Annotated in this window: 51 protein-coding genes, 2 pseudogenes, 2 riboswitches and 1 other annotated feature (2 of these 56 only partly in view); of the genes and pseudogenes, 44 read left to right on the top strand and 9 right to left on the bottom strand. The window is 35.4% G+C overall.

What is annotated here, in order from left to right:
* The 16 genes and pseudogenes from cobK to BK137_RS07930 all read left to right on the top strand — a co-directional run.
* Positions 1-760, top strand: partial view of a precorrin-6A reductase gene (gene cobK, locus BK137_RS08005; protein WP_038181508.1) — the 3' portion only. The gene continues 11 nt to the left of window position 1, outside the view; the window shows 760 of its 771 coding nt (coding positions 12-771); the start codon falls outside the window, past its left edge; the stop codon is at positions 758-760.
* 12 nt (positions 761-772) lie between these two features.
* A complete protein-coding gene (locus BK137_RS08000) occupies positions 773-1,423 on the top strand; it encodes a precorrin-8X methylmutase (RefSeq protein WP_038181511.1) in 651 nt (216 codons plus the stop codon).
* A gap of 2 nt (positions 1,424-1,425) precedes the next feature.
* On the top strand, positions 1,426-2,538 hold the full coding sequence (locus BK137_RS07995; protein WP_038181514.1) for a cobalt-precorrin-5B (C(1))-methyltransferase: 1,113 nt from the start codon (positions 1,426-1,428) through the stop codon (positions 2,536-2,538).
* A complete protein-coding gene (gene cbiE / locus BK137_RS07990) occupies positions 2,516-3,736 on the top strand; it encodes a precorrin-6y C5,15-methyltransferase (decarboxylating) subunit CbiE (protein WP_081730041.1) in 1,221 nt (406 codons plus the stop codon). Before BK137_RS07995 ends, cbiE begins: the two co-directional genes overlap by 23 nt.
* Complete coding sequence (gene cobI, locus BK137_RS07985; RefSeq protein ID WP_038181518.1) at positions 3,729-4,436, top strand: precorrin-2 C(20)-methyltransferase; 708 nt, start codon at positions 3,729-3,731, stop codon at positions 4,434-4,436. Before cbiE ends, cobI begins: the two co-directional genes overlap by 8 nt.
* The gene (gene cobM, locus BK137_RS07980) at positions 4,436-5,221 is read left to right on the top strand and encodes a precorrin-4 C(11)-methyltransferase (protein WP_038181520.1); all 786 of its coding nucleotides are present in this window, start codon (positions 4,436-4,438) and stop codon (positions 5,219-5,221) included. Before cobI ends, cobM begins: the two co-directional genes overlap by 1 nt.
* Positions 5,214-6,341, top strand: coding sequence for a cobalt-precorrin 5A hydrolase (locus tag BK137_RS07975; protein ID WP_038181522.1), 1,128 nt, complete (start codon positions 5,214-5,216; stop codon positions 6,339-6,341). Before cobM ends, BK137_RS07975 begins: the two co-directional genes overlap by 8 nt.
* A 65-nt stretch (positions 6,342-6,406) precedes the next feature.
* Positions 6,407-7,777 carry a cobyrinic acid a,c-diamide synthase CobB gene (locus tag BK137_RS07970; protein WP_038181524.1) on the top strand — a complete coding sequence of 457 codons (1,371 nt, stop codon included), beginning with the start codon at positions 6,407-6,409 and terminating at the stop codon, positions 7,775-7,777.
* Positions 7,753-8,418 carry a precorrin-2 dehydrogenase/sirohydrochlorin ferrochelatase family protein gene (locus BK137_RS07965; RefSeq protein WP_051448615.1) on the top strand — a complete coding sequence of 222 codons (666 nt, stop codon included), beginning with the start codon at positions 7,753-7,755 and terminating at the stop codon, positions 8,416-8,418. The genes BK137_RS07970 and BK137_RS07965 overlap by 25 nt, the downstream gene beginning before the upstream one ends.
* The gene (cobA, locus tag BK137_RS07960) at positions 8,409-9,179 is read left to right on the top strand and encodes a uroporphyrinogen-III C-methyltransferase (protein ID WP_038181527.1); all 771 of its coding nucleotides are present in this window, start codon (positions 8,409-8,411) and stop codon (positions 9,177-9,179) included. The genes BK137_RS07965 and cobA overlap by 10 nt, the downstream gene beginning before the upstream one ends.
* A gap of 45 nt (positions 9,180-9,224) precedes the next feature.
* Positions 9,225-9,788 (top strand): nitroreductase family protein, encoded by a 564-nt coding sequence (locus BK137_RS07955; RefSeq protein ID WP_038181530.1) that lies wholly within the window; start codon positions 9,225-9,227, stop codon positions 9,786-9,788.
* A 21-nt stretch (positions 9,789-9,809) separates the two neighbouring features.
* Positions 9,810-10,346 (top strand): cob(I)yrinic acid a,c-diamide adenosyltransferase, encoded by a 537-nt coding sequence (locus BK137_RS07950; RefSeq protein ID WP_038181532.1) that lies wholly within the window; start codon positions 9,810-9,812, stop codon positions 10,344-10,346.
* 11 nt (positions 10,347-10,357) lie between these two features.
* On the top strand, positions 10,358-11,875 hold the full coding sequence (locus BK137_RS07945; RefSeq protein ID WP_038181534.1) for a cobyric acid synthase: 1,518 nt from the start codon (positions 10,358-10,360) through the stop codon (positions 11,873-11,875).
* Positions 11,876-12,094: 219 nt separating this feature from the next.
* A pseudogene (locus tag BK137_RS07940) lies at positions 12,095-12,659 on the top strand (SDR family NAD(P)-dependent oxidoreductase); the annotation flags it as partial.
* 588 nt (positions 12,660-13,247) lie between these two features.
* Positions 13,248-14,621: an MATE family efflux transporter gene (locus tag BK137_RS07935; protein ID WP_038181537.1), complete on the top strand. Its 1,374-nt coding sequence runs from the start codon at positions 13,248-13,250 to the stop codon at positions 14,619-14,621.
* Between the two features lie 323 nt (positions 14,622-14,944).
* The gene (locus BK137_RS07930) at positions 14,945-16,030 is read left to right on the top strand and encodes a helix-turn-helix transcriptional regulator (protein ID WP_038181539.1); all 1,086 of its coding nucleotides are present in this window, start codon (positions 14,945-14,947) and stop codon (positions 16,028-16,030) included.
* A gap of 316 nt (positions 16,031-16,346) precedes the next feature.
* Here BK137_RS07930 and BK137_RS22880 read toward each other — a convergent pair whose 3' ends face one another.
* On the bottom strand, positions 16,347-16,445 hold the full coding sequence (locus tag BK137_RS22880) for a VOC family protein (protein ID WP_327192116.1): 99 nt from the start codon (positions 16,443-16,445) through the stop codon (positions 16,347-16,349).
* A gap of 272 nt (positions 16,446-16,717) precedes the next feature.
* Positions 16,718-16,961, top strand: a binding site (T-box leader).
* Positions 16,962-17,035: 74 nt separating this feature from the next.
* Here BK137_RS22880 and BK137_RS07925 point away from each other — a divergent pair.
* The 6 genes from BK137_RS07925 to trpA are packed head-to-tail and all read left to right on the top strand — an operon-like array spanning position 17,036 to position 22,836.
* Positions 17,036-18,409: an anthranilate synthase component I family protein gene (locus BK137_RS07925; protein WP_051448616.1), complete on the top strand. Its 1,374-nt coding sequence runs from the start codon at positions 17,036-17,038 to the stop codon at positions 18,407-18,409.
* 22 nt (positions 18,410-18,431) lie between these two features.
* Entirely contained in the window at positions 18,432-19,463 is a 1,032-nt protein-coding gene (gene trpD, locus BK137_RS07920; RefSeq protein ID WP_038181542.1) for an anthranilate phosphoribosyltransferase, read from the top strand.
* Positions 19,460-20,248, top strand: a complete 789-nt coding sequence (gene trpC / locus BK137_RS07915; RefSeq protein ID WP_038181545.1) for an indole-3-glycerol phosphate synthase TrpC — start codon at positions 19,460-19,462, stop codon at positions 20,246-20,248. Before trpD ends, trpC begins: the two co-directional genes overlap by 4 nt.
* Positions 20,245-20,862 (top strand): phosphoribosylanthranilate isomerase, encoded by a 618-nt coding sequence (locus BK137_RS07910; RefSeq protein ID WP_038181548.1) that lies wholly within the window; start codon positions 20,245-20,247, stop codon positions 20,860-20,862. The genes trpC and BK137_RS07910 overlap by 4 nt, the downstream gene beginning before the upstream one ends.
* The gene (trpB, locus tag BK137_RS07905; protein ID WP_038181551.1) at positions 20,862-22,070 is read left to right on the top strand and encodes a tryptophan synthase subunit beta; all 1,209 of its coding nucleotides are present in this window, start codon (positions 20,862-20,864) and stop codon (positions 22,068-22,070) included. The genes BK137_RS07910 and trpB overlap by 1 nt, the downstream gene beginning before the upstream one ends.
* A complete protein-coding gene (gene trpA, locus BK137_RS07900) occupies positions 22,066-22,836 on the top strand; it encodes a tryptophan synthase subunit alpha (RefSeq protein ID WP_038182989.1) in 771 nt (256 codons plus the stop codon). The genes trpB and trpA overlap by 5 nt, the downstream gene beginning before the upstream one ends.
* Before the next feature lie 122 nt (positions 22,837-22,958).
* Here trpA and BK137_RS07895 read toward each other — a convergent pair whose 3' ends face one another.
* From BK137_RS07895 to BK137_RS07870, 6 genes are all read right to left on the bottom strand, one after another.
* Positions 22,959-23,777 (bottom strand): carbonic anhydrase, encoded by an 819-nt coding sequence (locus BK137_RS07895; RefSeq protein ID WP_038181556.1) that lies wholly within the window; start codon positions 23,775-23,777, stop codon positions 22,959-22,961.
* A 146-nt stretch (positions 23,778-23,923) separates the two neighbouring features.
* The gene (locus tag BK137_RS07890) at positions 23,924-24,997 is read right to left on the bottom strand and encodes an AbrB family transcriptional regulator (RefSeq protein ID WP_038181559.1); all 1,074 of its coding nucleotides are present in this window, start codon (positions 24,995-24,997) and stop codon (positions 23,924-23,926) included.
* Between the two features lie 344 nt (positions 24,998-25,341).
* A complete protein-coding gene (locus BK137_RS07885) occupies positions 25,342-26,865 on the bottom strand; it encodes a solute symporter family protein (RefSeq protein WP_038182993.1) in 1,524 nt (507 codons plus the stop codon).
* 5 nt (positions 26,866-26,870) lie between these two features.
* Positions 26,871-27,263, bottom strand: a complete 393-nt coding sequence (locus BK137_RS07880) for a DUF485 domain-containing protein (protein WP_081730042.1) — start codon at positions 27,261-27,263, stop codon at positions 26,871-26,873.
* A 323-nt stretch (positions 27,264-27,586) separates the two neighbouring features.
* Positions 27,587-28,960, bottom strand: a complete 1,374-nt coding sequence (locus BK137_RS07875; protein WP_051448618.1) for an MATE family efflux transporter — start codon at positions 28,958-28,960, stop codon at positions 27,587-27,589.
* A 57-nt stretch (positions 28,961-29,017) separates the two neighbouring features.
* On the bottom strand, positions 29,018-29,464 hold the full coding sequence (locus BK137_RS07870) for a GNAT family N-acetyltransferase (RefSeq protein WP_038181564.1): 447 nt from the start codon (positions 29,462-29,464) through the stop codon (positions 29,018-29,020).
* Between the two features lie 109 nt (positions 29,465-29,573).
* Between BK137_RS07870 and BK137_RS07865 the strand changes: the two genes are divergently transcribed.
* The 12 genes and pseudogenes from BK137_RS07865 (at position 29,574) to BK137_RS07810 (ending at position 44,668) form a co-directional block, all read left to right on the top strand.
* Positions 29,574-30,401 carry a MerR family transcriptional regulator gene (locus BK137_RS07865; RefSeq protein WP_038181570.1) on the top strand — a complete coding sequence of 276 codons (828 nt, stop codon included), beginning with the start codon at positions 29,574-29,576 and terminating at the stop codon, positions 30,399-30,401.
* A gap of 30 nt (positions 30,402-30,431) precedes the next feature.
* On the top strand, positions 30,432-31,307 hold the full coding sequence (locus BK137_RS07860; protein WP_038181575.1) for a hypothetical protein: 876 nt from the start codon (positions 30,432-30,434) through the stop codon (positions 31,305-31,307).
* A 27-nt stretch (positions 31,308-31,334) separates the two neighbouring features.
* Positions 31,335-31,811, top strand: coding sequence for a type 2 periplasmic-binding domain-containing protein (locus BK137_RS07855; protein WP_038181580.1), 477 nt, complete (start codon positions 31,335-31,337; stop codon positions 31,809-31,811).
* A 205-nt stretch (positions 31,812-32,016) separates the two neighbouring features.
* Positions 32,017-32,994: an MBL fold metallo-hydrolase gene (locus BK137_RS07850; RefSeq protein ID WP_051448619.1), complete on the top strand. Its 978-nt coding sequence runs from the start codon at positions 32,017-32,019 to the stop codon at positions 32,992-32,994.
* Between the two features lie 1,084 nt (positions 32,995-34,078).
* Complete coding sequence (locus BK137_RS07845; protein ID WP_235175689.1) at positions 34,079-35,035, top strand: tyrosine recombinase XerC; 957 nt, start codon at positions 34,079-34,081, stop codon at positions 35,033-35,035.
* A 133-nt stretch (positions 35,036-35,168) separates the two neighbouring features.
* Positions 35,169-35,714 (top strand): GNAT family N-acetyltransferase, encoded by a 546-nt coding sequence (locus BK137_RS07840; RefSeq protein ID WP_038181590.1) that lies wholly within the window; start codon positions 35,169-35,171, stop codon positions 35,712-35,714.
* A 522-nt stretch (positions 35,715-36,236) separates the two neighbouring features.
* Positions 36,237-37,961 (top strand): putative bifunctional diguanylate cyclase/phosphodiesterase, encoded by a 1,725-nt coding sequence (locus BK137_RS07835; protein WP_038181593.1) that lies wholly within the window; start codon positions 36,237-36,239, stop codon positions 37,959-37,961.
* A gap of 536 nt (positions 37,962-38,497) precedes the next feature.
* Positions 38,498-38,611 (top strand): annotated as a pseudogene (locus BK137_RS22615) (ArsR family transcriptional regulator); the annotation flags it as partial.
* A gap of 138 nt (positions 38,612-38,749) precedes the next feature.
* Positions 38,750-39,166, top strand: coding sequence for an SRPBCC family protein (locus tag BK137_RS22610; protein WP_038183008.1), 417 nt, complete (start codon positions 38,750-38,752; stop codon positions 39,164-39,166).
* A 434-nt stretch (positions 39,167-39,600) separates the two neighbouring features.
* Positions 39,601-42,771, top strand: a complete 3,171-nt coding sequence (locus tag BK137_RS07825) for an ATP-binding cassette domain-containing protein (protein WP_038181601.1) — start codon at positions 39,601-39,603, stop codon at positions 42,769-42,771.
* A gap of 475 nt (positions 42,772-43,246) precedes the next feature.
* Positions 43,247-43,342: riboswitch (SAM riboswitch) on the top strand.
* Positions 43,343-43,420: 78 nt separating this feature from the next.
* Positions 43,421-44,158: a cyclase family protein gene (locus tag BK137_RS07815; protein ID WP_038181602.1), complete on the top strand. Its 738-nt coding sequence runs from the start codon at positions 43,421-43,423 to the stop codon at positions 44,156-44,158.
* A gap of 54 nt (positions 44,159-44,212) precedes the next feature.
* On the top strand, positions 44,213-44,668 hold the full coding sequence (locus BK137_RS07810) for a GNAT family N-acetyltransferase (protein ID WP_038181604.1): 456 nt from the start codon (positions 44,213-44,215) through the stop codon (positions 44,666-44,668).
* A 143-nt stretch (positions 44,669-44,811) separates the two neighbouring features.
* Here the strand turns inward: BK137_RS07810 and BK137_RS07805 are convergent, their stop codons facing one another.
* Both BK137_RS07805 and pxpB read right to left on the bottom strand, forming a co-directional pair.
* Positions 44,812-45,807 carry a 5-oxoprolinase subunit C family protein gene (locus BK137_RS07805; RefSeq protein WP_038181606.1) on the bottom strand — a complete coding sequence of 332 codons (996 nt, stop codon included), beginning with the start codon at positions 45,805-45,807 and terminating at the stop codon, positions 44,812-44,814.
* On the bottom strand, positions 45,804-46,529 hold the full coding sequence (pxpB, locus tag BK137_RS07800) for a 5-oxoprolinase subunit PxpB (protein ID WP_038181611.1): 726 nt from the start codon (positions 46,527-46,529) through the stop codon (positions 45,804-45,806). The genes BK137_RS07805 and pxpB overlap by 4 nt, the downstream gene beginning before the upstream one ends.
* A 210-nt stretch (positions 46,530-46,739) precedes the next feature.
* Between pxpB and BK137_RS07795 the strand changes: the two genes are divergently transcribed.
* From BK137_RS07795 to BK137_RS07750, 10 genes are all read left to right on the top strand, one after another.
* Positions 46,740-47,501 carry a LamB/YcsF family protein gene (locus BK137_RS07795; protein WP_038181613.1) on the top strand — a complete coding sequence of 254 codons (762 nt, stop codon included), beginning with the start codon at positions 46,740-46,742 and terminating at the stop codon, positions 47,499-47,501.
* Between the two features lie 14 nt (positions 47,502-47,515).
* Positions 47,516-48,736 carry an NRAMP family divalent metal transporter gene (locus tag BK137_RS07790; protein WP_038181616.1) on the top strand — a complete coding sequence of 407 codons (1,221 nt, stop codon included), beginning with the start codon at positions 47,516-47,518 and terminating at the stop codon, positions 48,734-48,736.
* 22 nt (positions 48,737-48,758) lie between these two features.
* A complete protein-coding gene (locus BK137_RS07785; protein WP_038181617.1) occupies positions 48,759-49,550 on the top strand; it encodes a putative hydro-lyase in 792 nt (263 codons plus the stop codon).
* Between the two features lie 489 nt (positions 49,551-50,039).
* Positions 50,040-50,306 (top strand): YhdT family protein, encoded by a 267-nt coding sequence (locus tag BK137_RS07780; RefSeq protein WP_038181624.1) that lies wholly within the window; start codon positions 50,040-50,042, stop codon positions 50,304-50,306.
* The gene (gene panF / locus BK137_RS07775; RefSeq protein ID WP_179078258.1) at positions 50,306-51,751 is read left to right on the top strand and encodes a sodium/pantothenate symporter; all 1,446 of its coding nucleotides are present in this window, start codon (positions 50,306-50,308) and stop codon (positions 51,749-51,751) included. The genes BK137_RS07780 and panF overlap by 1 nt, the downstream gene beginning before the upstream one ends.
* A gap of 150 nt (positions 51,752-51,901) precedes the next feature.
* The gene (locus BK137_RS07770; protein WP_038181633.1) at positions 51,902-52,060 is read left to right on the top strand and encodes a hypothetical protein; all 159 of its coding nucleotides are present in this window, start codon (positions 51,902-51,904) and stop codon (positions 52,058-52,060) included.
* A 160-nt stretch (positions 52,061-52,220) separates the two neighbouring features.
* Positions 52,221-52,413: riboswitch (cobalamin riboswitch) on the top strand.
* Between the two features lie 188 nt (positions 52,414-52,601).
* On the top strand, positions 52,602-54,173 hold the full coding sequence (locus BK137_RS07765) for an Ig-like domain-containing protein (protein WP_038181636.1): 1,572 nt from the start codon (positions 52,602-52,604) through the stop codon (positions 54,171-54,173).
* Positions 54,174-54,247: 74 nt separating this feature from the next.
* A complete protein-coding gene (locus BK137_RS07760) occupies positions 54,248-55,174 on the top strand; it encodes a DUF4430 domain-containing protein (protein WP_051448621.1) in 927 nt (308 codons plus the stop codon).
* 25 nt (positions 55,175-55,199) lie between these two features.
* On the top strand, positions 55,200-56,081 hold the full coding sequence (locus BK137_RS07755) for an energy-coupling factor transporter transmembrane component T (RefSeq protein ID WP_038181639.1): 882 nt from the start codon (positions 55,200-55,202) through the stop codon (positions 56,079-56,081).
* Positions 56,054-57,671, top strand: partial view of an ABC transporter ATP-binding protein gene (locus BK137_RS07750; protein WP_038181641.1) — the 5' portion only. 89 nt of this gene lie beyond the right edge of the window; 1,618 of the gene's 1,707 nt are visible here — the first part of the coding sequence; its start codon is at positions 56,054-56,056; its stop codon lies beyond the right edge, outside the window. The genes BK137_RS07755 and BK137_RS07750 overlap by 28 nt, the downstream gene beginning before the upstream one ends.

Raw genomic sequence — 57,671 nt, 5'->3', positions numbered from 1 at the left:
TTTAGCAGGTACGAGCGATGCCAGAGCATTGGCGATAGAGTTACAACAAACTGGATACCCAGTTTTTGCAACTGTTGTCACTGAATCAGCTGCAAAAAGTTTAGTTGAAGCAAATATAGAAACGCATATTGGTCGTCTAACAGCTGAAGATATGGCTCGATTTATTCAATCAAAAAACTTACAAGCTGTAGTAGATGCATCTCATCCATTTGCAGAAGAGGCATCAAAAAATGCACTAGAAGGTGCAAGATTAGCAAGTGTTCCATATATCCGCTATGAACGTGAAAGTCAGCAATTCGAAAATGACAAATTAATCTTAGTAAAAAACTACGAGGAAGCGGCAAATCTGGCGGCTAAAAAACGCGGTGTCATCATGCTGACAACTGGCAGTAAAACACTTGGTACATTTACTGAGAAGTTATTAGGATTAGAGGATACAAGAGTCATTGCCCGTATGCTACCACGTTTAGACAATATGGAAAAATGCGCAGAGCTTGGTGTAGAACAAAAGAATATCGTTGCTATTCAAGGTCCATTTTCAAAAGAGCTTAATTTAGCTCTTTATAAGCAATACGGTGTCACTTTAATGATTACAAAAGAAAGTGGCAAAGTAGGTTCAGTTGATGAAAAATTAACAGCAGCTCTGGAATGTGGAATTGAAACAATTATGATTGCAAGACCGAAAGTAGCTTATGAAAATGTGCATTCTACTTTTATTGATGTTATTCAAGCATTACAAACTCAACTTTCCCAAATTTAGGAGGTAACAAGAATGGATTTTAGAACAGATTTTAAACCTTTAACAGTCGATCCAGATAAAATTTACGAACATAGTTTTGCAACTATTTTAGAGGAATATGGTCCACATGATTTTACGGAAGATGAATGGAAAATCATTCGTCGTATTATTCATGCTTCAGCGGATTTCGATTTAGGTCGCTCAGTAATTATTCATCCAGATGCGATTGAAGCGGGTATTAGAGCTATTCGTTCTGGTAAAGCAGTTATCGCTGATGTGCAAATGATTGAAAGTGGTACCGGACATAAGCGATTCCAAAAACACGGTGGAGATGTATATTGCTATATTTCTGATGAAGATGTTTCGAAAGCTGCTAAAGAGGCAGGTGCTACACGTGCTATTATGTCAATGCAAAAAGCTGCTCATTTACATGAAGGTGGTATTTATGCAATTGGAAATGCACCAACTGCATTATTAGAATTGATTCGCTTAATTAAAGAAGGTGTAGTAAAACCGGATTTAATAATCGGAATGCCTGTTGGATTTGTATCTGCTGCAGAATCGAAAGAAGAATTAGCTAAAATCACAGAAGTACCGTTTATTACAAACCTTGGACGTAAAGGTGGTAGTACCGTAACTGTTGCGGCACTTAATGCCATTTCACTATTAGCTGATCAGGCTTAACGATGCAAAAGAAAGAGAAAAAAGATCCATCGCAAATGCGTCATGGCTATACAACAGGCGCTTGTGCAACAGCAGTAACGAAAGCAGCTTTAACGGCTCTTATTACTGGTGAAGCACAAGAAACAGCAACGATCCATTTGCCGGTGGGCCGAGATGCGACATTTACTATTGAAAAAAATACATTTGAAGGAAATTCAGTAAGTTGTGAAACGATAAAGGATGCCGGAGATGATCCAGATGCAACACATAAAGCATTGATTATTTCTACTGTCAGCTGGGGCGATCAACCTGGAATAATTTTAGATGGAGGAGTCGGCGTGGGACGAGTGACCAAGCCGGGTCTTCCTGTTCCTGTTGGAGAAGCAGCTATTAATCCAGTCCCAAGGAAAATGTTGAACACTACCGTCCAAGAAACGCTAGATGAATTTCAAATTGACCGTGGAGTAAAGGTTGTCATTTCTGTTCCAGATGGAGAAGAAATTGCAAAAAAAACGTTAAATGGTCGACTCGGAATTATCGGTGGTATTTCTATATTAGGTACTAGAGGAACCGTTGTACCGTTTTCTAGTTCTGCTTATATGGCAAGTATTGTCCAGGCGATTAGTGTAGCAGTTGCTATGGGCTGCGAACATGTCGTGTTGACAACAGGTGGGCGAAGTGAAAAATATGGCATGCAACAATATGAAGGACTTTCTGAGGAAGCTTTCATTGAGATGGGTGATTTTGTCGGTTTTGCACTTAAACATTGTAAACGTTTAGGTATTAAAAGAGTGTCGTTAGTAGGCATGATGGGGAAATTTTCGAAAGTTGCTCAAGGTGTCATGATGGTGCACTCGAAAAGTGCTGCCATCAATTTTGAATTTATGGCAAAACTTGCGAAAGACGTAGGAGCACCAGACGAACTAGTGCAAGAAGTGGTGGGAGCAAATACGGCTTCTCAAGTTGGTGAGATGATGATGGAAGCAGGTTTTGACCAGTTTTTTAATCATTTATGTGAAGCTTGTTGTACAGCTTCTCTCAATCATGTGCGTGGAGGCCTTATCATGGACACAGCAATTTATTCCATGAAAGGACAATTATTAGGGAGGTCTGATGGCATTGACTCAATCGATTAAATTGATCGGAATTGGTGATAACGGACTAGAAAGTTTATTACCTCAATACGTATCGTGGATTGAAGATAGTGAAGTATTGGTAGGCGGAGAAAGACTACTTGAATTCTTTCCTCACTATTCTGGTGAAAAAATTGTCGTAAAAGGCGGATTGAAACCTTTAGTAGAACAGTTGAAAAATGAAAAGCGTAAAACAGTTGTTTTAGCATCAGGGGACCCATTATTTTATGGTCTAGGAGGTTATTTAACTAGCAAAATAGATATCGAAGTTTACCCATACTTTAGTTCCATTCAATTAGCTTTTTCAAAAATGGGTGAGAGTTGGCAAGATGCTTATTTAATAAGTGTTCATGGACGCAGTATGAAGGGCTTGGCACAAAAAATCGATGGCAAATCGAAAATCGCATTGTTAACGGATTCTGATAATAGCCCGAGTAAAATCGCAGAATATTTATTATCCTTTGGCATGACAGAATACCGAGCTTATGTTGCAGAAAATATTCAAGGTGAAGACGAAAAATACGGCTGGTATGAATTAGAGGACATGAAAAATCTCGAGTTCTCTTCATTAAATGTTGTCATTCTAAAAAAAGTTGGACAAAGCCCAAAATGGACATTAGGCATTGATGACGAAGAATTTTCACAACGTAAACCCGATAAAGGGCTGATTACGAAAAAAGAGATTCGAGTTTTAAGTTTATATGCTATGCAATTAACGAGTAGTAGTATCGTTTGGGATATTGGTACATGTACGGGCTCCATGGCTATTGAATCTGCGAAGCTGGCACCAGAAGGACAAGTATTTGCGATTGAAAAAAATGAAGGTGATCTTGAAAATTGTCTACAAAATCAACGTAAATTCCGTACCGATTTAACAGCGGTTCACGGAAAAGCGCCTGAGGGACTTGAAACATTCCCGAATCCAGACGCCATTTTCATCGGTGGTACAGGTGGTAACATGAAGGATCTATTGAGAGTATGTTGTGAGCGTTTAACTGAAGGTGGAAGAATTGTTTTAAATGCTGCGACCATCGAAAATTTATACCGAGCGAATGAAGCATTCGATGAGTTTGGTTTTGAAACATCAATTATGCATGCACAAATTTCAAGAAGTAAACCAATTTTAGGTATGAAACGATTTGTACCTTTGAATCCAATCTATATTATTACGGCAAAACGAAAGGAAGACATCCATGAGTAATTTCGGTACTTTATATGGTCTAGGAGTAGGTCCTGGAGATCCTGAACTTATAACAGTTAAGGCATTCCGTGTGATTCAGGAATCACCAGTTATCGCTTATCCGCGAAAACGTAAAGGAAGTAAAAGCTATGCACAACGCATTGTTGATGTATATATCCGTCCAGGCGAAAAAGATATGCTTGGACTTGTTTTCCCAATGACAAAGGACCAAGAGATTCTTGATCGAGAGTGGAATAAAGCAGTGGAACTAGTATATGAAAAATTACAAGAAGGCAAAGATGTTGCATTTGTAACTGAAGGCGATCCTCTACTCTATAGTACATTCATCCATATGATGAAGTTGATGCAAGAATTGCACCCAGAAATAGAGATTAAAACAGTTCCTGGTATTTCATCTTTCAACGGTTCAGCTTCACGTTTAGGTATTGCACTTGCAGATGGAGATGACCATGTTGCGATTATTCCAGCTACTGATGATTATGATGCCATGAAAAAAGCACTTGAAGATCATGATGCTGTCGTATTCATTAAAGTAGCCAAAGTAATGGATTTAATGATTCGCGTGTTAAAGGATTTAAATCTATTTGATAAGGCTTCTGTCGTGACAAAGGTTACCTCTGATGAGGAAGTCATTTGGTCAATGGATGAATTAGAAGATGCAGAGCTAGAATACTTAACATTAATGGTGGTGCGCAAATAATGAAAAAAATATACATAGTTGGGGCAGGCCCTGGAGATCCAGATTTAATCACAGTAAAAGGCTTAAATATTTTACAAACTGCAGATGTAGTGATGTATACAGATTCACTAGTAAATGATGAGCTTATTGCAAAAGCAAAACCAGAAGCTGAAGTAATTAAAACAGCAGGTATGCATTTAGAAGAAATGGTCGCCGTCATAGTTGACCGAGTGAATGCTGGTAAAACACTAGCACGCATCCATACAGGTGATCCTGCAATGTACGGTGCGACAATGGAACAACTGGCATTACTGAAAAAGGAAGATATTCATGCAGAAGTTATTCCAGGAGTCAGTTCGGTTTTCGCTTCAGCTGCTGCTATAGGTGCTGAGTTAACAATTCCAGATTTAACACAAACACTCATTTTAACTCGTGCAGAGGGCCGTACTCCAGTACCTGAATTTGAAAAACTTCGTGATTTAGCAAGCCACCATTGTACGATTGCATTATTTTTGAGTGCTACTTTAACAAAGAAAATTGTCAAAGAACTCCAAGCAGCTGGTTGGAGCGATGATACGCCAATTGCCGTAATACAAAGAGCTTCTTGGCCAGATCAAAAAATCGTCCGTACAACGCTTATTAATCTAGATGAAGATATGCGAAAAAATGGTATTCGTAAGCATGCTATGATTTTAGCAGGTTGGGCGCTTGATCCTAATATTCATGATAAAGATGAGTACCGCTCAAAATTATACGATGCAACATTTACTCACGGATTCCGAAAAGGTGTGAACCTCAATGATTGAATTACAAGAAGGAATTGAACCGATTGTAGTTCAACATAATCAATATGCCATTGTTGCTATAACGAAGCACGGTGTACAAACAGCACGTAATCTACATCAATCATTTGTACACTCAGACGTATACTATATGAGTAAATTTGAACAAGGTGATGAACAACAAAAGCATATTCAACTATTTACAGGAAGTGTACGCATGTTGTTACCAACACTGTTCAAACAATATAAAGGTATCATCATGATAATTTCACTTGGTGCTGTAGTACGTATGATTGCACCTATTTTAGTAGATAAAAAGACAGATCCTGCAGTTGTCGTCATTGATGACCGTGCGGAAAATGTCATCAGTGTTCTATCAGGTCATTTAGGTGGAGCAAATGAATTAACACACGAAGTAGCTTCTGCTTTAAATGCTCGTGCAGTTATTACAACTGCATCAGATGTTCAAAAAACAATTCCAGTAGACCTTTTCGGTGCTCGCTTTGGCTGGGTTTGGGATTCTGCAGATAAATTAACGCCTGTAAGTGCATCTGTAGTAAATGAGGAACCTGTTGCGATTGTACAAGAGTCTGGTGAGAAAAACTGGTGGCATCTACAAACACCTATGCCAGAAAACATCAAACAATATCCGAGCATTACAAAGGCTCTAGATGCAAAGCCAAAAGGGGCATTAATCATTACGCACCGATTGCTAACAAAAGCTGAAGAAGCCATATTAGAAAATGGCGTTGTTTATCGTCCGCAGAATGTCGTAATCGGAATGGGCTGTAATCGCGGAACATCTTCAGAAGAGATTGAACAAGTTATTTTGGAAACTTTGCAAGAACTTCAAATTTCGATTAAAAGTGTCAAAGCACTATGTACAATCGATTTAAAAAAAGATGAGCAAGGTTTCCTTCAAACTGTTGCAAAATATGGATGGGATTTTAAGTACTACACTCCAACTGAATTGAATATTGCCACAATCGAAGCACCATCAGATACTGTGTTCAAATATACAGGTGCTTATGGTGTAAGTGAACCAGCAGTTCGCTTATATACTGGTTCAGATGATTTAGCTTTAGTTAAGAAAAAATCAGGTAACACAACTATTTCAGTTGCCGTCATTTCACATGATGAATAGTATCAATTGCTAATTAAAACCGGTTGTTTATGCCGGTTTTAATTGCAATCTCGGGGGGATAAGTGATGAGTTCAAGAAGACTAGTAATTGCAGGAACAGGAAGTGGCGTTGGAAAAACGACTTTTACAATTGGGATAATGGCTGCTTTGCAAAAGAAAGGTTATCAAGTGCAAGGATTCAAATGTGGTCCAGATTATATAGATCCCTCATATCACACAGCGGTAACCGGCCGTACTTCTCGTAATCTAGATAGCTGGATGTTTGATCATGAAACTGTTAAGGAAATGCTAGTCCGTGCGAGTTCAGGAGCAGATATTTCCATTATTGAAGGCGTAATGGGGTTTTATGATGGTAAAAGCCCATTAAATGATGCCGGTTCCACAGCTGAAATAAGTGTCATAACGGATAGTCCCGTATTACTCATCGTTAATTGTGCCAGTATGGCCCGTAGTGTAGCAGCCATCGTTAAAGGATTCCAAATACTTTCGGATACGCCAAATATTATAGGGGTCATTGCCAATCAAGTTGGTAGTGTAAATCACTATAAAATAGTTAAGGCCGCCATTGAACAAGAGTGTGGTATTCCTGTACTAGGATATTTAAAACGTGAAAATGGTATTGATATTCCAAGTCGACAATTAGGTTTGATACCTGCTATTGAACGTGGTGAATTGAATCCATTCTTTGACCAACTTGCATTCCTCATTTCAGAAACCGTCGATATAGATCGCATTTATGAATTGGCAAAAACCTCTGAAATTGCGCATTTCTCTAGTGGATTATTTGACCAACGACATGATAGAGGCGTAACAATTGCTGTGGCAAAGGATGCTGCTTTTAATTTTTATTATGAAGAAAATCTAGAGTTATTAAGAGCATACGGTGCATCACTTGTTTTCTTCTCACCACTAAATGGTGAAGTAGTACCAGAAAATGTGGATGGACTATACATAGGAGGGGGATTCCCAGAAGAATTTGCGGCTGAGCTTTCAAAACAAGAAGCTGTCAAACATTCAATACGACAGGCAGTGAAAAGTGGTATGCCTACCTTAGCAGAATGTGGTGGATTTATGTATTTAACAGATTCTATTACAGATACAAAAGGCAATACATATCCAATGACTGGTATCATTCCTGGCGCTGTACAAATGCAAGAAAAGCTTGCTGCACTAGGGTATCGTGATATTACCGGCACTCCAAGTAACTTCATAATTGGTGAAAATCAAATGGCTAAAGGGCATGAGTTCCATTACTCCACTTTTACAGCTTTAGAGGAAATTCAACCAGCTTATGAAACAACAGGGCGTTTTGGTAAAAAGGCAGAAGGTTATTTAAACGGGAATTTAGTTGCTGGATATACGCATTTCCATTTCGCATCAAACCCTGAATTAGTAGAGCAGTGGGTGAATGCATGTGTGAGACATCAACAACAATGACATATTATCCAATCATGCTTCAGTTGAAGGGTAAATATTGTGTCGTCATTGGTGGAGGCAAAGTGGCAAATCGGAAAGTAACATCACTATTAAATGCCGGAGCCATTGTTACTGTCATTAGCCCAGTTCTACATGAAAAACTGCAAGAAAAATGGCGAAATGATCTCATTACATGGTTTCAAAAGTCATTTGAAGCTTCTGATTTAGAAGATGCTTTTTGCATTATTGCTGCAACGAATCATCCAGCTGTTAATGCAAAAGTAAAAGAATGTACTATGTCACATCAACTTTTGAATATAGTCGATGACGCAGTTAGTAGTAATTTTATTGTACCTGCTACATTGAGACGAGGGGATTTAACAATTGCAGTTTCAACGGCTGGTGCCAATCCTGGCTTAGCAAAGAAAGTAAAAGATGATTTAACTCTTCAATTTGATGACTACTACGAAGAGTATGTCGCATTTTTGCAAAGTGCACGTACGGAAGTATTAACGAATGTGATAGATGAAATAAGAAAGAAGCAAATATTAGAAGCTCTTTTACTGCCGGAATTTTTAACCTTAACGAAAGAAGGTAAAATAGCCGAACGTGATAAGCTATTTCAACATTATTTACAAAGGGGGATTGCGCCATGGCAGTAGGAAAAGTGTATTTAGTAGGTGCAGGTCCAGGTGATCCAAGACTAATAACAGTCTATGGATTGGAATGTATTCAAAAGGCTGATGTTATTGCATACGATAGACTAGTTAATCCGAAATTACTTGAACATGCTAAAAAGGATGCAGAACTGATTTTCTGTGGAAAGTCACCAGGGAAGCATCACCTAATTCAAGACCAAATTCATGATTTATTAGTTTCAAAAGCATTAGAGGGAAAAACGGTTACAAGATTAAAAGGCGGAGACCCTTGTGTTTTTGGTCGAGGAGCAGAAGAAGCGGAGGTACTAGCCGAACAAGGTATTGAATACGAGATTATACCTGGTATTACTGCAGGAATAGCTGCACCTGCTTATGCAGGAATTCCGGTTACTCATCGTGAATATGCTTCTAGCTTTGCAATTGTCACTGGACATGGTAGAGAAGATAAAGGACAAGACCATTTGAACTGGGATGCTTTGGCAAAAGGAATCGATACGATTGCCTTTTATATGAGCGTCGGTAATTTAGCTTATATAAGCTCTCAATTGATTGCCCATGGAAAAGATGTAAAAACACCTGTGGCAGTTATAGAATGGGGAACAACAGATCAACAAAGAACATTAACTGGGACATTAGAAAATATTCATGATTTAGTCGTAAGCGAAGGATACCATAACCCATCGATGGTATTAGTTGGTGAGGTTGTGCAAATGCGAGATAAAATTAAATGGTATGAAAAACAACTTTCTGCTGTCGTGCTATAAGATATAGTGAACTGTTATAGAGAGTAATGAAAAGGAGATAAATAAATGTCTATTTTAGAAATTTTAAAAGAGCGACGTGCTATCCGTAACTATGAGGACAAGCCTGTTGAAAAAGAGAAAATTGAACAATTACTAGAGGCTGCAACTTTCGCCCCAAATGATCGCTTACGCGAACCTTGGAATTTTTATGTAATCCAAGGTGAAGCAATGACTCGTTATGAGGAAATGGCGGAAGCTTATTTACAAGAACGTTTCCCTACAAAACCTCATTTAGTTGAGAGCTCTTTAAAAGTCGTTACAACAACACCTGTTGCCATTGTTGTAACAGCGGATCAAATACCAGATAAACCTGATGATTCAGAGGATAATATATTTGCCGTGTGCTGTGCTATTCATTCGATGTGGTTAGCTGCCAAAGAATTAGGGTTAGGATTTGTATGGCGTACACGAGGTGTGGGTTTAGTACATGATGATCGTATGATAAATTTTATCGGTTCTCCTGAAAATGAAAAAGTGATTGGTACAGTTTTTATTGGTTATCCAGAAGAAGGTCGTGAAGTCTCACCTACAAAACGTACTTCTTACGAAGAAAAAACTAAGTGGTTATAAAGAAAATTAGGGGGTATTTAAATGGCACGTCAAGGACTATTTTTGATGTATACTGGGGATGGCAAAGGTAAAACAACTGCATCACTAGGAGTAACGCTACGAGCAGTAGGTCGTGGTCTAAATGTCAGGTATATGCAATTTATAAAATCTCCAGAACGTACTTACGGAGAGGCATTGGCCCTTCGAAAATTGGGTGTTGAAATGGAACAAATGGGTATTGGTTTTACTTGGACTAAAACACCAGAAGAACATAGACATGCATTACAATTAGCTTGGACAAAAGCAAAGGAAGCCCTTGAAGATCCAACTATTGATTTACTCGTATTAGATGAGCTTAATAATGCATTGTCAATTACGAAATTCCCTATTGATGATGTGTTACCACTTCAAGAAGTAATTGAAGCTATTCAAAATCGACCAAAAACAATGCACCTGGTTGTTACTGGACGAAGTGCAAAACAGGAACTAGTCCAATTTGCAGATTTAGTTTCTACAATTGATGCGACTAAACATTATTACGATGAAGGTATTCCAGCAGTTAAAGGATTAGAATTCTAAGGAAAGAGGGAATGAATTTGACCACAAAGGCGTTAATGATACAAGGAACAGCATCTGACGTTGGAAAGAGTATGATTTGTACTGCTTTTTGTCGTATTTTTTCAGATGAAGGATTCAAAGTTGTTCCGTTTAAATCACAGAATATGGCGCTGAATTCTTTCGTTACAATTGATGGAGGAGAAATTGGTCGAGCACAAGGCGTGCAGGCTGAGGCAGCAAGAGTTATTGCAACGACAGATATGAATCCAATCTTATTAAAACCAAAGCAAGATATGGTATCTGAAGTTATTGTGCATGGTAAGCACTTCCTAGATATGACAGCTACTTCATATCGCAACGACTTTGTTCAAGAAGCAATGCCAATAGTTGAAAAGTCAGTACGCAAGCTTCAAGACGAATATGAAATAATCGTTTTAGAGGGAGCGGGTAGCCCAGCTGAGATTAATCTAAAAGATCGAGATATTGCTAATATGCGGATGGCACATCTAGCAGACGCAGCTGTTATTCTTGTTGCTGATATTGATCGTGGTGGTGTATTTGCATCTATAATTGGCACACTCACATTATTAGATGAAGCTGAGCGCAAACGTGTAAAAGGTATTATTATTAATAAATTTAGAGGTATGCGTGAGTTATTAGATGATGGTATTGAGTGGTTAGAAAAAGCAACTGGTATTCCAGTGTTAGCAGTGGTACCTTACATAGAAATTAATATTGAAGCAGAGGATTCATTGGCTTTATCATCACTTCGATTTAAAAAACCAAAACAACAAGAGTTTGCTATCGATGTAGCGATGATTCGTTTACCAAGAATTTCGAATTTCACTGATGTAGACCCATTTTTTGATGAACCAGAAGTAGGCGTTCGATTAGTACGGTCATTAAGTGAACTTGGTACACCGGATTTACTGATATTACCGGGCACGAAAAACACTGTAGATGATTTACAATGGCTTCGAGATGAAGGTTTTGTGGAAGCGATTCAAAAGCTTCGTGCAAAAGGGACACGTATTTTCGGTATTTGTGGAGGATTCCAAATGCTAGGGGATCAATTGTTAGATCCTGAAGCAGTAGAAGGTGATGGACGTAATTCTGAAGGATTAGGGTTATTACCAGTCACCACGGTTTTCAATACTTCAAAGAAAACGAAACAAATGACTGGAAATTTATTGTCTAATGGACAAGAGCTAACTGGCTTTGAAATACATCTAGGTCAAACTGAAATACACGATTCCAATACAATGGCCTTTTTAAAACTACATGATAGCCGTTTAGATGGGGCAGTATCATCGGATGGGCGTGTTATCGGCACATATTTCCATGGAATTTTTAATAACCGAGAATATACTCGTGAAATAGTAAATGCCTTAAGAATTGAAAAGGGTTTACCTGCTATTTCAGAAGAGGTTAAAACCGATGCACAACGCCGTGAAGATGCTTATCAGTTACTTGCGGAGCATGTAAAAAAGCATACCGATATGGAAAAAGTATATGAAATCATGAAACTTACATCACCCTCAACTATATAAATAATAAATTCCGAGCAGTCTCAAATAGGTAATAGGAGACTGCTCGGAATTTTTTTGACTTTATAAAAAAACTGATGATATGTAGGGAATCAAAGGAGTTTTGGAGTCATTGTCGAATCAATTACTATAAAGGAAACTATGAAATCACAATACAATTAGCAACTGGTTACGGTAGTTTTGTAAAGAAATTTCAAATGAATCCATTAGGGGGTTGATCAAATGCGTTTAAAAGGAGAAGTAGCCATTATAACAGGTGGTGCGAATGGAATTGGTTATGCAACAGTAACACGATTTCTTGATGAAGGTGCATCGGTGGTGATAGCGGACTATGCTAAATGGGCTGGTGAAGAAGCTGTAAAAACACTTAATGCAGAACGAGTACTATTTATAGAAGTGGATGTGGGAAAGTGTTAAGGCAATGGTTCAAAAAACGATAGATCGATTTGGGCGTATAGATATCTTAATAAATAATGCAGGTATTACGAGAGATGCGATGCTGACAAAAATGACTGAAACAGATTTCCAAGAAGTATTAAATGTAAATTTAAATGGTGTCTTTCATTGTACGCAGGAAGTAGCATTGCATATGGTAGCGAATCAGTATGGAAAAATTATTAATACGACTTCCGTTAGCGGTGTGTATGGCAATGTTGGACAAACAAATTATGCAGCTGCTAAAGCAGGTATTATTGGCATGACTAAATCTTGGGCAAAGGAACTTGGTCGCAAAGGCATAAACGTCAATGCTGTCGCTCCTGGTTTTACATTAACGGAAATGGTGAAACTTTATACAAGCTTTAATAATAGATACCAAGTTTCAAAGGATTTGTACCTTAAAATCAGTGAATATACGGCTTAAAATACAAAATAGATATTTAATAATGACCAAGGGCATAAAATCGCTCTTGGTCTTATTTTTGTCTATATAAATACTTATAACATTTTTCTTTTATTATATTCAGACATTTTCGGAAATAAATACACACCTTGCTAGTCTAATAAGAAAAAACAAGAGAAAGTCACTAAGGAATATTGACTAATGACAAACGATATACTATTATGTTTGTTATTAGATAAACGTAATTGTATATCGTTTGTTTATTTGTAAATAGAGTTAACTATTGTTTGGATAAGTAGATTGATTGACGAAACATAATAAAGAGGGGGTCTTGAATATAGAATGACTAAACAAGAACAAGCAATATTAATAATTGGTTGGAATTTAAGTAAATGAATCTTAGTTATGAGGATTTTGAGTTACAGTACTTTAAGATTTTTAAAAAACGAAGAAGAGTATTTTGATGGAACAAATAAGTACTTTAAAAGTGAGTTTTATCATTATTGTTCTTTTTAATAAAGGAGTTAGTATTATATGAATGAACTTTTTGAAAATAAAACAATATCAATATCTAAGCCTATGATAGCTTTTCTTACTCCTGTGATTTTGGCTAGTATTATTCAATCATTAGGCCAAGTTTTCGGGATTATTATCGTTGGGCAAACACTAGGAGTGGATTCTTTAGCAGCACTTTCTGCATTCTTTCCACTCTTCTTTTTCCTTATCACCTTTGCGGTTGGGATAGGCTCAGGAAGTTCGATTTTAATTGGGCAATCTTATGGTGGGGGAAATATGACGAAATTGAAGGAAATCGTTGGAGTCACATTAGCTTTTACGATTGTGATTTCAGTTGTTGGTGCTATTTTTGGAAGTGTCTTTACGGGTGAAATTCTTAAATGGATGGGAACACCCAAGAATATTATTGGTGAAAGTGTAGAATATGCTCAAATTCTATTTATTACATTACCTATTACTTTCATAAATATGGTGTATACAACATTTATGAGAGGTGTAGGTGATTCCAAAACACCATTTTATTTTTTAATCATAAGTGTAATTTTAAATCTTCTTTTACTACCTATACTTATTTTTGGCTGGTTTGGGTTACCTGAATACGGATTAAATGGTGCGGCTTATGCTGCTGTATTATCAAGTCTAATCTCATTAGTGCTTCTGATAGGCTACCTGCATAAGAGTAATCACATTCTTAAATTAGACCGAATGATTCTTCGTCATTTTCATTTGAAAGGCGCAGTTTTGAAAGCATTGTTAAAATTAGCGCTACCTTCAAGTATAAGTATGGTAGCGATGGCGATGTCAGAAATTGCAGTTATAACCTTTGTGAATAGTTATGGTTCAAATGCAACAGCAGCATATGGTGTTGCCAATCAAATTGCGAGCTATGTACAAATACCTGCAATTAGCATTTCAATTGCGATATCTGTATTTGTAGCACAGTCTGTTGGATCAGGGGATATTTCTAAAATAAAGAAAATAGAAAAAATAGGAATTAAACTGAATTATCTTCTTGGTGGATTGCTCATATTAATTGTCTATTTGCTATCAAATCCAATTTTAAAAATATTTTTAGATAATGGTGAAGCAATTGATATCGCACATAACCTAATTCTTATTTCATTTTGGAGCTATGTTATATTGGGGCATACACAGTCTATCTCAGCAACAATGAGAGCAACCGGTACTGTTTTATGGCCGACTATTTTTACAATCTCTAGTATTTGGATTATTGAAGTACCAGTAGCTTATTTCCTTTCACATAACACAACACTAGGGTTAAATGGTATATGGATAGGTTATCCTATGGCCTTTATCGTCAATTTCATAGTTCAATCTATGTATCAACAATTATTCTGGAAAAAGAAAACATTAAATACCATGTTTCAATAAATTGGGAAAATAACAAATTGACTAAAGGACCAGGAGCATAAAATCGCTCTTGGTCCTTTAAGTATCTATATAAATAATATAAGAATCTTTAACTTGATAATCATATACGACAATTAATTAATAAAATATAAACCTCGCTAGTCTATATAAAAAAACAAAAACAAGCCACTAAGATAAATAAAAAAAGTAAAGAATCTATATGAATTTTTGCTGATAAAAATGCATCCACATCGGTTCAATTTAGCATTAAAAATAACAAGTAAACACAACTTATATCAAAACATCACTTTCCATTTCGCTTATAATAAATGCAGAAGTGGAGGATGAACAATATGATTCAGGAGATGATTGACTGGATTGAGGAACATTTATTTGATGATTTTTCATTAAAGAACTTAGGTAATGATATGGGTTATTCACCCTATTACTGTTCTTTTTCATTTCATCGAATGGCAGGTATTAGTATTAAAAGATATAGGGCACTTAGAAAGATATACCTAGCTGCCATTGAACTTGAAAAAACAGAACAAAAAACAATTGATATTGCATTCAAATATGGTTTTTCATCTCAGGAGGCTTTTTCAAGAGCATTTAAAACTACTTTTGGTATCAGTCCAAATGCTTTTAGAAAAAATCCTTCACCACTACAGTCTTATGTGAAACTTAATATGAATGGCACAAAGGGAGGTTTAATGATGGATATTTCACAGAAGTTAAAGATTGAAAATTTACAAAATAAAATGAATGAGCAATTCGACAAAGATATTTTGAATATCTTAAATGGGCAGGTGATGTATGAGGAATTTTCTAAACATCAGTTAATGGGGAAAAGTGATTATGTTCCTTTTAATGAAGCTATGTGTTCAAATGATACATGTTATACAATATTCAGTGATGAATTTAAAAAGTTAAGAGCTTTAGGACATGAAGTGTCTTTACAAGATTATGAGAATATTACCACTAACTCTTTAAAACCTCTTTTTGTAAATCAATACAAATGCATCGTTTTATGGTTTGGTGAGGACATGTTCTGTCAGATGAACTTACTAACAATACTGGCATATTTAGACCAGGTGAACTATAGAGGAAAGGTATTCTTCCATATGGTTAATGAATTGACCTATGATGTAGAAGAGATTGAAGTAATGCCAGAAGGTTACAAAGAAATATATCAACAAGTATTGATCCAACATCAACTACCAAAAGTTCAAGTATTGCCTGTCACTTATCAAGGTATTAAACTTTATTTGGATTATTTAAAAGAAGATAATGAAATCACAGCTTACATAAAAAAACACCTAGAAATATCTCAGGGTGAATTACTGAAAAACTTGTTCCATCTGTTTCCTAATTATGGTTTAGGGGATGTGCAATATTTAAAAATAATAAAAAGAATAAAAGAAGAATAAAGTTGATATAATCCTTAAATAGGCTTGGTATGTAATGAAATAGAGCCAAGCCTATAATAACTTAGCTGTTTGATACTATTTTCAATAACAAACTTGTAATTTGTTATTATCTAAATCTTAAAAACTCAAAAAAGTTCTTTACTCCTTCAGTTTTGAGCTCCCTACATCTACACCATATTCCATTAACTTCTTATGCGTTGCTTTAATATCTTTTGTGAAAAATATTGGATAAGTTTGATTTTTAAGAGAAGTATTTCCTGCCTCAATCGTTAATGGTACGCCACTATTTCCAACACTTAATACTCGAGCATTCAGCTTAATAAACTTCTTTAAACCCTAATAATTTTTGATACCAAGTGCTAGATTTTTCAATATCACTTATTGGAAAACTTATAGTGCCAATTCTTTCAAACATATAACTTATCACTCCTTTTTTAACGCTATAAAATCTATTCTACATTTTATTTGTTAATCCTTTTTTTTATAATGGAAGTGAAATAATTTACGTTGATATTTTAATAAAAGTAAAAAATGAAAATCACAATTATTTCAGTGGATGCATTCTTTTAAATTTCATTTGACATTTCAGATTTCAAAGCTTAATATAAAGCTTAACAATTTTGTTCGGGATAGGTAGCAGGTTTCGGGAGCGAGACCACCTTTAGAACAGTTGAGATTAGCATAGCAGAGAAATTGAAGAGTAAGAGTAGTAGTATAGGTGTGGTAGTGTAGAGAGTCAGTGGCAGGTGAAAACTGATCTATCTCCTATATGAATGGACTTATGAGAGCTATTAAGAACCGAAGTGATCCTACTTCTAATTACTAATAGACGCCTAACCTACGTTATGGGTAGTATCTTTTTGATACGCTAAGTGGGAGCATATTAAATGCTTCAACTTGAGGTGGCAACGCGGTGAATATCGTCCTCTTGAAAGGAATTTTCCTTTCGAGAGGACTTTTTTTATGCATTTTTCATAAAGAGTTGAGAAGAGGAGAGGTTAAGTTATGAGCAGAGAGAAATTAAGTTATAGAACGACAGTGAAGAAATTAGCAGGCGATACATTAACACCAATATTAATATTTAATAGGTTAAAAGGACAACGGAAATTTTTGTTGGAAAGCTCAGCAAAATCCGAAGAATCAGGACGATATTCGTTTATTGGGGAGAACCCTTTAAAATCTTATAGTGGTAGTGGGCAAAAGTTAATTGAACAACAATTCACAACAAGTAAAAGCTACGAGTATACGGGTGATTTATTGACTCAGTTAAAACGATTAATGCCTAGAATTACAGAAAAATCTGCCTTTCCTTTTACTGGTGGGGCTGTTGGTTATATTGGGTACGGTGCAGCAAAGATGGATTCTATATTAGATGACAAGTTGGATCTACCAGATGTGAATTTTCAAATCTATGAAACAATTATCATTTTTGATTATTTTGAAGATATCGTTACCATTCTGCATACTGCTGTGAATCCAGAACAAGAGATACCAGATTTAGAAGTTATTGCACAGGAAATTTCGACCGGCAATGAAATAATCGATGAAGACTACCATTTAAGTAAATTTAAAAGCAATGTGACTAGAGAAAAATTTGAAAAGCAAGTTAATCAAGCGTTACAACATATAGAAAACGGTGAGGTCGAGCAAGTGGTACTTTCACGTCAGCTAGCTGCCGATTTGACTGGAAATCCATTTTCAATTTACCGAAAATTGCGTAAACAAAACCCCTCACCTTATATGTACTATGTGGAATTTGATCAACATATTTTAATCGGTGCCTCACCGGAATGTGTAGTCAGTGTTACCAATCACATAGTGAAGGTAAATCCAATTGCGGGAACTGTTAGTCGCGGTCAAACAATAGATGAAGATGAACATCAAGCAAGAAAGTTATTAAATGATCCGAAAGAAATTGCAGAGCATAATGTTTTGCTTGACGAGGCTAGACAGGAATTAACCCATATATGTGCACCTGCTACAGTACGCGTGAAAAACTACATGGAGGTTATTCGATTTGAACACGTCATGCACCTCATGTCAAATGTCGAAGGCAAATTATCACCAGTACTTCATGCTCTAGATGCCCTTTCAGCAACATTCCCAACAGGAACGGTGACGGGAAAACCAAAGCACTTGGCAATGGCTATTATTGATGAAATTGAAACAACTCATAGAAGCACATATGGTGGAGCCATTGGTTATATCGGTTTTAACGGAAATATAGATTTTGCTATTACGATTCGATCTATGCTTGTGAAAAACAATAAAGCGTATATTCAAGCAGGAGCAGGAATTGTTAAAGATTCAATTCCTTCTAATGAGTTTGACGAGACGGAAGCAAAGGCAAAGTCATTAATCTCTTTCAAAGGTGAATGAACTTACATGAGGAGTGTGCATGATGAAACAATTTATAAAAGTGGTAGAGAACAATCAACATTTATTATTTGATGAAATGCTTCAAGCATCAAAACTGATGTTTCAAGATGAGACAGCTTTGCATGATATTAAGACATTTTTAATCGCTTTAGCGAAAAAAGGGGAGACTGCTCATGAGGTTGCAGCACTTGCGACCGTTATGAAATCTTTTGCGTTAGAGGTACCTGCTCCGACTGCAAGATATATGGATAATTGTGGTACGGGTGGAGATGGTGTGAATAGTTTCAATATAAGCACAACTGCAGCATTTGTGATGGCTGGTGCAGGAGCGATAATTGCAAAACATGGTAATCGAAAAATCTCCAGTGCTGCAGGAAGCTCTGACGTACTTGAAGCACTAGGTATTCATACTGATCTAACGATTGATGAAACAGTTGAACTTTTAAATACACATGGAATAGCCTTTCTATATGCACCAAATGTCCATCCGAAACTAAAAAGAATTGGTCAAGTGAGACGCCAAATCGGTAAACCAACGATTTTCAACTTAGTAGGGCCATTAACAAATCCAGTCACTTTAGATACGCAGTTTACAGGAATTAATAGACCTGAATTCACAATGGAATATGCTGCTGTTATGAAGATGCTCGGTCGAGATCGCGGAATTGTCGTATGTGGAGCTGGAGGTATGGATGAAGCATCGCTCGCTGGTCAAAATGATTTTGTTTTAGTAGATCATGAAGATTTAATACCATTTTCATTAACACCTGAAGATGTTGGTTTAAAATCTGCACCCTTTGAAGCAATTCGTGGAGGAAATGCAACTGAAAATGCCATCATTATGCGCAAATTACTAGGTGGTAAAAGAGATGCATATTTTGATACGGTTGTTTTCAATGCAGCTATTGGTTTATTTGCATACGGAATAGTAGATCACATTAAGGTCGGAGTCGATCTAGCAATTGATACTATTTTATCAGGTAAAGCTTTAGAAAAGTTAGATGCTGTAGTGGCATATAGTGAAGCTCGTAAAAAACAGGAGGCTATAAAATGACGATTTTGGATCGGATTTTAAAAGAAAAAGAAAATGAAGTCCTAAAATTACTACAAAACCCTCCAGAAAAAATTAAAGGGTCAACTAAAAGACCATCTCTATTCGACGCACTTTATCAAAAAAAACGACTACAAATCATTGCTGAGATGAAACGTGCCTCTCCTTCTAAAGGGTTAATAAATGAAGGTGCCAATCCAGTGGAGCAAGCTAGGATTTATGAGCAAGCTGGAGCAGCTTGTATATCAGTATTAACTGACACTCCTTTTTTCAAAGGCTCATTCGAAGATTTGAAAGAAGTATCTAACGCCGTTGGAATACCGCTTTTATGTAAAGATTTTATCATTCATGAAGTTCAAATTGATCAGGCAAAAGCTTCAGGTGCTTCTGTCATCTTATTAATCGTGGCGGCATTACAACTAGAGAGATTACAAACTCTCTATGAATATGCAATAAAATCTAAATTAGAAATTCTGGTTGAAGTACATAATACAGATGAACTTCAACAAGCTCTTAAGTTGGATGCTAGATTGATAGGTGTTAATAATCGTGATTTAAAAACATTTGATGTAGATTTAGCGCGTACTGCTGAGATTGCAGACATTTTCCCTTTCCATGAAAAACGAGTATTAATCAGTGAAAGTGGTATGCAATCATCACAGGATGCAGAAATTATAGCAAAACATGGTGCGAGTGCCATTTTAGTCGGAGAAACATTAATGCGAAGTGGCGAGGTTGCACAAACTATAGAAACTTTCAAAGTGGAGAAAGGTGTGGAAATACAGTGACAAAAGTAAAAATTTGTGGTTTACAAGAACCCGAGCATGTTAAAACGGCAGTTTCAGCAGGAGCCGATGCCATTGGCTTTGTATTTGCAGCGAGTAAACGCCAAATTTCAATTGACAAAGCTAAAGAGCTTGCCAAGTTCGTGCCTGAAGGTGTACTTAAAATAGGCGTTTTTGTTGATCCAACAATTGAAGAGTTAGAGCAAATTGTAGATACGGTACCACTTGACTATGTGCAGTTTCATGGACATGAAACACCTGAATATATTGAGACATGTCAGTTTCCTTCTATTAAAGCATTAGCAGTTAAAAAGGTTGAAGATATAGAGAATGGCTCAAAGTATAAGACCGATTATTTATTATTCGATGCCCCGGGAACTGATTTCCAAGGGGGAAGTGGTATATCATTCGATTGGCAACTACTACAAGGACATGGCATTTCAGAAAATCGACTCATATTAGCAGGTGGTCTAACGCCTACAAATGTAGGAGATGCAATTAATCGTGTTCAACCATATATGGTAGATGTCTCTAGCGGTGTAGAAGTAGATGGACGTAAAAGTAATGAGTTAATAAAAGCATTTATTCAAGCAGCAAAAGGTGAGGAGAGATCTTAATGGTAAAAACAATCGAGCAGAAGCAAGCAGGACGTTATGGTAAATTTGGTGGTCAATACGTACCCGAAACATTGATGACTGCATTAATAGAATTAGAAGATGCCTATAAGGAAGCTCAACAAGATCCAGCTTTTTATGAAGAATTAAATTACTATTTAAAAGATTATGTAGGGCGTGAAAATCCACTATATTACGCTGAGCGCTTAACTAAGAAACTTGGCGGTGCGAAAATCTATTTAAAACGTGAAGACCTTAACCATACAGGTGCTCATAAAATTAATAATGCATTAGGTCAAGCGCTACTTGCTATGCGTATGGGGAAAAAGAAAATTGTTGCTGAAACAGGTGCCGGTCAACACGGTGTAGCTACTGCCACTGTTTGTGCCCTGTTTGACTTAGAGTGTATTATTTTCATGGGAAAAGAAGATGTCAGACGACAAGCGTTAAACGTATTCCGTATGGAATTACTTGGTGCAAAAGTAGTTTCTGTCGACCAAGGAGCTGGTACGTTAAAAGATGCTGTGAATGAAGCTCTTCGTTACTGGGTCGCAAATGTAGAAGATACCCATTATATTTTAGGTTCGGCTCTCGGACCACATCCATTCCCGCAAATTGTACGTGATTTTCAACGTATTATTGGACTTGAAACACGAAAACAAATTGTTGAAAGAGAAGGTAGATTACCTGATGCTATCGTAGCATGTATTGGTGGAGGTAGTAATGCAATCGGTATGTTCCATCCATTTGTCAATGATGAAGACGTTAAACTTTATGGCGTAGAGGCTGCAGGAAGTGGACTCGAAACAGGTTTACATGCAGCGGCTATTGCAGATCAAAAAGAAGGCGTATTGCACGGAGCGTATATGTATGTTCTGCAAGATGATAATGGTTTTATTCAAGAAGCACATTCTATATCTGCAGGCTTAGACTATCCAGCTGTTGGACCGGAACATTGCCATTTACATGATATCGGCAGAGTGAAGTACGAGGCTGTAACAGATCAAGAAGCACTAGAAGGTTTGCAATTATTATCCCGAACTGAAGGAATAATACCAGCACTTGAAAGTTCACATGCTATTTTCTATGCAGCCAAACTAGCTAAAAAAATGAAAAAAGACGAGATTTTAGTAATCTGCTTATCAGGTCGTGGTGATAAAGACGTACAAACTGTTCGAGATGCATTAGGAGGAATTAATAATGGCAATTAAAACATTACAAAAAGTGATGGAAGCAAAAATAGCACAAGGTGAAAAAGCGTTTGTTGCTTACATTATGGCAGGGGACGGGGGACTAGATTCCCTTCGCGAACAGATATTGTTTTTACAAGATAGTGGTGTAACTGCAATAGAGCTGGGTATTCCATTTACAGATCCTGTTGCAGATGGACCAGTTATCCAAGAGGCAGGCCTTCGTGCATTAGAAGCCGGTGCTAATCTACGTAATATATTAAAAACTATTACAAAATTTAAAGATGAAATTCATACTCCACTCGTAGTAATGTCATATTTGAACCCAATCATTGCATATGGTATTCAAGATTTCACCAAAGCATGTGAACAAAGTGGAGTGAGTGGTCTAATCATTCCTGATTTACCGTTAGAAGAATCTACTATCATCACAAGTGAATTACAAGATACAGATATTGCACTTATTCAACTCGTATCATTAACAAGTCCGCAAAAACGTATTATAAAAATCGCTAAAGCTGCAGAAGGATTTATTTATGCTGTTACTGTTAATGGTACAACTGGTGTGAGACAAGAATTTACAGAGCAACTTGAACAGTATTTAGCTAATTTGAAAAAAGTAAGTCAAGTACCGGTACTTGCAGGGTTTGGTATTTCAAATTCACAGCAAGTGAAGGAAATCGGTGCTATGGCAGATGGTGTCATTGTAGGTAGTGCCATTGTTCAAGCTTTTCATGATGGTAATAATAAACAAATAACAGAGTTGTTAAATAAACAGTCTATGTAAAATGCAAAACCCCTTACATGTTAGAAATATGTAAGGGGTTTATTGTTGTAGAAGAATTATAAACTTATTACAGAACAATAGTAGATTAAAGAAGTCCATAAATTGAAATATAATACGTATGTTTATTCCGCCATTTTCAACACTTTTCTATTATTGAGAGGTTGAACAGGTCTGTTGTTATTTGAGATTATAGCTTTAAATGCATCAATTTGTTCTTTCGACATTTCAATGGGTTGCTGCATAATTGACCATTTAACACCTTCAGAACAGGGTGGCGTAGTTAAAGAACCACTGTATCGATATACTTTCTTGTCAGTAGGTAATAATTTAGCAAGGTTTATAGTATTGGTTAAAGGAATGTCTGTTTCTGTAATATTAGATGGTAGTTTTGACCAAATATCGGTTAGTAATTTATTTTCATCACCAGCATTGATGAGTATTCCTATAACCGCCTTTTCTCCTTTGCTATTTTCATGAACAAGATGTGCCTCCATAGCAAAATGTTGGCCATTAATTTGGTGCTCGCTCGGTGTATGGAAATGCATTCTTAAAAATGTGTATTTATCACCATCTATTTCTATTGAGTTTTTTCCGGAATCATCAGTAGCTTGTATAGTGTGTCCGTTATTCATCAGCTTAAAAAGTGTAGGCTGATAGTTTATTTTTATATCTCCTAAATTTTTGTCCAACATTACATCTTCAAGGTCAATGTTAATTGGAGATTGTGCTGTACCTTTACTGCACATTGAAAACGAAGGATCTAAACTTGCCCATTTATTTGGAGCGGTATCTCCTTCATAAGACCACTCTATTGGTGTAGCCGTTGTTGCAACTTTTTCTTCTTCTAGCTTTTTTTCTGGTGCATAGGTTAGAGAACCATAAACGGCTACCGAGATACAGGCAGATGCAACAAATATTCCGATAAATTTCTTGATTTCCATCAAACTTCACTCCTTTTTGCAGAAGCTAATGTCTATTACAAAGTTGCTTCTTACAAATAAGGTAACCATAAATTGCAGTTATTAATTGAATGATTGTTAAAAAAGTGAAAATAATTTTTAAACGTCATTCAAATAAGCCAAATATGTTATCGACTGTTCAGATTTTTATTTTGATATCGTCTTAGTACAAACGTCAAAAACGGTGGAATTAGTAAATAGATATAAAGCATTCGAAAAACTTGATATATAGTGATTGTAGAGACATCCGCGCCAACTTCGTGCGCGATTATACCCATTTGATCCATACCACCTGGTGCAAGACTTAAAAATCCAGTCATAATGGATGTATTCTCTATACTAACCATTACAAAAACGCTTAATAAAAAAGTAACAGCAATTAGTAATAAACTGCTTGTAAATGCTAATGTAAACATCCGCTTCTTATGCTGTAAATTTTCTAGCTTTAACAATAAACCAATATGTGTTCCTACAAGTAATTGACAAATACTAAGTACACCATTAGGCATAGGAGAAGCTTGTAAGAATGTAACATTGCAAAGAAGTGTAACTATAATTGGACCAAGTATATAAGGAGCAGGGATATGTAGCTTTTTCGATGCTAGCATTCCTAAAAAGCAAAGTATGGCAAATAGAGATAAATTACCGTAGTTAATATCACTAACTGTTTCTGCAATAAAATGATTAGAGGATTCGGATTGTATCCAGGGCAAATGAAGAACAATTGGCACTAAAAAAACAACCATAATTACACGGATGGTATGAAAGAAAGTAACGGTCGTCATATCTATACCATCCATCTCTTCTGCATAAATAAGAATTTGAGAAAGGCCACCTGGCACACTACTTGTTAAAGCAGTAGGATAATCCATATGACCAACTTTAGCGACGATAAATGCAAAAATTATACTTATAATAAAAGTAACAGTCGTAATTCCAAACATCACAGGTACATGTCGTGCCATATCAACTAAAATATCTGTTGTAAAAGTACTTCCAAGTGAATAACCAATTACTAGTAAACCAGAATTTCGAAAAGTCTTAGGCCATTTAAGTTGCAAGTGAAATACCTTAGTAGCAATTAATACTGAAGTCATTGGACCAAGTAAATAAGGAACTGGGGCATGAATAAGTTGAAAGAGTAGTACGCCAAAAATGGCGATAATTGCAGTCAGTATAACTTGTTTTGTTGTATTGTTCATGATCATAATCCTTTATCGATTAATATGTACTCTATTTATTATGACAGATACTACTGATAATAATAAATCTTTCTATTGTGAACTATGGTAGTAACTCAGTTTATACTATCAGTACCAGATGAAAAAGATAATAAAGGAGTGAAAGTGGCAATATCATATTATTCACAATAAAATATAATATCTTGAAGAGTCAATGATCTTAGTAGATAAATAAAATACGAAATAGTCGTCAATGATACATAAGATTGAAGATATATTAAGATTATGTATATAGCAAACAATAAAAAAACTGCCCCTAGCAAGCTAGTAAGCAGTTTTTAGTAAGTTGAAAGTAGAAAGATAGATTATTTTATGCCAGTATTTGCTTTAACTGTAACTTCAGCATATTTACGAGCATCAGATTTAGCACCAACTAATGAACCAATCCAGCCTGCAAGGAAACCAGCAGGAACAGAAATAATTGCCGGGTTAGTTAATGGGAATAGAGCAGTACCAGTGAAGATTGCAGTACCTTCTGGATTCCAAAGGTTAGGGCTTAATACTACAAGTACTAAAGCAGTTACAAGACCAGTGATCATAGCTGCCATTGCACCAGTTGTATTGAACTTTTTGTAGTAGATTGTGTAAATGATAACAGGTAAGTTTGCACTTGCAGCGATACAGAATGCTAAAGATACTAAGAACGCTACGTTCATTGTTTGAGCACCTAAAGCTAAAATGATAGAGAATACAGATACTCCGATAGAAGCAAGACGAGCAGCCTTCATTTGCTCTTTTTCTGTAACTTTACCTTTTTTGATAATTTGTCCATAAATATCATGGGCGAATGCAGATGCGCCAGATAATACAAGTCCTGCTACAACAGCTAAGATTGTTGCGAATGCAACCGCACAGATGAATGACATTAACATGTCTCCACCAAGTGCTTGAGCTAGAAGTGGTGCAGCCATGTTACCAGCGGCATTTGCACCGATAATTTTTTCAGAACCAACGAATGCAGCAGCACCGAAGCCTAAGAATATAGTTAAGATGTAGAAAATACCAACGATCCAAGTTGCATATACAACTGAACTACGAGCAGTTTTTGCATCTTTAACAGTGAAGAAACGCATTAAGATATGTGGTAAACCAGCAGTACCAAGAACTAGGGCAATCATCATAGACATAGTATCTACGCCATTTGTATATTTTGCACCTGCAACTAAGTAACCCTCACCATGTGGAGTTGCTGTTTTCATTGTATTGAACATTTCAAGAACATTAAAGTTAAATTTCCAAAGTACCATTACCGAAATAATAACTGTACCAATCATTAATAGAACGGCTTTAATGATTTGAACCCAACTTGTTGCAGCCATCCCGCCCCAAAGAACGTAGATTGTCATCATAACACCAACAAGAAGTACAGCAACCCAATAATCAATACCTAATAATAATTGAATAAGTCCGCCTGCACCAACTAGCTGTGCAATCATGTAGAATAATACAATTACAATTGTACTTACTGCAGCAGTTCCACGAACTTTCTTTTGGTCGAAGCGAGCAGTAATCATATCTGCTAAAGTGTAGCGACCAAGGTTTCGTAATGGCTCAGCTACGATATATAACACAACTAAGTAAGCTACTAAGTAACCAATACTATAGAAGAAACCGTCAAATCCAAATAAAGCAATTGCACCAGCGATCCCTAAGAATGATGCAGCTGATAAATAGTCACCAGCAATCGCAATACCATTTTGCCAGCCAGTTAATCCGCCACCCGCTGTATAAAATTCACTAGCTGAGTTTGTTTGCTTCGATGCAAGGTATGTAACGAATAGAGTTAAACCTACGATTGCTACGAAGAAAGAAATACCGATTACACTCATACCCATTAGTACTCACCATCCTTTACTTTCTCAATAATCGATTCTGCTTCTTTGTCAAATTTGTTTGCTTTACTCACATAAGTCATACATAAAATCCATGTCATGATAAATTGAGCAAAAGCAAAAATCCAAACCATTGTAATGTCACCTATTACTTTGACATTTAATACTGTTGTGAATGATGTTAAGACTGGTAAAGTAAAGTAGAAGAGTATAAAAAAGATTGAGACCGGTACGATAAATGAATTCTTCTTTTTTACCAATTTCTTAAAATCTTGACTCTCAGCAATTGCTACATAAGCATCAGCTGTAATCTCTTTATCGCGTTTCTTCGAAGTTTTTTCAGAAGAATCTGAATTTTTAACGCCTTGGAGAACGCTTTCAAGTTTTTGATCCATAAAATTTCCCCCTTTATAAAAGTAAGAGTTAGCAGCGATTACCAAAAACCCTTGAGATAATCATATTCAAATTTGTCTAAAATAGCAATCTTTTTCTATGAAAAAATAAAAAACTTTCTATATTATGTTGTTTTTTTTCTGTATAAATCAAAAATATCCTAATTTCAACATCTGATTAAGATGAGGAAATTAGGATATTTGTAAAAATAACGCGTGTTTATTATCAAAAACCATGTATAAATAACAAATTCTTTAATATGCTAGTTCTATTGTAGTGTTATATTAGAAAATATGTGTTTAAGCGACTAAATAAATAGATTTAATTATGAAATAATGGTTTTTTCGACTGTATTTCCCAATTCTTTTTCCGGTAAAACATTACGGAAAAGTTTTTTAACTATTAATAGAGCAATTATTGTTAGCCCTTCAGCTAAAGGAAAAGCTAACCAAATAAATTGGGATCCAAAATAGTTAGGTAATATCCAAAGTAATGGTAAAAATAATACAAGACTTCTTGCCATTATGATAAACATAGATAATCGAATTCGCTTAATAGATTGATAATATTCGGCCATTATTAAGTTGAAACTTAAAAATAAATACCCTATGAAGAAATAAGAAATACCTTCTTTTGTAAAAGCAATAACCTCTGGGTCCTTCACTCCGAATAACGCAATCATTGGATCTGCGAATAACAAGCCAATTAGTAAGACGGCTGCACCGAAGCCAATACCTGTTATTAAACCAAGTTTTAAAAAGGATTGTAAGCGACCATAAAGTTTAGCACCAAAATGGAAACTCACAATAGGTTGTAGGGCAGCACCAATGCCTAAGAAAACCATTAGGAAAACTACATGTAAGTAATTCACTACGGCGTAAGAAGTTACACCGATTTCACCAACAAAATGACTAAATGTAATATTATAAGCCACGACAATAATAGCGGCAGAACCTTCAACTACAAAACTCGGTGAACCGATTTTTAGTATTTCTACCATCGATTTATAATCAACGGAGAATTTAACAAATCGTAGGACACTTTCTTTACGCACAAAATGATACAGTAAGACGATGACACCAACTACTGTAGAAAGTACTGTTGCATATGCTGCTCCAGCTACACCCATATCCATCATGAAAATGAAAATGTAGTTGAAAACGATATTTAATACTGAAGTAGTAATTAATCCAAACATAGCTAGTTTTGGGTTACCATCATTACGGATGAAAATACTTAGAATATTCTCTAATACATAGACAATACCAAATAGTAAAATAACATGTAAATAATCTTCGACATAAGGAAGAATTTCATCACTGGCTCCAAATAAATAAGCAATTTCTTGTTGCTTCCATAAGCTGAAAACAACTAAAATCCCGACAATTGATATAGCTAACACAAATGACTGGGTAAAAATCGAACGAGCTTTGGCGATATTTGCTTGACCAATTGAAATGGAATACAACGTAGCTCCTCCCATGCCGATCCACAAAGAAATCGACAAGAGAATAGAGAAAATAGGTACAGCAATGTTTATTCCCGCAAGAGCTTCTGGACCAATTCCATTACTAACAAATATGCCATCCACTAATATATTGATAGACATTAAAAGCATCCCTAAAAGAGAGGGGAATAAATAAGATGCAAAAACTTTAGGAACCGAATTATTTTGTAACTTAAACGTTGAATCTGACATTAATAATACTCCTTAAAAAGGAGAAGCACACATTTCCGTTTATAATGTGGGGTTAAACTATACAGCTTTAACCATAACCTTCTCGTTGTGAACATCTAGTTCACCATTAAATTCAAAACCAAATTTCTTATATAAATGAATTGCACCTGGATTATCTTCATATACACTTAAATATATTTTTTGACAATTAAATTCATTTGTTAATTTCTTGATTAATGCTTGAAGCATAATTTTTCCTAACCCTTTCCCTTGGAAATTAGCATCTATAAGGAAACGATCTAACCAAACTTGATCTCCATCCTCATTTGGGAAATATCCATACATCGCAAAGCCAACTAACTTGCTATCTGCGTATAATCCAACAGGGTGGTAATGTAAATCTTCTTTAGCTTCTTGCAAACATTCTTGAGGTGTTTCAATAAATCCTTTTTGCTCTTTTGCCACACTTAATTTCAATATGGCCCTTTCATTTTCTTGCGTTACGTCATGAATCTCTATACTCATGACTATCAGTTCCCTTCAATAGAAAAAAATTCTTTTTACTTACCATTTCACATGGTATATTTGAATGATAAGGTATACGGTAACCGTATAGTCAAGGGAGAAGACTTAAATGAGCGAAAATTTACGTAAATACTTCACAACTGGTGAATTTGCAAAAATCTGTCATGTAAAAAAACAAACACTTTTTCATTATGATGAAATTGGTTTATTGACACCTGAAATCAAAACAGCAAAAGGATATCGATATTATTCTTACCAACAATATGAAGTTTTTGCAGTCATAGAGCTTTTAAAAGAGCTGAAAATGCCGTTAAAAGAAATAAGAGCTTTTTTACAAAATAAAACGCCAATTGAATCAATCGAATTATTAGAACAACAAACACAATTGATCGAGAAAAAAATCGAAAATCTTACTCATCTACGAGAAATACTAGATACTAAAATAGCCATAACAAAAAACGCATTACAAACAGACTTTGAAAGTATTTCATTAGTATATTCTGAAGAAGAGTTGCTATTAAGAAGTGACAGCACACTTGACACTACAGACAAGGAGTTTCTAAAATCGGTTTCCAACTTTATCAATTATAGTGACAACTATGAGTTATATAGTGGCCATCCTATAGGTGCAATCCTTCACAAAGATAAAATATTGGAAAGGGATTTTGAAAATTATTCATTTTTATACACCAAAATGAAGAAAGGTTGGCAGGGAGAGAATATTTGGTCGAAACAATCTGGCTTTTATATCGTCGGATATCATATAGGCGATGAAGTCAATATTTTTGAAACTTATGATAGGTTGATTGCGTATAGTATAGAGCATCAGTTACAATTAAAAGGCTATTCATATGAAGAATATATTTTAGATGCAGTATCAGTTAATGGTATTGATAATTACGTTACTAAAATAATGATAGAGGTTGAAAAAAGTTGATATCCATTGGCGCTATGGGGGACACATCAGATGACTGTACAAATTCAACGACCAACGGATATACCATTACTAGCAGTATTTTTAGAAATGATGAACAATCAGAAAGAACATCATATAGGGTTTTGTAGTTTAGAGCGTCATACTATCCATTCCAAGCTTACTTATTATTTCTCTGATTTGCCATTAAAAGAATCATTCGTAGTCGCTTATGATCATGGGGAAATTATTGGAGCACTGGGTTTTGATGTTTATATGAGTTTAAACAAAGCAAAAGTTTGTGGACCTTTTGTCAAATATCCAAACAAATATCCTTTGTTAGCTGAAGATATGTGGCTGGCTCTAAATGGAGACATGCCGACTGACCTGCGAATATTTGAATTTCTCGTAAATGAAAGTAACTATAGCATGCGTCAGTTACTATTAAAGCTACAGGCAAATGAAATAAAACGAATGTTTTTAACAAAGGCATTTAGAAATACTATTGAAAAGCATGCTAATGAAGAAACATCTGAAATACAATCCAATGTACATCCTTTTCATTTATCGTTTTGTAAGTTCTTGAAAATCGAAGATGATGAATGGCTTAAGTTCACATCTACTTTAAATGAGGAACAGAAACTATTTTTCTACATAGATGAAGTAAAAAACATTTCAGGGTATGCATATGTAAGAGTTGAACCCATGCACTATTTAGGAGAAATTCATCATTATACATTTCAAAGCAGCTTACAGAAAGAAAAGCGTACTCAGTTATTAAGGAAATCATTGATGCATATCTTTTCCTATCATCCTTTTACACAAACTGAGTTATTTCTAGACGTAGATGAACAGTTGGATGTTTTTACAGATGCAGGTTTTAAAGTAACTGATGAAATGATCTATTATCAATTTATTAAAACGACTTAATAAGTCAGTTTAAGGTGGGCGGTTGTGTTGTCAAAGAAAATATTCGTATTAACAGGAGCACTATTAATTTTTGTATTAGTAGGGTATTATTTTTTAATTGTGCATTCCGATATTACAAGGCATGCAGAGCGAATGATAGAAGCGAAAATTCCAAAAGGAGCTGTACTTGTATCTAATAGTGACAGGCACAAGCAGTTCAAAACAAACGGAGAATTTTATGCTGAATACCTTATGAAACCAAAGCAAGTTAAAAGATTTAAAGAATCAATTGAAGAACATGACAAATGGCAACCATTACCTGCTAGTGAAGAGTTTCAACAATTAGTAGCTAAGCAAATTCAACACGCTCTACCAACTGATGAACAGACCGGGAAATACTACTTTAAAAACAATGAGAATGACGATTCCGTTCAAGACATTATGGAAAGTGAGACGTACGACTTTACAGTAGCTGTTTTAAATGAACAGGCGGGTAAACTATATATATTAAAAAAAGTACGGTGAATCGGATAGGTATTGAGTGGAATATCACTTCACCTATATCCATTTGCCAACTTCGTTTTCAATATTAGAAGTAGTGAAGAACTACTCTTTTCAAAAATAAACTAAGACTGCTTAAATACTATAGCAGTCTTTTTTTGTTTCCAAAAGTAGAAAAGTTCTATACTATAAACGGTAAGGTAAGTATTTTAAATAGGAAGTGATGGATTTGATTCATATAAAGAAAAAGTCTCGTTCAATATATCCAATCATTGTGCCTACAAGTTATGGTAATGTAGGTACGATTAATAGCTATATTTTAAATGACGGAGATTCATTATCTTTAATAGATGCGGGGATTAATACAAACAAATACAAAGATGCATTGACGATGACATTGTCTGAAAATGGATATCAAATAAATGATTTATCTCGTATTCTTTTGACTCATCATCATGAAGATCATGTGGGCCTAGTCAATTGGATTTTACAGAGAAATGATATCCCTGTTTATGCACATCATGAAGCCATTCCTCGTCTAATGGTGGAACAAGAATTTCTTGTGATGAGAAAGAAATTTTTTACTGAACTATACATATCGATGGGGTGCATAGAAGAAGCGCAGCCTCGCCTTGAAAAATTACAACAGACAATTGAACATAAAAATGAACTCGCTCTTCAAACAGTCATTCGTCCAATAGGAGAAGGGGATCGTATCTTAGGCATGAAAGTATTAGAAACCCCAGGGCATTCTGCTGATTCTATTAGTTTTTATGATGAGGAAAGGCAATGGTTATTTGCAGGGGATGTAGTTTTAAAAACGACTTCATCAAATGCAATTGTAGATCCAGATATAAAAGGTAAGCGTCTACATCCTGTGAGACAACATGAGAAATCATTAAAAAGGCTAGAGCAATTAGAAATAGAATACCTTTTTGCTGGGCATCAAGAAATTATTGAAGACCATCAAAATGTCATCTTGCAAAAGCTAGATAAGATGCAACGTAAAGCGAATCGTTTATATTCAGTTATTAAAGAAGGGATACACCATCCGAAAGAAATAGCACAAGATTTATATCGTCATAAGTACAATACAGAGTTTTCTCTTGTTATGTCAGAAGTCATTGGCTACTTAGACTATTTAGAAGAAGGTGGCCTCTTAAAGAAATCATTGCAAAATGACGTTTGGCACTATAAAGCACTGTAATAACAAAACCCACACCATTCAGGGTGTGGGTTTTGTTTGGTGTTAGTCCTTCATTTTGAATGTTCGTCTACATGCTTTAAAACACCTTTTTATTTGCCAAACGTTTTGTCCTCCATTCATAACTACTGTTTGAAAATTCCTCCTGCATTTTCACAAACCCAATTGCAATATATTCTAACTTTTCTGTATCATTTGACTTTTCATATAAATGAATCATTTCGGATAATAAGATTATAGATAATTTTTATATTTATAATGTTCTAATAATTATTTAGATAAAATTAGTCCCTCTATCGCTTCTTCGTCTTTCTCAAGTTTATTGTTTGATTTTTACATAATAATATTTAATTGTATTTTTTGCCTAATAGAGTATTATTGGTATTTTAATCATTAGTTAAAATTTCTAAATCAATAGAAGCTTCTTCTACCTCATTATTCAATAATAGTATTTCTATTAAATTTAAATAAATTGTAAATTTAGGGATAAAAATAAATTTTTATAGTTTTTATACAAATAAAAGTACTTTTTACCGAAAATGTAGGATACATACTATTAACCTTCTTAAATCCAGATAAAACATATATTTCATTAACAGTTGCGATGATCTTCTACCTCGGTTGCAAGTGAGATTGTTATCAGTAATGTGTGCTCAGCTGCATTATAATCGCCTTCACCTTAATCGAATCGTACGTTTCTTGTAATTTGTCAATGTTACTTTCAAGCGTTCCGCCACTAGCTTCCTTCCAATTTATAAAAAATTTCGTCCTTTTAAGACACTTTTAGTAATCACTTTCGCATTACAATTATTAACTACTATAACGCGTTTTTCCAAATTCTATTTTGATTTATTGCTAAAATAGGGGAGAAAACTCGAAAAATAAAAGCGATTCGAGACCTGTAATGATGCGTGTATTGCATTCTCGAATCGTCTGAGAGTGAATTTGAAGCAACCTAATTTTTGGGAGAAAACAGAACGTTTTGGAAGGAGGGTTTTGATAAAAATAGTTTTTCAAAATAAGGTTCCCAAATATGCATTTGGGAACCTTTTTTATGCTAAAATAAGAGTATAAGAGGTGACCAATTTTGCAAAATACATACCCAAAAGTAATGAGAGACTTCCTAGTTTATTTAACAGCAATTAAAGGAAAGTCAAAAAGAACACGTGAAGAATATGAATATGATTTATTATTATTTTTTAGATTCTTAAAAGCTGTACAACAAGATATAGAAATAAAGTTAGTGGATCAAATAGATATATCAGACATAACTATCGATTTTATCCGAGAAATATCATTAGAAGACATGTACTTGTTTTTAGAGTATTGTGAGGAGCAAAGACGAAATAGTGCCCATGCGAGAGCAAGAAAAGGTGCTACATTAAAATCCTTTTTCAATTATTTGAAATCAAAACGACACTTAATAGAAGATAACCCTGCAAGTGAGTTAGAATCTCCTAAAATAGGGAAGCGACAACCTATTTATATGACGATGGAAGAGGCAAGAATTTTCATAGATGGAATAAAGGAATCTACGCATTACTATCGTAATTATTGCATGATTACCTTCTTTTTAAACTTAGGAATACGTGTAACAGAGCTATGTAAGCTGAATTTAACCTCCATACAAGGTGACTATTTAACTGTTACAGGTAAAGGTGATAAGGAAAGAACCGTTTTCTTAAATGAAGCTTGTCAGAATGCTCTATCACGTTATTTAAAAAAAGAACGCTATGCTATTAAAGACTCAGATACGAACGAGTCCCTATTTCTATCACAGAAAGGAACACGCCTAACAAGGCAACGTGTTGCTAAAATAGTAAAAGAGATTAACGAGCAGTCAGGATTAAATAAAACAAAGCTAACACCACATAAATTACGTCATACTTCTGCGACAATGATGTATAAAAGTGGGGCAGATATTCGTAGTTTACAGCAGATTTTAGGGCACTCTAGCGTTTCTACAACGCAGATTTATACGCATGTAGAGGATAAAGAAATTCAACAAGTAATTGAAAACAATCCATTTAATCAATTAATTTAATAAGAACAATGTATTTCACTTAAAAATCCGCACTCATATTGAGTTAGCGGATTTATTTTATTTAATTCTATTTACACAGTACTCTATTAGTACTATAATTCCTTATTATTACATTATTATGAGGAGGTTTCATATGTTTACAGTAAAGATTGATGAGAAATTGCAACTGAAGTTATTACAAGAGCATGATGCACAAGAGCTATTTACAGTTATGATGGGTTCAAAAGAGAGTTTAAGAGAGTGGTTGCCCTTTATAGATTCAAATAAATCTGTTGAAGATGCATTGGAATTTATCCGGTCAACTATAAAGCAATTTTGTGCTAATGATGGCTTCCAAACAGCTATCGTATATGAAGGTAACATAGTTGGAGTTATTGGTTTTCACCATATTAATTGGCAAAACAAGTCTACAAGTATCGGATATTGGTTATCGAAGGACTATGAAGGGTTAGGTATTATGACCAAATCAGTACATAAGCTTATGGATCATGCCTTTCATGATTTGAAGCTAAAACGTATAGAAATTCGCGCAGCTATTGAAAATAAGAGAAGTAGAGCGATTCCAGAAAGGTTAGGAATGACATTAGAAGGTATTAGTCGTCAATCAGAGTGGTTATACGATCATTTTGTAGACCATGCCGTTTATAGCATTCTTCTTGAAGAATGGGAAATTAAGTAGTTGAGACCATCTTGAATGGTCTTTTTTTTAGTAGTTTACATAATATTATTATGTAAACTACTAAAAAATACAGGTAAAAAATTAATAGTTATTATTGCCTAATATTTAGAATTTTATATATTTTAAGCTTGGTTAGAAAAGTTATTTGTAAAATCTTTTTAAGATAATTCGAGAAAAATTAGCTTATGAAATTTCTATTTCATTTTTTAGATTCAGACAATTGAACTAGCTAAAATTATTGATAATCCCATTTGATTTTTGATGTTTTTCAATTATTTTACAGTCAGGAACCTATAAAATGTAGAAAAAGTATATCTCTATTACTATAAATACTATATTAATAGTGTAATAATTTGATAATAGGAGATTTTTATTCAAACTTTAATTTTTTCATACTTTTTTCAGTTTAGGACTTTTTACCTTTTGTTTTTATTTGAATAATAGCCTTATATTGGTTGTGATAAAATAGTAACAAGAGAGAAATTGCTCGAATAATGCCGAACTGATTAGGAGTGAGGTCAAATGGACCAAAGTTATAGTCAAGCGACAGGTCTTAGCCAGCTTAATGATGCGTATACAGTACAACAATTAATAGATATTCAGCATGCATTAGACCAATCTATTATTGTTGCTATAACAAATAATCAAGGTATCATTACATTTGTAAATAATCATTTTTGTACCATTTCTAAATACAGTAAAGATGAGTTAATTGGGCAAGATCACCGTTTGTTGAACTCTGGTCATCATCCTAAAGCTTTTTTTAAAGAATTATGGCGTACAATTGGGAGCGGGAAAATATGGCGTGGTGATATTTGTAATCGTGCAAAGGATGGTAGTTTATACTGGGTGCAAACAACAATCATACCTTTTTTGAACGAAAAGGGTAAACTTTACCAATATGTATCGATTCGGACAGATATAACAGAACAAAAAAATATAAAAAAGCTAAAACTCTTTGCTTACCATGACGAATTGACAGGCTTATATAACCGTCGAATGATGAATATATGTTTAGCAGATCTATTCAAAAATGCACATAAAGAAGGTTTTTCATTGTCACTCTTAATGATGGATATTGACCGTTTTAAGAGTATTAATGATGGATTAGGTCATTTAACAGGGGATCTATTTCTAATTGAAGTAGCGACACGCCTGAAAAGATTAGGTATCGATGAAAAATCACTGTTTCGCTATAGTGGTGATAAATTCGCCATTATTATGAAGAATAATGAACAAGCTATTTGGAAAGCACATCAAATAATGGCTAATTTTGAAGAAAGTTTTTTGATTGAACAATTTGAATTTTATTCTTCCATCAGTATTGGCATAAGCTCAAGCCTAGCCGATGCAAGTACACCAGAGGACTTAATAAAATGTGCGAATGTCGCCTTGCTTGAGGCTAAAAAGAATAAAGTCAGCAATTACATACAATATGAAAATACGATGAATAGTACTCATAATCAATTCCTGCTGCTAGAAACAAAACTCCGTCATGCTATAAAGCAAGATGAAATTCAACTGTATTATCAACCGAAAATCGATTTAGAAACAAATCAATTAATCGGAATGGAAGGTTTAATTCGTTGGTATGATAAAGATTACGGCTTTATCTCTCCATCTAAATTTATCCCTTTTGCAGAAGAGTGCGGATTGATTAGTTCTATTGGTGAATGGACATTAAAAAGAGCTTGTAAACAAATGAAGAAGTGGCTTGATGAATATGGGTTTGATATTCGTATTTCAGTTAATATTTCGCCTATTCATTTGAAGGAAAGAAATTTTGTACACAATTTACGTGCAGTATTAAGAGATACAGGTTTACCAGCTAAAAATTTAGAGTTGGAAATTACCGAAATGAGCTTAATGCATCAAACAGAAGAATTAATTGAAACGTTTAATCAAATAAAAGAACTGGGTGTAATCATCGCGATTGATGATTTTGGAACAGGTTATTCCTCACTCAGCTATTTAAAGCAGTTTCCAATTGATGTTTTGAAGATTGATCAATCTTTCATCCGTGGATTAAAAACAGGACTTAGTAATGTCGCAATGGTGACTGCTATTATCAAATTAGCGCATGCATTAAATATGAAGGTGGTTGCTGAAGGAGTAGAGACGGAAGATGAATTGTATATCGTCCGTGAAAACCTATGTGACTTTGCACAAGGATATTACTTTAGTAAGCCATTACCGACTGATGAATTTTCCGCAAAATTGCATGAATTATATGTTTTGAGAATGTAATGAAGTGCTTTTTATAATAAGAAAACCATATAAAAAGGTCGCCACTATACGCTGTGGTGACCTTTTTGTTTGTTTTTTTGAATGGATTTTATAATCTGATCCCAATACGTTGTTGTTAGGTTTATAGTTCATAGGATTAAGTTAAGCCAGCAAGAACGAAAGTTGCACCGAGAGGGGTTCCAGTGACCTCTACAACACCCGATAGACCGACTTTGTTAGCGGCTATAATCATCATAAGTAACACCTCTAAGAGCATCTAGAGCTTCTTAAAATAGAAAGCTATCTAAAGGCACTAAGAATCAAACCTTATTTCATTAAAGGCCTAGTTAATGGAATAGCAAGGAACTTGACACCTCACCTTTTGGTGTCCTATAATCGATAAGACACTAAAAGGTGTCCTATTAGGTAATTAAAGTTTAATCGTTGACATTACAGGAAATAATAATGAAAAGGTGGGGGTGATTTTGAACGAAAAGGGTCAAGTGAGGGATGTTTATGACGCTGTTGCCGATCCAACAAGACGAAAATTACTTCGAATGTTATCAGATGTTGAAGAATTACCCCTACATGAGATAACGGTTCATTTTCAAATGGGGCGTACAGCAGTTTCTAAGCATTTGGCTATCCTTAAAGATGCGGATCTTGTAATTGCCCGAAAAGTTGGTAGAGAGACAAGGTATCGGTTGAATGCAACTCCGTTGAAAGAAATAAAAGATTGGGTATCTTTTTACGAAGGATTCTGGAAAGAGAGAATTATCAAATTAAATCTTATTTTGGAGGAACAAAAAATGAAACCAGATGTATCATTAGATTTTCAATTTACAAATTCAATCGAGCAGGTGTGGAACGCTTTAACAGATCCGGATACACTAGCGAAATGGATATGGAAAAATGACTTTAAACCGATCGTAGGACATAAATTTCAATTTAGAGCTGAGCCAAATGAGTGGTGGGATGGAATTGTAGATTGCGAGGTACTCGAAGTGGACGAGCCTCATACATTATCTTACACATGGTTAAGTGCTGGAGAAAGCACTACTATTACATGGACTTTGAAAAAAGGTTCAGATGGAACTATCCATCTACATCTAGATCAAACTGGATTTAGTGAAGAAACAAAAGCACGCCAAGGAGCTATCGAAGGAGCTAAATATGCTTGGACCAATATGGGTGCCCAGCTTGGAAAAGTACTAGCAGAACAGTAAAAATGATATCTTCTTTCTCATTGATGCCTGATGTTCAGGACCAACCTTTTGAGTAGGTATTTGAATATATAAATCAAATAGAAACGATGAGGATTAATATTAACCGTTTATACTAATAAACCATTCTTTAACAGGGCGCAATTCCGTAGCAAGAATTGTGCTCTTTCTTATGATATGAGGTAATTCTGAAGCAAGAAGGAAGCCCTTTTTATTTCGCACTTAATGGAAAAAAATATAAAAAAAGCGAGCAATTATCTGATATATAAGTGCAGACTAATTGCTGGAATTGTGCCATTAAATTGTTTCTTCAAAACGGTTTTAGAAATCTTCCTCTCAAGTTAGTATAAGATTGTCGATTCGAAAAAAACAACAAATTCAATTGAAGTTTTACAATTATGGCAATATTAAATTTACAGAATCGAGAGGGCATCATTATGAAAATCAATCAATTAATTGCAAATAATATTAACAATTTAGATGCCGTACTACCAGTAGATAAATCGTTAGGAATTGCTGGTTTGTCTGGATCTGGTAAAACGACTTTCTGTCAAACAATTGGTGAAGAATCCAAGAAGCGTCTCGTTTCTTTATTGCCAAAAGCTGAATATCAGTATTTATTTCCAACAATTATGGATACAAATTTTAGTGCCATCAAGATGGAAGAAATGCCTTTAGTCCTTTTCCTTGGAAAATCATCAATCTCTTCTAATCCGCGTTCTACAATTGGTACACATACAGGCGTATTTAAAGACATTCGTGTTACTCTTGCTGAAAAATTCAACCTGTCTCCAGAAGTTTTTTCATTTAATAATGAGTTAGGGTGGTGTCCAAGTTGTAAAGGTCGTGGAACAACTAAAAATGTCGAATGTCCTAAGTGTCAGGGGAAGCGCTATAATCAAGAAGTTGAGCAATATATGATGGAATTATTTGATAAACCACATAATATTGCCGATATTAACGACTTAAGCATTGAATCTATTATTTCACTTGCAGAAGTTTTAAATATTAGTGAAGGTAAACAACATATTCTCAAAAATATGATCAATATGAATATTGGTTACTTAACATTAAATCGCATTATGGGTACATTGTCAGGCGGAGAATTAACACGCCTGTACTTGGCAGAATTTATGGCATCAAGTGAAAATACCGTTATTATTATTGATGAAATATCTGTGGGTCTAGATCACCAAACGCTATTGAAAATTTTAGAACAGATTAAACAATTGGGCTATAAGAATCAAATTTGGCTCATTGATCATTCTGACACGGTGCTTGACGCAACGGATGAGCAATTGTTTTTTGGTCCAGGTAGTGGTAAATACGGCGGGAAAATTGTTGAAGAATCACCACGTCCAAAACCAATCATTTGGGAACAAAATGAAGCATTGCCAACAGGTTACTATCAATTCAAAGAGCTTTACTGTCGTAATATTCAAATGGCAGAAATTCAGATTCCTCAAAATAGACTTGTAACGTTTACGGGTGAATCAGGATGTGGTAAATCGACACTTGTTAATGAATGTATGGCCAAAGACTTTCTGAAGCGATATCCAAAAGATAAAATTGTTATGGTCGGGCAAGAACGAAACCAATCGATTACGAGTCGGTCAACAGTTGCGACGTTTCTTGATATAAAAAGGAAACTCACAAAATATAGTGAAGATATTAATGATATTTTTCAGCGCTCGATTGAAGATATTATTGATGAACTCCCAGAAGGAGATATCGCTCATAAACGCTTGAGTTTATTGATCAAACTTGGACTTGGTTATTTGACGTTGGAAAGAAAAACACAGTCCTTATCGACTGGTGAATTTCAATGTGTCCATTTAGTTTCGGAGCTGTTTGCCAACTCTAGAAACCCACATACTCTTTTTATTTTTGACGAGCCTTCAAAAGGTTTATCACAAAATATCTTAAATCAATTCATCGATAGTCTGAGAAGCATTTTGCAAGATGAAACTGTCTCAATAATAATGATTGAACATAATGCGTATATGCTAGAAAACTCTGATTTTATCGTTGATTTTGGTAAAAGACAGCTTGCACCTGTAGAGCATCTAGATGTTGTCAGACATGAAGACTATTATCGTCAAAAAAACAGTGAAGACAGAGTTGTTCCGTTACGAATCTCTTCAACACTCAATCAACAAAATGGGGTTAACTACTTAAAAGAAAATCATATTGCCTATTTTAAAAATGCAGAAAACGTCTATAAGGGTGGCATCCTAAAAAGCTTATCATCAATGGCACGTTTGATTTATGGTGAATACGAATCGGAAACAATTGCACCCGTCATCGCTATTGATTTAGAACGGCATTTGTATAGTCAATATAGTTTTCTTTATGAAATGGGAGGCTTGATCAACCATATTGTGGCAGCTCATCCGACCAATAAAAATACGAATAGCTTTGATTTCTATAATCAAGAAAACCATTGTCCATCCTGCTCTGGGCGCCAACTAATTGAAAAATTTGATATAGATATTGTTATTCAGGACAAAACCGTGTCATTCTGGGATGGCCTATTCCATCCAGAAGTAATGAAGGTTTTAAAATTCTATCAATATCCAAAATTGCAATTCCTCTTTGATGAGATTAAGAATGAGCTCGGTCAGGATTTAAGTAAAAGTTTTAATGACATGACGGAAGCAGAAAAACACACCTTTTTATATGGGTATTGGGAAAGGTCATTCTATGATAAAGCAGGCAAAGCTTCGAGGATTTGGGAAGGCTTTAATTTAATCATTGGCCGCTATATATTTGTATCTAAATCGATTATTAAAGAGCAAATAAAAGCATCTAAAGAGTTGATTACCTGTCCAATCTGTGAAGGAACCGTGCTAAACCATCATAAAAAGCTAAAATTTGACGACACGGATATTCGAAAGATTATTCAGCAGCCTATTAATCAAGTGTTGAAAACAGTTGGTAAGTTACAGATACTAGAAAAACTAAAAGCTATCGTCGGTGGTGATATGACTTTGACTGAAGATGTCTCCTTATTACCTAGGGGAACACAGGTTGCTTTGAAAATGTTTGAACTGGAGCAGGGAAGCTTTGCCCATTATGAAATGGTTTTACAAAATGTACTACCTTTTTGGGGCAGTATTAGCGGCAATATCGAATCCATCAGCATGAATAATCGGATCACCATCTGTGATTTTGACAATATTACCGAAACGAGAGAAACGATCATTGATAAGTATTTCACCAATGGTAAATATAAAAAGCTTACCTATGTCTATGAAGCGTTTGGTTACAAAAAAATTGTCACTCAAATTAATAAGATTAAAAAAAGTCATCAATGTCCTTTCTGTAAAGGGAAGAAAGTAATTTCTGAAGATGGACTACATGATGGTGTGTATAAATTATCAGTACCATGTGTTAGTTGTTATGAAAGTGGCATCAATGATGAAGGGCGTAAGGAAATCGTAGATGGCATAGACGTGCAAACATGGTTAACTGGCAAAGTAAGTGATGTTGTTGCTGAAAGTCCAAATCTTGAGGCTGTAGCTCATATTCCAATTTTCAATCGTATTCGTGAGTTGAATAAGCGAGAGATGATGGGGATATATCAATTCCTTGAGCAAAATAATTAAATTAAATATAAAAAATGTGATATTTAAGTAAAGATTAGCTGTCACGCAATGAAGAAAACTCATTTGCAATAAAAAATTGCAAATGAGTTTTTATGCTATTCAGAAGAGGGATTGTTGGATTAAAATTGTCAACCTGGTTAGACAAAAGATTGGAGATTGGTTATGGACCCATGCATACTTGATCACAAACAACCATGAAGATTTGCAAGAGGAATTCATTAACTCCGATGTAAAGATAGTTCGTTCATTAAGTAATATAGAATACAACAATAAAGAATATGTGAATGAAGATATAGATGCTAGATGGATAGTATTTGGTATCAAACGAGGCTAGAATCGTATCTGATGCCTTTAATTTAGAAGGAAAAGTTATCATAATTGATTATAAGAGTCATATATTATAAAGAATTTTCTAAAATTTTCATTGACAATAGATTTCTAAAGTTGTAAATTAAGAATCAACAAAATAACTTTTTTCTTATCCAGAGAGGTGGAGGGACTGGCCCTATGAAATCTCAGCAACGGACGATGTACCGTGCTAATTCCAGAAGCGTATGCTTGAAGATAAGAAGAGTGCATGGACATATCGCCAACCTCTTCTTATCAAGGAGAGGTTTTTTTGTTTTAAAAAAATGATGAGGTGATGGATATGTCAACAGAATTAATCAATGCACTACAAACGTTAAAGGAAAAGAAATGGATTGATTTAACACATACTTTTGGAGCAGAAACACCACGTTTCAACGCATTTAAAGGGTTAGAAAAAACAACTCTATTTTCACATGATGATGGCTTTTTTGCTCAGAATTTTGCATTTGCTGGACAGTATGGAACACATTTAGATGCACCTATTCACTTTGTTCGTGATGCTCGTTATTTAGAAGAATTAGATTTAAAAGAGCTTGCATTGCCCCTTGTTGTAATAGATCATTCTAAAGATGCAGCAGAAAATCATGATTTCACCATTGCAGTTGAAGATATTTTGAAATTTGAGGCCGAACATGGAGAAATTGAGGCAGGTACATTTGTTGCTCTTCGTACGGATTGGAGCAAACGTTGGCCTGATGTTGAAGCATTTAATAACTTTGATGCAGATGGAAATCCACATGCACCAGGATGGTCAGTAGATGCACTTAAGTTCTTGTTTGAAGAGCGTCATATCAAAGCAGTAGGGCATGAAACTTTTGATACGGATTCTAGCATTTTATACCGTCAAAACAATGCATTACTAGGTGAACTATATGTATTGGAACAAGATACATATCAAGTAGAGTTGCTTACTAATCTAGACCAGCTACCTGCAAAAGGGGCTGTCATCTTTAACATCGTTCCTAAACCTGAGAAGGCTTCTGGCTTCCCAGTTCGATCATTTGCTATTCTGCCTTAAATATTCATCTAAAAAATACTAGCAAATGAATAATTGAAACTGAAGGTGAACTCTTTGGATATTAAAATTGATGATTTATCAAGAGATGAAGTTAAAGCGTTGTTGGAGGAGCATCTTCAAGGTATGGCACTAAATTCTCCACCAGAAAGTATACATGCGTTAACTATCGAGGAATTGAAAAAAACAGAAATTACTTTCTGGAGTGCATGGGAAGGCGGTGCATTAATTGGTTGCGGAGCACTAAAAGAACTGGATGCACACCATGGTGAAATAAAATCCATGCGTACTTCTTCATTATACTTACGGAGAGGCGTTGCAGGGCGTATGCTTGAGCATATTATTGAAGAGGCTAGGCACCGCAATTATAAGCGTTTAAGTTTAGAAACAGGTTCAATGGAGGCTTTTGAACCCGCAAAGAAGCTGTATTTGAAAAATGGGTTTCAATATTGTAGGCCATTTTCTAATTACATTGAGGAGCCGAATAGTGTATTTATGACATTAGAGTTATAAGTATATTGATTAATCATTCTATTAACAAAAAGATTAAATAAAAAACAATAAGAGCATGTTTTGAATAATCTTCATTCAAAACATGCTTTTTCTTTTTGTTCTTCTATATTTTAGTTGGACAATACAAGGCACTCTTTTTAATATTAAGAAAGCTTTGCAGAACAGCGAATAGCAGCAGCAATGGTTTTTATTTTTTGCTCATTTGCTATTAATGCTTGTTGAGCTTCTTCTAATGTTACTAGTTCGAAATGAATTTTAGCACCTGTTTGTAACTGTGCAAGGCTAGCTAAATCAGCAGTAATGACTTGAACCATTTTCGGGTAACCACCAGTTGTTTGGCGATCAGCCATTAAAATAATCGGTTTACCACTAGGTGGGATTTGAACGGTACCAAACGTAACAGCCTCTGATAATAATTCGAATTTCTCTGTCAAAGATAATGCTGGTCCCTCAAAGCGGTACCCCATACGATCAGCCTCTGTAGAAAGCGTGTAGGAGTTGTTTGTTAAGCACTGCTGACTTTCAGTGGTAAAACTATCCCACTCAGTACTAGGCATCACTCGTATTGTTTGTTGTTGATTTAATGAGATTAATTCGTTGTAATTTACAGACCACGAAGCAGGACCTACTAGTTGTATTGCATATTGATGTATTTCTTTATTTTTTTTAGTATAAGGTCCGATAATTACTTCATCCTGCTTTTGTAATGCTCTGCCTTCAAATCCGCCCATGCCCGCCTTTAAATATGTACTTTTACTATTCATTACAGTAGGAACTTGAATACCGCCAGCAAAGCTTACATAAGCACGACAACCTTTGTGGGCTCTTTTAAACTTTAATACGTCTCCTTTTTTCACAATAAATGGACGCCAAAGTGGTGTTGGTTCGTTATTAATCGTTGCAGTTAAATCTCCACCTGTAAGTGCAATTAGGTGGTCATCATTAAATTGTAATACAGTCCCAAATAATGAAACCTCAATTACGGCTTCACTTTCTAGGTTACCTACAAGAATATTCGCAATTCTTAATGAATAAGCATCCATAGCTCCACTAACGATGACTCCATATTTTTGTGACCCGAATCTCCCTAAATCTTGGATGGTAGTTAATAAACCAGGTTTAACGATTGTAACTGTCATGATCTTGTCTCCTTCAATTGTTTGTATTCTTTTTCTGATATTGGTTTAAAGCGAATACAATCACCTGCTTGTAAAAGAGAAGGAGGTGTTTCATTTGGTAAAAATAAATCGAGTGGTGTACGACCGATAATTTGCCAGCCACCAGGTGTTTCAAATGGATAAATTCCCGTTTGTTTACCTGCAATCCCAACCGAAAGTGCGGGAATGGCAAGTCTAGGTGTTTCTTTTCGAGGTGTTGCTATAGCTTCATTCATGCCTCCCATAAAAGCAAAGCCAGGTGCAAAACCAAGCATATAAACAAGACACTCATTCGCACTATGTAATTGAATGACTTCATCAGTCGTTAAGCCATTGATTTTGGCTACATATTCTAAATCTGGGCCGTATTCACCACCATAGACAACGGGAATGTCAACTACTCTTTGCGTGTGTTGTTTAACTGTTGTCATTTGAGTGATCAGTTGTTGCACATACTGACATACAAAGCTATATGATGTTACATTTCCATTAACCTTAAAAAGAGTGTAAGGATTGTAGTAGATTGTAATATTTGTATATGCTGGAACAGCTTCAATAAAACCTTCAAATGGCTGTTCCTCAAGCAATGATGCTAAATTTTGTAAGATAGTACAGTTCGATGGATCAATCGTATTTCCGATTTGAACCATCACTGCTGAATCTCCTAAAGGTTTAAATTTCACATGTTTAAATTCTTCTCCCATAGTGTACAACCCCTCATTTTGCGTTTTAAACATTATAATCATATAGATACATAAAGGTAAATGACAAGTAAGATATTTACATTTGATAATTCACTATAGTGAGAAAGTTCAAAAATAAATGTTTTCAGAATAATGATTTAGTGATAATATAAATTTTGTGTTAGAAAAACTGACATTAAATTGATTTTCAATTAGTAAGGGGCTGAGAAAATGTTTCGTGTAGACTTGAATTGCGATTTAGGAGAAAGTTTTGGTCAATACAAACTAGGGGAACAAGAAGAGATTTTAAATTATATTACTTCAGCTAATGTAGCATGTGGTTTCCATGCCGGAGACCCAACAGTGATGAGGGAAACTGTTAAAATGGCTATTGCAAAAGGGGTAAAAATTGGTGCTCATCCTGGATTACCAGATTTAAATGGCTTTGGACGTCGCCCAATGCAAATTACTCCTCAAGAAGGCTATGACATGGTCGTATATCAAATTGGTGCACTACAAGGGTTTTTATCTACTTGTGGAGAGAAAATGCAGCACGTAAAACCTCACGGAGCTTTATATAATATGGCTGCGAAAGACCAGGCATTATCTGAGGCTATAGCACAAGCTGTCTATGATGTCTCACCTGAACTTGTGTTATTTGGATTAGCTGGAAGTGAGTTAACGAAGGCAGGAGAAAAACTTGGTCTCCAAACAGTTCATGAAGTATTTTCTGATCGTACATATCAAGCGGATGGATCACTTACTTCACGTACACAATCAGATGCTTTAGTAACAGACGAAGAACAATCTGTAAATCAAGTCGTAACGATGGTCAAAGAAGGCTATATTGAGTCTCAACAACAAACGAAAGTATTATTGCGAGCGGACACTGTTTGTATCCATGGGGATGGAGTACATGCTCTTGCATTTGCAAAATATATTCGAAACACATTGGAGAAAAACAACATCAACGTTCAAGCATTTCACGTATAAAAAGGGGTTTTCATATGACAAAGGTTAACTTAGATCAAGGGCAAGGGAGAAAGAAAGTAGGACGCAGCGTCTTATTAGGAGCTGCTTTCCTTATGGCAACATCAGCGATTGGACCAGGGTTTTTAACACAAACGACGGTCTTTACACAACAATTAGGTGCTAGTTTTGCCTTTGTTATTTTAGTTTCACTTATTTTAGATGTCTTTGCTCAAATGAATGTTTGGCGTATCATCGCAGTATCAGGTATGCGTGGTCAAGAGATTGCCAACAAAGTACTTCCTGGTTTAGGTATTGTATTAGCCATCATGATTGTTATTGGTGGTCTAGCATTTAATATTGGTAACGTTGCAGGAGCTGGTCTAGGATTAAATGCTATGCTCGGCTTAGATCCGATTACGGGTGCAGTAATAAGTGCAATTTTTGCAATTTTCATTTTCCTTGTAAAAGAGGCAGGTAAAGCGATGGATAAGGTTGCACAAGCAGCTGGCTTTATCATGATTTTACTAATGATGTACGTTGCTTTTACAACATCGCCTCCAGTTGGTGATGCATTAGCTAATACATTTACACCTGAAAAACTGGATATTTTATCAATCGTAACTTTAGTTGGAGGAACAGTTGGTGGTTACATTGTATTCGCCGGTGGCCACCGCTTACTTGATGCAGGTGTTAAAGGTATAGAATCTTTACCAGATGTAACAAAGAGTTCTGTAACGGGTATTGCTGCTACAGGTATTATGCGTGTAGCTCTGTTTTTAGCAGTATTAGGTGTTGTACACCAAGGTTTAGCAATTGACCCTGCTAACCCACCGGCTTCTGTCTTTAAATTAGCTGCAGGTGAAATCGGTTATCGTATGTTTGGTGTTATTATGTGGGCTGCAGCTATTACTTCTGTAGTAGGTGCTGCATATACATCAGTATCATTTATTCGTTCATTCCATCCATTAATTGAAAAATATCATAACTGGGTAATTATCGCCTTTATCGTTGTATCAACTATCACATTTGCATTCGTTGGTAAACCTGTGAAAATTCTAGTTTTAGTAGGAGCAATCAATGCAATAATCTTACCGCTTGCACTTGGTACGTTATTGATCGCAGCATATAAAAAAGATGTTGTTGGTAATTATAAGCATCCGATGTGGTTAACCATCCCTGGTATTTTTGTTGTAGTTGTTATGGCTGTACTTAGCGTTCGTACACTTATTATCGAATTACCAAAACTATTTAGCTAGTGAAAAAGAAAGGGGAATTGTGATGACACAATACGATACGATGACTCCAGATGCTATTCGAGCATTAATTCGAAATGGTGAATTGACTGGACCAACAGCAGGTATGGCTAAAGGCTATACGCAAGCAAACTTAGTGATTTTAAAGAAAGAGTATGCTTATGATTTCTTATTATTCTGTCAACGCAATCCAAAATCTTGTCCACTAGTAGATGTATCCGATATTGGGTCATATACACCTAACTCTATTGCATCTGATGCAGATATTCGCAAAGATATTCCGAGATATCGAATATATCGTGATGGTGTTTTTACTGAAGAAGTAACCGATGTTACAGATTATTGGGAAGATGATATGGTATGTTTCCTACTAGGATGTAGCTTCACTTTTGAAACACCACTTCTTGCAAGTGGTATTCCAGTAAGACATATAGAAGAAGGCTGTAATGTACCTATGTATAAAACGAATATCCCATGTGAAAAAGCAGGTATTTTCGAAGGCCCAATGGTTGTTAGTATGCGTCCTATGAAACATGCCGATGCAATCCGAGCTGTACAAATTACTTCTCGCTTTCCAGATGTTCATGGCGCACCGATTCATATCGGAGATCCAAGCCGAATTGGGATTACAGATGTAAATACTCCTGATTTTGGAGATGCTGTAACGATCAAAGAAGATGAGGTTCCGGTATTTTGGGCTTGTGGTGTTACGCCTCAAGCTGTAGCGATGGAAAGTAAACCAGCTATAATGATTACGCACGGACCAGGCTGCATGTTCATTAGTGATTTAAAAGATGATAATTTAAGCGTACTTTAAGTTTTATAGCGCCCTCAAGTTAGAAACATAACTTAAGGGCGCTTTTTTATATATCTTTAGCTTATTTTATGCCACTAAATCCACAATCTATGTCCAATATTTCAAGTATAAAGTGGTGAACCACTTTATACTTGAAATTAGCTTGCTCAGCGCCAAATGGGATGCCACCTCTAACTTGTTCTAGATAACGTTGAATTACATCTTGTAGTTGCCAGTTTGTTGTTTTTAAAGGTATTCCTTCTTTTACCCCTCAACCTAAATGAGTAAATAGGGTTCCTCTTAGCTACTTCGGAAATAAACCATCATAGCATTAATTACCATTTATTATAATTTAATGTTTTTATACAAAAATAATACTTATTTCTTTAGTTTACATAATAATATTATGTAATCTAAACTCTATACTTTCAATTTTTTAAATGAGAACGTATTATTATAAAAGCAACTTATTTTTAATATGTTGTGATTCTTCACAAAGGAGATTGTTATATGAATGATAAGCGATTTAAGATTGCGCATCGTGAAGCCATCATTGGGGTGATTCTTGTAATCATCAATTTTAGTATTTGGTTTGGCTTTGCTTATGGGATGGGATCAGGAGATCCGTCTTCTTATACATATGTACTTGGTTTTCCAGCGTGGTTTTTCTATAGCTGTATTGCAGGTACTATTTTCATGGTCATCCTTATAATTTTCGTCATTAAATTCCTCTTCAAAGATGTGCCATTTGACGATGAGGAGGGTGAACACAAATGATACATTGGCAAGTGATTATTCCATTAGTTGTTTTTCTAGTAGTTATTTTTGGAATTGGGATATGGGCGAATCGCCAAGTCATGCAATCAAATTCGTTCTTGCAAGAATATTTCCTTGGCGGACGTGAAATGGGTGGCTTCTTACTTGCGATGACAATGATGGCCACTTACGGAAGTGCTGGTAGTTTTATTGGTGGACCAGGTGTTGCCTATAATACAGGCCTCGGTTGGGTACTTTTGGCCATGGCACAGTTACCAGCAGGTTACTTCGTTCTAATGATTCTCGGTAAAAAATTTGCAATTATTGCACGTAAATATCAAGCAATAACACTAATTGATTTTTTACGAGAACGATATCAAAGCAAAATAGTTGTCATTGTATCTGCAATCAGTATTATTTTATTTTTATTTGCTTCTATGGCAGCTCAGTGGATTGGTGGAGCGCGATTAATTGAGTCATTAACAGGCTTAAACTATTCTACTGCATTGTTTATCTTTGCAGGTGCTGTATTAATTTATGTGATTATTGGCGGTTTCCGTGCAGTAGCATTAACAGATGCAGTACAAGGTTCTGTAATGGTCATTGGGACAGTTATTTTACTTGTCGCTACGGTTATTGCTGGTGGTGGAATATCGAATATCATGAGTGATTTAGTAGCTGAAAATCCAAACCTTGTATCTCCTTATGGGGCAGATCGTAGTTTAACGCCATTATATGTTTCGACATTTTGGATTTTAATTGGGATAGGTGTTATTGGCTTACCTCAAATTGCCGTTCGTGCCATGTCATATAAAAACTCAAAAGGCATGCATACAGCCATTATCATTGGCACAATTGCACTTGCTACAGTTATGTTTGGCATGCATTTAATCGGTGTACTAGCACGTCCAGTATTACCAGGCGTAGAAATAGGCGATAAAGTGATGCCTTTACTAACGCTAAAAGTATTACCCCCTTATTTAGCAGGAATTGTTCTAGCTGCTCCAATGGCGGCCATTATGTCTACCGTCAATGCTTTACTTATTTTAGTAAGTTCAACTGTGGTAAAGGATATTTACTTAAACTATATAAAACCAACTGCATCAGATGCACAGATTAAAAAAGCAAGTTTCTATGTGACTACAGTTATTGGGATAGCAGTGGTACTAGTAGCTCTACGTCCACCAGATTTACTTATTTGGCTGAACTTATTTGCTTTCGGTGGATTGGAATCTGTATTCTTATGGCCGGTTGTATTTGGTCTCTACTGGAAAACAGGAAACAAATACGGTGCAATTGCATCGATGATTATCGGGATTTCATCTTATATCTACATTGATCAAATAATGCCAAGTGTATTAGGTATGCATACGGTTACGTTGCCGATTATCTTATCTTTAGTAGCATTTGTTGTAGTAAGTCTTGTTACGAAGGACAAAGTTAAGACTGGGACATCGATTATTTAATATAAAACACCAAACTTTCAATTAAAAAGTTTGGTGTTTTTATGTTGAAAAAACGGTAAATATTTTTTGATGAATCAATTGACAGATAACTCTGGCTGTTATATAGTAATAAAAAATAATTAATTTGTTATATAACAGGAGGGTATCCACATGGAAATGTATAGAGAAGGTTATGAAACGTATTGTCTAGCTTGTGAAAATTATGGTATGGAGTCGATGAATTTTTATCTTTACGTGAGAAACTTAACAGTAGAGCAGTTAAACGCATTCAATCAACATACGAAGGGAAGCGATGATTACGAAGTCTGATGCCATAGTAATTTTATAAAAACCCTACCCTTTGCTAAAAACAGGTAGGGTTTTATTATGTTTTTATTGTTTTAATACGAAAAAGTCTGAATTTTAATACAATAAAAAATATTAATTTACATTCTAAAACTTTTATGAAATACTTTAGATTAATAGACAATTAAATAGTTCTTATAAGAGTGCTTATGTTGATCATAAGCTAAAAGGGAAATCGGTGTAAATCCGATGCAGCCCCGCTACTGTAAGTGTGGATGAAATTGTTGCAAACCACTGGTGCATGTATAATGCGCTGGGAAGGAACAAGAGTAAATAGATACACAAGCCAGGAGACCTGCTTTTATAATGTAGTTTCAATCTTCGAGGGGGAGATTTGGAGCATCGAAGGCCTTTTTGTATATAACTGTACATTTTTCTGGCATTTCGCCGTCCAAAATCTCTTTGCATTGTGTAAAGGGATATTTTTTTGCCCTTTTACATTTTTTTGTATCCTTTTGAAGTGAAAACTACTAATAATTCACAAAAAGATATGGGGGATTTCAACATGTACAAAAGTAAATGGGTAAGAAAATGGGCAGCACCAATCGGTATGGCAAGTTTATTAGCGTTTTCACAACTACCAGGACAATTGTCGACAGTAAACGCTGCAGAAAATACGTCAGCGACAGTTCAAGTACCAGCGAAAGATGTCAGTTATAAAAACGTTCTAAATTCAACAGCGGCATTTTTACTACAACAAGTGCCGAATCCATCATTTGGTGATGAAGACTACGTAACTGATTTCGCTCGTGCTAGCGTACCAGTTCCATCTAAATACTATGAAACTTATTACAATAATCTAGTCAAAGAGGTTAAAAGTAAAGATGGCAAAATCTCTGAAGACGTTGGTAAATATTCAAAAGTCATTATTGCACTAACAGCAATCAACAAAGATCCACGTAATATTGGGGGATATGATTTAGTTAAGTCTATGTATGATACATATTTAGCTACAGAAAAAGCAGAAAAATTAACTAATGGGAATAAATTTCATTTCTTAAATGCTATTGATACGAAAAATTATGATTTATCAACGGAATCGAAATATGCAGAGATTACAAGAACTAAATTAGTAAATGATTTAGTAAAAGATCAATTTGAAGATGGATCATTTGCGTGGGCTCTAGATTATGGATCTGATAAAGATTCAACATCAATGACGGCTACGGCTTTAGCACCTTATACAAAGGATGACAAGGTAAAAGCAGCAGTTGAAAAAGCAAATGATTATTTAGGTAAAGAACTAGGTGAACAAGGTGGTTTCTACTCAGAGTGGGCAAAAGGTGACAGCCCTGAAACGGTATCTCAATTCATCATCAATTTAACGTCTAATCAAACAAATCCAAAGACGGATCCACGTTTCGTCAAAGGTAATGGTAACTGGGCTGTTTCTAACCTAGTAAGTTTTGTAGATAGTGCTACAGGTGGATTAAAAAGCGGTTTATCACTTAAAATTCCAAACTTAATGTCTTCAGATCAAGGATTACGTGCACTTGCTGCATATGACCGCTTTGTAAAAGGCAAAAACCGTATTTATGATATGTCTGATGCTGCAGAGTCACTTAAATTTGACATTACAGCACCTGAAGTAGCAACAGCTAATAAAGTTAGTGATCAAACAACAATTGTTAAAGGCAAAGCTGAAGCAGGAGCGAAAGTTACGATTTATAACGGCTCTAAGCTACTAGCATCAACTACTGCATCTACAAAAGGCACATACTCTTTAACAATCAAAAAGCAAAAAGCTAATTCAACATTGAAAATTTATGTTACAGATGCATCTAAAAATAAGAGCAAAGCATTCACATTAAAAGTAGCTGATAAAACGGCTCCTAAAGCACCATCAGTTAAAAAAGTAACAAAGTCGACTAATAAAGTGACTGGTACAGCTGAAAAAGGTGCAAAAGTGTATGTACTAAAAGGTAAAACGTCTATCGGTAAAGGTACTGTAAATAGTAAGGGGCAATTTACTGTTAAAATTAAAAATCAAAAGGCTAATACTAAATTAACAGTCTATGCCAAAGACAAGGCTGGTAACAAAAGTAACGTGACAAAAGTAACGGTTAAAACGAAATAACTTGAAATATATAGGAAGGGTGTTGGAGTTTATCTCCAGCACCCTATTCCCATCTATAAGAAGAGGTGCGATATATGAAAAAATTAATACCATTATGGCTAATGATGATTCTCTCATTGATCATTATCACTGGCTGTAAGATTCAATCAGTTGAAGAATATAATAATCAAACTGAGCAAGAACAAAGTGTTTATGGAGCAAGTGAGACTAAGGTAATCGTTAAAGGAGATAAAGGTGAAGAATCAACAAAGGAAGAAATAGAAAAGGATTCAACAATAGATGCTGAAAAGCCAAATAAAGAAGAAGAGAAAAAGACAGAAACAAAGCAAAAGGAACAAAAAAATGAAGCAGAGGTAACGCCAAAAAAAGATCAACCAACTAGCACATCTAAAACTGAATCAACACCAACTTCGAAAACACCTAGTAACGATACTTCGACTAGTTCAAATAAAGAGAAGCCAGATAAAAGTCCAGCTCCATCTAAGGATAAATCACCGTCAAAAGATCAAAAGCCAGACAAAGATAAAAAACCCGAAAATAATAACGTCGCTCAAAAGCCAAGTAAGCCTAATAAAGAAGATGAAAAGAAAAAAGAATATGTGACCATCTCCATTAGTGCTACAACATTGCTGACACATTGGGATATGTTAAAACCTGCATTACAAAGTGAAAAATACGTCCCAAAAAACGGCGTTATTTTAAAGTCAACTAAATATGAAATCTTAAACGAAGATGAAACGGTTTGGTCTATTTTAAGACGTGCGACAAATGAACATGGTATTCATCTTGAGTATGAAGGAGCGGGTGAAAATCAATATGGGTCGGTCTATATTGAAGGCATGAATCATTTATATGAATTTGATGCAGGTGATCTAAGTGGCTGGATGTATTCTGTAAACGGTCAGTTCCCTAGTTATGGGGTTAGCGCAGTTACTGTGAAAAATGGAGACAATATTCAATTCCAATACACTGTTGATCTAGGTCGCGACATAGGTAAATAATGATTAAAGAGGAGTACTATGCATCATGAAAGCATTTGAAACGTATCACCCCATTGTCCTTTTCGCATATTTTGCATCTGTCATCGGACTTTCCATGTTCTATATGCATCCAGTTTATTTACTCATTACATGTATTGGAGCAATTACATTAAGTCTATTACTGAATAGAAAATCATTTGTTAGCGGCTTAAAATTTTTCGTGCCGATGTTTTTTATCGCTGCAATTATTAATCCACTTATTAGTCATGATGGGGAAATCATTCTATTTTACATAGATTATAATGCTATAACATTAGAGGCTATTGTTTATGGATTTGCGATGTCGATTATGATCTGTTCAGTCATTTTTTGGTTTGGTTGTTATAACGTTGTAATGACATCCGATAAATTTCTTTATTTATTCGGTAAGGTATCTCCCGCACTAGCGCTGGTCATTTCATTAACATTACGTCTTGTCCCGCGTTTTAAACATCAAATTACTATTATTTCACATGCACAAAAAACAATAGGCATGGATATTTCAGCCGGCAACCCATGGCAAAGAGTAAAAAGCGGGATTCGCATTATCTCCATTCTTATAACTTGGGCGCTTGAAAATGCAATTGAGACGGCTGATTCGATGAAAGCACGTGGTTATGGCTTGAAAAACCGTTCCACATTTTCATTATTCGTTTTTGAAAAAAGAGATGGTTTTTTGCTCGGGATCATATTAACACTTCTTTTAACGAATATTATTGGCAGTTACTTTGGTATGACGACGTATTATTTTTATCCAACGTTTACTGAATTAGCTTTAACTCCAATTAGCATAGGACTTTATATTTCTTATGCTAGTTTACTAGTAATACCTATTGTGATTGAAATTCGGGAGGCAATTAAATGGCGCTCATTGAAATACAACATGTAAATTTCCAATATCCAGACAAACACGAGCGAGTATTAGATGATATCAATTTAATAATTGAAGAAGGTGAATTTGCTGTTCTTTGTGGTACATCTGGCTGCGGTAAAAGTACGTTATTAAAACATTTAAAAAGAGAGATAGCTCCTCATGGAGATAAATCAGGGACTATCCTTTATGCGGGTACTGCATTGGCCGATTTACCTGATCGCGTGGCAGCTTCTGAAATAGGTTTTGTTATGCAAAATCCAGAAAATCAAATTGTCACTGATAAAGTGTGGCATGAATTGTCTTTCGGTCTAGAAAATTTAGGATTGGACACGATGACAATTCGACGTAGAGTGGCTGAAATGGCGAATTTCTTCGGTATTCAGCAGTGGTTTAGAAAAAGTACGATGGAATTATCAGGCGGCCAAAAGCAACTGCTAAATCTTGCAGCGATTATGGCAATGCAACCCAAATTATTGATTTTAGATGAACCGACATCTCAGCTTGATCCAATTGCGGCTACGGAATTCATCGGTACTTTGCAAAAGTTAAATAAAGAACTTGGATTAACAATTATTCTTGTAGAACATCGCTTAGAAGAGGTTTTCCCAATAGCAGATCGCGTTGTGGTCATGGAAAAAGGGCGCATTATTTGTAATGATTCCCCGCAGGATGTTGCACAGCAATTAAAAGCATTCGATGCCTCTCATCCAATGATGCTAGGCTTACCAACACCAGTGCGTATTAATAATGCATTGCAAATCAATGACATTGTTCCACTAACCATAAGAGATGGTCGAAATTGGCTAACAAAGCACTTTACTAATGAATTACGAGCTTTAGAAAGTAAATTGAGTTCAGAGATTCCACCTGATGACATTGTCTTGGAAGTTAAAGAAGCATGGTTCCGTTATGAAAAGAATGCTCAAGATGTATTAAGAGGTTTCTCCATGCAAGTACGTGCTGGGGAGATTGTTAGTATTTTAGGGGGGAACGGTACAGGGAAAACAACTGCACTAGGTGTAATGTCAGGTTTATATAAACCGTATCGAGGAAAAGTCTTCATCAATGGTAAATCCATTAAAAAGTTTTCAAATGGCGAATTGTATCGAAATAATTTAGCTGTTTTACCACAGGACCCATTAACACTACTCGTTGAAAAGAAAGTACAACTTGAATTCGATAGTATAATAGACGTCTTAGGCATCTCAAAAGAGGCAGCCAATGTACAGTTGAATGAAATTATCACAACACTTAATATCGGACATTTATTAGATAGTCATCCATATGATTTGAGCGGGGGAGAACAACAAAAAGTTGCTTTAGCAAAAGTCTTGTTACTAAACCCTAAAATAATCCTTCTAGACGAACCTACAAAGGGCATTGATGCATATTCTAAGGAAATATTCGCCGAAGTACTACAAGCGCTTAAAAAGCGTCGTGTGGCCGTTGTAATGGTTACACATGATATTGAGTTTTCAGCGCAATATTCTGACCGTTGTGCAATGTTCTTTGATGGCAATATTGTTTCTGAGGATGAACCAAAACTGTTTTACAGTGGAAATAATTTTTATACAACTGCAGCGCATCGAATGTCGCGTCATTTAT

The sequence above is a fragment of the Viridibacillus arenosi genome, assembly GCF_001955655.1.
GTDB classification, from domain to species: domain Bacteria; phylum Bacillota; class Bacilli; order Bacillales_A; family Planococcaceae; genus Viridibacillus; species Viridibacillus arenosi.
The sequence above is the reverse complement of the archived record's forward strand: the minus strand, read 5'-3'. Positions and strand labels throughout refer to the sequence as shown.

Coding starts and splice junctions, on each gene's coding strand:
- cobA (WP_038181527.1), top strand. CDS start 8,409: ATGGCAGTAGGAAAAGTGTATTTAGTAGGTGCAGGTCCAGGTGATCCA.
- BK137_RS07950 (WP_038181532.1), top strand. CDS start 9,810: ATGGCACGTCAAGGACTATTTTTGATGTATACTGGGGATGGCAAAGGT.
- trpC (WP_038181545.1), top strand. CDS start 19,460: ATGACGATTTTGGATCGGATTTTAAAAGAAAAAGAAAATGAAGTCCTA.
- BK137_RS07765 (WP_038181636.1), top strand. CDS start 52,602: ATGTACAAAAGTAAATGGGTAAGAAAATGGGCAGCACCAATCGGTATG.
- cobI (WP_038181518.1), top strand. CDS start 3,729: ATGAGTAATTTCGGTACTTTATATGGTCTAGGAGTAGGTCCTGGAGAT.
- BK137_RS07945 (WP_038181534.1), top strand. CDS start 10,358: ATGAATTTGACCACAAAGGCGTTAATGATACAAGGAACAGCATCTGAC.
- BK137_RS07785 (WP_038181617.1), top strand. CDS start 48,759: ATGACACAATACGATACGATGACTCCAGATGCTATTCGAGCATTAATT.
- BK137_RS07875 (WP_051448618.1), bottom strand. CDS start 28,960: ATGTCAGATTCAACGTTTAAGTTACAAAATAATTCGGTTCCTAAAGTT.
- BK137_RS07955 (WP_038181530.1), top strand. CDS start 9,225: ATGTCTATTTTAGAAATTTTAAAAGAGCGACGTGCTATCCGTAACTAT.
- BK137_RS22610 (WP_038183008.1), top strand. CDS start 38,750: ATGAAACCAGATGTATCATTAGATTTTCAATTTACAAATTCAATCGAG.
- BK137_RS22880 (WP_327192116.1), bottom strand. CDS start 16,445: ATGTTTGAAAGAATTGGCACTATAAGTTTTCCAATAAGTGATATTGAA.
- BK137_RS07755 (WP_038181639.1), top strand. CDS start 55,200: ATGAAAGCATTTGAAACGTATCACCCCATTGTCCTTTTCGCATATTTT.
- BK137_RS07840 (WP_038181590.1), top strand. CDS start 35,169: ATGTTTACAGTAAAGATTGATGAGAAATTGCAACTGAAGTTATTACAA.
- trpD (WP_038181542.1), top strand. CDS start 18,432: ATGAAACAATTTATAAAAGTGGTAGAGAACAATCAACATTTATTATTT.
- BK137_RS07815 (WP_038181602.1), top strand. CDS start 43,421: ATGTCAACAGAATTAATCAATGCACTACAAACGTTAAAGGAAAAGAAA.
- BK137_RS07780 (WP_038181624.1), top strand. CDS start 50,040: ATGAATGATAAGCGATTTAAGATTGCGCATCGTGAAGCCATCATTGGG.
- BK137_RS07975 (WP_038181522.1), top strand. CDS start 5,214: ATGATTGAATTACAAGAAGGAATTGAACCGATTGTAGTTCAACATAAT.
- trpB (WP_038181551.1), top strand. CDS start 20,862: ATGGTAAAAACAATCGAGCAGAAGCAAGCAGGACGTTATGGTAAATTT.
- cbiE (WP_081730041.1), top strand. CDS start 2,516: ATGGCATTGACTCAATCGATTAAATTGATCGGAATTGGTGATAACGGA.
- BK137_RS07805 (WP_038181606.1), bottom strand. CDS start 45,807: ATGACAGTTACAATCGTTAAACCTGGTTTATTAACTACCATCCAAGAT.
- BK137_RS07760 (WP_051448621.1), top strand. CDS start 54,248: ATGAAAAAATTAATACCATTATGGCTAATGATGATTCTCTCATTGATC.
- BK137_RS07890 (WP_038181559.1), bottom strand. CDS start 24,997: ATGAACAATACAACAAAACAAGTTATACTGACTGCAATTATCGCCATT.
- BK137_RS07995 (WP_038181514.1), top strand. CDS start 1,426: ATGCAAAAGAAAGAGAAAAAAGATCCATCGCAAATGCGTCATGGCTAT.
- BK137_RS07935 (WP_038181537.1), top strand. CDS start 13,248: ATGAATGAACTTTTTGAAAATAAAACAATATCAATATCTAAGCCTATG.
- BK137_RS08000 (WP_038181511.1), top strand. CDS start 773: ATGGATTTTAGAACAGATTTTAAACCTTTAACAGTCGATCCAGATAAA.
- BK137_RS07870 (WP_038181564.1), bottom strand. CDS start 29,464: ATGAGTATAGAGATTCATGACGTAACGCAAGAAAATGAAAGGGCCATA.
- BK137_RS07930 (WP_038181539.1), top strand. CDS start 14,945: ATGAACAATATGATTCAGGAGATGATTGACTGGATTGAGGAACATTTA.
- BK137_RS07790 (WP_038181616.1), top strand. CDS start 47,516: ATGACAAAGGTTAACTTAGATCAAGGGCAAGGGAGAAAGAAAGTAGGA.
- pxpB (WP_038181611.1), bottom strand. CDS start 46,529: ATGGGAGAAGAATTTAAACATGTGAAATTTAAACCTTTAGGAGATTCA.
- BK137_RS07880 (WP_081730042.1), bottom strand. CDS start 27,263: ATGGATCAAAAACTTGAAAGCGTTCTCCAAGGCGTTAAAAATTCAGAT.
- BK137_RS07865 (WP_038181570.1), top strand. CDS start 29,574: ATGAGCGAAAATTTACGTAAATACTTCACAACTGGTGAATTTGCAAAA.
- BK137_RS07825 (WP_038181601.1), top strand. CDS start 39,601: ATGAAAATCAATCAATTAATTGCAAATAATATTAACAATTTAGATGCC.
- BK137_RS07965 (WP_051448615.1), top strand. CDS start 7,753: ATGTGTGAGACATCAACAACAATGACATATTATCCAATCATGCTTCAG.
- BK137_RS07895 (WP_038181556.1), bottom strand. CDS start 23,777: ATGGAAATCAAGAAATTTATCGGAATATTTGTTGCATCTGCCTGTATC.
- BK137_RS07925 (WP_051448616.1), top strand. CDS start 17,036: ATGAGCAGAGAGAAATTAAGTTATAGAACGACAGTGAAGAAATTAGCA.
- BK137_RS07770 (WP_038181633.1), top strand. CDS start 51,902: ATGGAAATGTATAGAGAAGGTTATGAAACGTATTGTCTAGCTTGTGAA.
- BK137_RS07860 (WP_038181575.1), top strand. CDS start 30,432: ATGACTGTACAAATTCAACGACCAACGGATATACCATTACTAGCAGTA.
- BK137_RS07795 (WP_038181613.1), top strand. CDS start 46,740: ATGTTTCGTGTAGACTTGAATTGCGATTTAGGAGAAAGTTTTGGTCAA.
- BK137_RS07885 (WP_038182993.1), bottom strand. CDS start 26,865: ATGAGTGTAATCGGTATTTCTTTCTTCGTAGCAATCGTAGGTTTAACT.
- BK137_RS07970 (WP_038181524.1), top strand. CDS start 6,407: ATGAGTTCAAGAAGACTAGTAATTGCAGGAACAGGAAGTGGCGTTGGA.
- BK137_RS07835 (WP_038181593.1), top strand. CDS start 36,237: ATGGACCAAAGTTATAGTCAAGCGACAGGTCTTAGCCAGCTTAATGAT.
- cobM (WP_038181520.1), top strand. CDS start 4,436: ATGAAAAAAATATACATAGTTGGGGCAGGCCCTGGAGATCCAGATTTA.